This window comes from Sphingobium sp. Ant17 (assembly GCF_000588875.1).
Lineage (GTDB): Bacteria > Pseudomonadota > Alphaproteobacteria > Sphingomonadales > Sphingomonadaceae > Sphingobium.
The window spans coordinates 56,907-104,186 of record NZ_JEMV01000010.1; the positions used below are offsets into that span (position 1 = coordinate 56,907).

Here is a 47,280-nt window from a genome sequence, read left to right on the forward strand (position 1 = left end):
GCGATGCATCATCGCGCGCGGGCGCTGGGCTGGACCATCCACGACCATCCGGGCGATCATGCGCTGCTGGTGGGCGATCCCGAAGGGACGGTCGACCTGATCCTGAAGATCGCAGCCTCTAAGGGCGCGTCATGAATATCGACGCGCTTTTTTCCGTGCAGGGCCGCGTTGCGCTCGTCACGGGCGGGTCGAGCGGCATCGGCCGCCATATTGCCACCGGCTACGCCGCGGCCGGGGCGAAGGTCTATATCTGCGCCCGAACCGAGGCCAAGGTGTTGGCGGCAGCGCAGGCGATCAGCGAGGTAACCGGTGGCACCTGCATCGGCCTGACCGCCGACCTGTCGACCCTTGCTGGGATCGACGCTCTGGTGGCGCAGGTGGCTGCGCGCGAAGACGCGATGCACATGCTAGTCAATAATGCCGGGACGATGGCCGATGCGCCGATTGACGATTATAGCGAGGACGACTGGGACCAGGTGATCGACCTGAACCTGAAGGCGCCCTTCTTCATCCTCCAGAAATTCCTGCCATTGTTGCGCGCGGGCGGCACGGCGGAGCGGCCAGCTTCGCTCATCAATATCGGCTCGGTGGGCGCGCTGAAGGTCGGGCCGAAAGAAAATTACGCCTATCAAGCGTCAAAGGGCGCAATCCACTGGCTGGCCAAGGGGCTGGCCAAGCGACTGGGCCGCGACAACATCATCGCCAATGTGATCGCACCGGGATTTTTCGAATCCGAGATGACGGTGATCGCGTCGGACGAGATGCGCAAAATGGTGGAGGGCATGGTGCCGCGCGGGCGCGTGGGGACGCCGGAAGATTTGGCCGGAACGGCCATCTATCTGGCGTCGCGCGCGGGTGCCTATGTCACCGGTTCGGTCATTCCGGTCGAAGGAGGATTGTCGATCTAATATGGGTCAACTTCATTTTGTGGCTATTGGCGGCACCTTGCGCGCCTTCTCTTCAACAGAGCGCGCGCTTCGCAAAGCACTAGCCCTTGCCGAGACACGAGGTGCGCGAACGACATTGTTATCTGGCGATGCCATCAACTTTCCGCTTTATTCGCCGGAAAATGCAGTTCGATCTGAGCTTGCCAGCGCCTATGTCGAAACGCTGCGGTCCGCTGACGCAGTCATCTTAGGATCGCCCGGTTATCACGGTGCGATTTCCGGCTTTGTGAAAAATGCGCTGGATTATGTTGAAGATATGAATCGGGATGATCGTTGCTATTTTGACGGCCTGCCGGTAGGCTGCATTGCCACGGCGGCGGGGTGGCAAGCCGCAGTCGCCACACTCCAACAGTTGCGTGTCATAACTCATGCCTTGCGCGGCTGGCCGACACCATTGGGTATTGCCATCAATACCATCGGTGAGACTGGAGACCCAGTCGAACAAAATCCCATTCCCGCCCATTTGGGTATGATGGTGGATCAACTGTTTCAATTTTACAATCGCTCGACCCTATAAGAGGATAGGTTCTCAAAGACCCTGACAAGTGCCTAATAGTTGGGCAAAGAGAACAGGAAAGATAATGGATTTTTCGCTCACCGAGGAACAGCAGGCCTTTCGCGATATCGTGCGCCGCTGGGTCGATGCTGAGGCGCCCAAGGACTGGATGCGCGCGCTGGAGGCCGACGAGGAAAATTACCCCTACGCGCTATGGGACAAGATCGCCGAGCAGGGCTTCTTCGGCATCGGCATACCAGAGGAATATGACGGCCTGGGCGGCGACGTCATGATGCAGATGATCTTCGCGCGCGAATTTGCACGGACCGCGGGCGGGCTGCTGTGGGTCTGGGGCCTGACATCCTTTGGCGGGGCCAAGACGATCAGCGCGGTCGGCACCGAAGAACAGAAGAACCGCTGGTTGCGGCCGATGGCGCAAGGCAAGCTGCGCGTGTCGCTCTCCATGACCGAACCCGATGGCGGGACCGACGTGCTGGGCGCGATGAAGACCCACGCGGAAAAGGTCGATGGCGGCTGGAAGCTGAACGGCGCGAAGATGTGGACGACCGGCGCGAAGGCGGCCGACCGCCTGCTCGTCCTGGCCCGCACCGACAGACAAGTCGAAAAGAAGCATCATGGCCTGACCATGTTCTTCGTCGATGCCAAGACGCCGGGCATCACCGCGTCGCTGTTACCAAAGCTGGGGATGCGCGCGATGGGGTCGTGCGAGGTTCATTATGAGGATGTGTTCGTCCCCGACGAAGATGTTCTGGGGGAACCGGGCCAGGCGTGGTACGCGATGCTGCCGACGCTGAACAATGAGCGGATCATGGTGGGCGCGCAGTGCCTGGGCGCAATCGACGGGGTGCTGGAAGATGCGCTGGCCTATATGCTCCAGCGCAAAGCGTTTGGCGGCATCATCGGGCGGTTCCAGGTGTTGCAGCATTATGTAGCGGATATCGCGACCTGGCAGAAGAGCACCGAATTGCTGCTGAACAATGTCGCCTGGATGCAGTCCAACGGCATGAATTGCGGTGTTGAGGCCAACATGCTCAAGATGGTCGCGACCGAAAATGCGGTGAAGGCCGCCGACCTTGGCATCCAGATATTGGGCGGCATGGGCTATTCGGCGGAAACCGACATGCAGCGTTACTGGCGCGATCACCGGATTTTGCGGATGACCCCGATCAGCAACGAAATGGTCCGCAACTCGATCGCCGAAAGCCTCGGCCTGCCGCGCTCTTATTAGGGACCAGCCATGAGCGATCTCGACACTTTGCCCCCCGCTCCCGACGCTGCCGGCATATCGCTGGACGGCACGACGGTCTTCACGATCAGCGCGGAGGAGAATGCCGCGCTGTGCCGGTCCACCGGGATCGAACCGGCCAGCGACGGCACTGCCCACCCGATCTATTATTATGTCGCCACGCAGGTTGCGATGGGCAAGACCGTCGCGGGCGTGTGCGAAGCCTGCCAGTTCGACGTCGATGACGGTCCGATGATGGGCAGCAGCGGCGTCAAGTTCGACGCGCCGCTGATGGTTGGGACAAGCTACAAGGTCACGGGCGAAATATTGAGCCTGATCCGCAAGCGCAGCCGCAAGCTGGGCGTGATGGACGTGCTGACCTATCGCCTGCGCCTGCATCTGTTGGACGGAATGCAGGTTCTAGAAACCGATAACGTCTGGGTGCTGCCGCGCAAGGAGTTCGCCGCATGAGCTATGCCGTCGGAGACGCCTTGCCGCCCTTCACGATCGAGAGCGTCAGCCCCGAAGCGATGCAGCAATGGGCGGTTTTCTTGGCCGACCCCAATCCCATCCATCTGGATGTCGAGGTGGTGAAGGCCAAGGGACTGGGCGACCGGGTCATCAACCAGGGACCGGCCAATGTCGCCTATATGATGAACATGCTGATGCGCGCCTTCCCAGGCGGGCGGATCAAGGCGATGGATTCGCGGTTTCTGGACAATGTCTATGGCGGCGACCGTGCGACCGTAACCGGCACGGTCGCAGCGATCGACGGCAACAGCATCGCGTGCACATTCACACTCGATGTCGAGGGACGGGGCACCGTCAATTCCGGCACGACGACGATAGAAATCTAAAAAATCCAAGGAGATAAGATTATGCCAAGCGGACCTTTTGCCCATGTGTGCATGGTCGTGCGCGATCTGGACACCGCGATCGTGGATTGGACCAAGATATTGCGCGTGCTGGACCCCGCCAGCCTAGAAAAGCGTCTGGTCAAATATGACGAATTTTCCAGCGGTGCGGACGCCGGCATGAAATGGGCGACCTTCGTCAATGATGGCGGCACGGAAATCCAGTTCATCCAGCCCGCCCCCGGCACGCCGATGGGCGACCGGTTGGACAAGGTGGGCGAGCATGTCCATCACCTGTGCTATTCGACCGACGATGTGCCGGGTGCGATGGAGAAGCTGCGGGCCGAAGGGCTGCACCTGCCGGGCGGCGGCCAGACTCATAACGACCCCGACATGACCTGGCAGAAGTGGAGCTGGATCGGCCACAAGAGTACGCATGGCGCGATGATCGAAGTGGCGTCGCCCTACGAAAGCCGCAACGACGGCAAATGGCATCATGCGCCGGGCAAGTTCGCCTATGCCGGTCCCGGCGAACATGAGTGCTTCGCCGAAATCGCGCCGCCGATCGCCGCCGAATAAGCACGGAGTGCCCGGCATGATGTCCGCGACCCGGATCAGCCTGCCGGGCGACGGCGTGGCGATGGTGGCGGACGCCTATGGCGACCCGGCCGCGCCGCCCGTCTGCTTCTTCCATGGCGGCGGACAAAGTCGCCGGTCCTGGGCCGGGTCGGCGCGGCGGGTAGCGCAGGCGGGCTATTACGGCCTGACCTTCGACCTGCGCGGCCATGGTGAGAGCGGCTGGGCCAGCGATGGCGATTATCTGCTGGAAGCCTATGGCCGCGATGTCGAGGCGATCCTGGCGGCGCTCGGCCGTCCGATGGCGCTGGTAGGTGCCTCACGGGGCGGGCAGTCGGCGCTGGTCGGTGGATCGCGGCATCCCGATCGCGTGCGCCTCATCATGCTGGCCGATGTTGCGCCGCATATCGACGACGCCGGAGTGGAGGAGATACGCGGTTTCTTCCGCGCCAGTGAAGCGGGCTTCGTGTCGCTGGACGAGGCCGCCGATGCGCTGCACCGCCATCTGGGCCAACCACGTGTGGCCGATGTGTCGGGCCTGGCCAAGGCGATGCGAACAGATGGCGAGCGGCTGTTCTGGCACTGGGATCCGCGCACGACTTCGCAGCAATTTCTGCATCCGCCATCCGAAGGCGAAGCGCTGGTGGCGGCCGCGATGCGCGTCACCACGCCGGTCGTTCTGGTGAAGGCGGAACTGAGCGAGATCGTGTCGGACGAGAGCGTCCGCCAGTTTCAGGCGCTGACCCCGCATCTGGAGGTCGAGGTCGCGCATGGTGTGGGCCATATGTTCACCGGCGACCATAATGATGCCTTTGCCGAACGGCTGCTCCGACATTTGACCACGTATCTGCCGCTATGAACCGGGGTGCGGCCTTTGTCGTCGGCGGTACGGGCGGGCTAGGCGGCATCATTTGTCGTCGACTCGCGGACGAATGGGATGGCGTGGCGATCGGCTACCGCTCTAGCGCGGACAAGGCGCGGGCGGTGATCGACACGCTGCGCGGAGGTCAGGACCGAGCGATCGCCGTCCATTGCGACCTGTCCGACATGGCCAGCATCCAGAGCGGCTTTGCTGAGGCCAAGGCGCGGTTCGGTGCGATAGGAACGGTGATTTTCGCCAGCGGTGTGGACATTGCCCAACCCTTCGTCAGTCAGATCGGCGAGGATCAATGGCGGCAGGTGATCGAGGTCGAATTGATCGGCTTTACCCGCATCGTCGCCGCCGCCCTGCCCCACTTCCGCGCGCAGACTTTCGGCAATTTCGTATCGGTTGTGTCGGTCGCCAATTATTGCTTTCCGCCGGGCGATGCCCTGTCCTCGGTGCCCAAGGCGGGGATCGAGGCGCTGGGCCGCGCCATTGCGAAAGAGGAAGGCCGTTATGGCATCCGCGCGAACATGGTTGCGCCCGGCATCATCAACGCGGGACTGGGGGCCGAATTTCTCACCACCCTCTACACGCCCGCCATCTGGGAAGCGCAGCGCAAGCGGATCGCGCTCCAGCGCTTTGGCGATGGCGAGGATATTGCGCAGGCCGTCGCCTTCCTGGCGTCGGAGCGTGCGCGCTACATTACTGGCCAGACATTGATCGTCGATGGCGGCTTCAGCCTTTGAACGGATAGAGCGATCCATGCCGAAGTTCACACTGTCCCTGCACGTCGAAACTGCGGTCGATTTCGGCGAAGCGATCCAGATCGCGGCAACACTGGCGATACCCGACAGACTGCCCGATGGCCCGATCGACCTGCTCGTCTGCCTGCACGGCGGCACCTATAGCCGCTGGTATTGGGATGCGCAGATTGATGGCTGGCCGGGCTATAGTTTCGTCGATCATTGCTTGGCACAGGGCAAGGCGGTGCTGGCGCTGGACGCGCTGGGTATGGGCGAGAGCAGCCAGCCGGGCCGGGAAGATGTGTTGACACCCCATGTCGGCGCACAAGCGCATCATCTGGCGCTGGCGGCGGTTCTGGAACGGATGGAGGTCGGGGAATGGGGCGCGCATATCGAGGGGCGCACGCGGCGGATAACCGGCATCGGCCATTCGATGGGCGGGATGCTGACGATCGTGCAACAGGCGCAATGGGCCAGTTTCGATCAGGTCGCGGTACTTGGCTTTACCAATATCGGTCTGGCCATGTCGGACGAGGTGCGATCCGCCATCGGGGCACAGGTGGCAGGGCCAGGCTATGGCGCGGCCAATCGCGCGGCGATGCACGGCTATTTCCATGCAGCAGACGTGCCCGAAACGGTGATCGCAGCCGACGATGCGCGGGCGTCGCTGACGCCCAACAGCTATGGGCGGCTGGCCATCATGCCCGGCGGCGTTGCGGCGGAGGCTGCCGCGATCGCCGCGCCGGTCTATCTGCATTTTGCCGACATCGACGTCAGCCCCGATCCCCATGCCGAACCGGTGGGGTATCGCGGGTCGCGCCATGTCACGCTGACGACGCTGGCGGAGGCGGCCCATTGTCATAATTTCGCATCGACCCGGCTGAAAGGCTGGACGATGCTGCACCAGTGGATCGACCATATCGGCGCCATCGGCTGATGAAGATATGGCCCCGGCCACTCAGAAGGCGGCCGGGGCAAGGCTTACTTACTTATAGGGATCGACGGGCTGGGGCACCTTGATGACTTCCAGATCCTTGAGCATCGTCAGCACGTCCGAGATCGAATAGATATGGTCGATCTTGCCGTCGCGGAAGCGCAGCCAGGAGAACCACAGGACGTTGAGTTCGTTGCCAGTCGCTGGACGCCCATATAGGGACCGCCGGTATGCTTGCCATGGTGATGGCACAGCACGCAGATTTCATCGTCGCCCCGGCCCCACGCCTTGAGCGTGCGATAGATGCTGGGCGGGAAAGTGGTGTACAGGCCCTGCGGCGAGCTTTTCCAGACATGATAAGTACCCAGGTCCGGCCGGTTTGGATTGTCATAGGTCATGGTGTCGGTATTGAAGAAGGCATCCATTCCGTCCCAGTCACCGCGATTGATGACTTCGTGCAGGTCCATCCAGTGATTGACCATGTATGCCTGGCTGTCGGTCAGCCCGGCAGTGATTTCAGCCCGTGTCTCTGCGGACAGGACGAAATCGGCTTCGGTGAACGGGGCTAGACCCATTTATACTCTCCTAGATAAACGCTTGAGGCAAATTGGCCCGCTGACATGTGCCTGCGGTAACGCCTCATCCCCTGTCGCCATCCCTTCGACACCTACCCAACGAAAGGCGGCCGGCCAACCGGCCTGTGCGATCGATCATTCTATAGAATGAGGGAGAGTGGGTGATGCTGACTGTGCAGGAGATGTCGGACCGGTTCGAAATACAGGATTTGATCGTGGGCTATTGCTACGCGGTCGACGGCCGCGACTGGGATGCGCTGGACCAGTATTTCACAACCGACGCGGTGATCGACTATTCCGAAATGGTCGGCGTTTCGGGCAGCCTGGCCGAGATCAAACAGTTTCTGGCGAGCAGCCTGACGCCGATCCTGGCGTTCCAGCACGGGGTATCGACCACCCGCTACAACATCGATGGCGACCGCGCGCAGACCAAGACCGTCTGCATCAATCCCATGACCGTCAGCGATGGCACGAACGCCGACACGCTGGTTTTCGGCCTGTGGTATATCCATGATTATGTCCGCACGCCTGCGGGATGGCGGATCAGCCGCCTGTACGAACAGAAATGCTATCGCATGAACGTGCCCGACTGGCTGGCCGCGCAACTGCCTGCCTGATCGCATCCGTCGCCCTCTTCCCTGCCCCCGTGCGCCAAGGTGCCTTCATGCAACGCTTCCTCAATGCCGCCTTCCTGATCCTGCTTGCCGTGGCCGGGCTTTGCCTTGTCTGGCTTGGCGGGCGGCTGCTGTTGCTGGGCGGATCGCCTTGGTATCTTGCGTCCGGACTGGTCATGGTCACCGTCGCGCTGCTGGGCTGGCGCAGGGCTCCGCTGTCGATCGCTTTGTTCTGGGCTTTTCTGGCGACGAACCTCGCCTGGGCCTTGTGGGAGGTAGGGCTGGACGGATGGGCGCTGGCCCCGCGCCTGGCCATGCCGCTGTGCCTTGGCCTCTATATGCTGACCCCCTATTATCGGCGCCACGTCGGGCGATCCACCCCGTTGCCGGGCGAACGCGTGCTGTGGCCCGCGCTGGCGCTGATCGTCGGGGCAAGTATCGGCTTGGCGTTCTGGGCCGATCGCACGCCTGCCGCGGCGAGTCGGATATGGGGTCCGGCCCCCGCCAGTGCGGCCGATGGTGACTGGATCGCCTATGGCAACGACCGAGGCGGATCGCGCTATTCCCCGCTGGAACAGATCAGCCCGTCCAATGTCGGCAACCTCCAACCGGCCTGGACCTATCGCACCGGCAAGGTGGGCGACGGCAAACAGGGCACAGCCTTTCAGGTCAACCCGATCAAGGTCGGCAACCGCCTGTTCCTGTGCGCGGGCAATAATGACGTTATCGCGCTGGACCCGGAAATCGGGCGGCAATTGTGGCGGCATAATCCCAAGACGGATCTGGCCGGGGTCTATGGCCTGGTGTGCCGGGGCGTAACCTATTATCGCGTGCCCGGCGCAACGGGGGCCTGCGCCGAACGCATCTTTACCGCCACGCTCGACGCGCGGCTGATCGCGCTGGATGCCGCGACCGGGCGGCCCTGCCCAGGTTTCGGGCGCGGCGGACAGGTCGACCTGAAGACAGGGCTGGGCCAGGTGGACAAGGGCTATTATTTCGTTACGTCGCCCCCCGCCCTGGTGCGCGGGCGCCTGGTACTGGGCGGCTGGGTAACGGACGGGCAGAAGATCAGGGAGCCGTCCGGCGTCGTGCGCGCATTCGACGCCGTCACCGGCGATTTCGCCTGGGCTTTCGACATTGGTCGCCCCGACGACCATGGCCTGCCGCCGGCCGGCGCGACCTTCACGCCCGGCACACCCAATAGCTGGGCGCCGATGAGTTCGGACGAGACGCTGGGCCTGGTCTATGTGCCGACCGGCAATGCCACGCCCGATTATTTCGGCGGGCACCGGACGGCCAACGATGATCGCTACGCCAGTTCGGTGATTGCACTGGATGGCATGACCGGCGCGGTGCGATGGTCGTTCCAAACGACGCATCATGATCTGTGGGATTATGACGTGCCGGCCCAGCCCACGCTGGTCGATCTGCCCGGCGGGGTGCGCGGCCTGCTCCAGCCGACCAAGCGTGGCGAAATTTTCTTTCTCGACCGCGTGACCGGAAAGCCGATCCTACCGGTTGAGGAACGTCCCGTGCCGCAGGGTGTGATGCCGGGCGAGCGCCTGTCAAAAACTCAGCCCTATTCGGTTGCCATCCCCAGCTTTACCGGACCGCGTCCGACGGAAAAGGGCATGTGGGGGCTGACCCCGATCGACCAGGCGATCTGCCGCATCCGATTCAGGGAGGCGCGGTTCGATGGCGACATGACGCCGCTGTCGACAGAGCATCCGACGATCACTTGGCCCGGCTATCTGGGCGGGATCGACTGGGGCGGTGTATCGGTCGATCCCCGGCGCGGACTGATGATCGTCAACAACAACCAGGTCGGCAATTATAACCGCCTTATCCCGCGCGCAGAGGCCGACCGGCGCGGCATCAAGCCGATGAACGCCGTCCATATGGGCGATGTCGGTGGCCCCGCAGCGCAACAGGGCGTGCCCTATGCCGCGCAGATCGCACCGTTCCTATCGCCGCTTGCCATTCCCTGCCAGCAGCCGCCCTATGGCCGGATCAATGCTGTGGACTTGAAAACCGGCAAGATGGTGTGGAGTCGCCTGCTTGGCACATCGCGCGACAGCGGGCCGCTGGCGCTGCCGACCTTCGTGCCGATTCCGATGGGGGTGCCCAATATCGGCGGATCGGTGGCAACGGCCAGCGGCCTGACGTTTATAGGCGCGACCCAGGAACATGCGTTTCGCGCCTATGACACAGCGACCGGCCGCCTGCTGTGGAAGGCGCGCCTGCCCGCCGGCGGCAATGCGTCGCCCAGCAGCTATTGGTCCAACGCCAGCGGACGCCAATTCGTGGTGATCGCGGCCGGTGGCCATGGCGCAATGCTGTCGGGCTCCAGCGACCAGTTGATCGCCTATGCCCTGCCAAAGAAATGATCGGCCGGCGGCTCGATCCTATCGCTTGGCGGGCAAGATCGGCCGTCCCTTCCCTATGCTGTCCAACGACATGAGGGAGGATCAGAATGGCAGCACATGGCAGCCTGACGCGCAGGGCGCTGCTTACGGCGGATGACGAGCGGGCGATCCACCATTTGCTGCTGCGCTACGCGACCGGGATCGACACCCGCGACTGGCCGTTGTTCCGCACCTGCTTCGCGCGCGATTGCGAAGCCGATTATGGCAGCTTCGGACGCTGGCGCGGGTCGCGCCAGATCACCGAATATATGGAGGGCGCGCACCGCCATATGGGGGCGACGCTGCACCGGATCAGCAATATCGTGGTGGAAAGCTGTAACGACGAAATCGTCGCGCGCAGCTATGTTGACGCCATCCTGATGGACCAGATTCAGGGCGTGACCCACCGGGCGACCGGCTATTATGACGATTGCTTGATCCGCACATCGGCAGGATGGCGCATATCGCGGCGGAAATTCACGATGGTCAAGGCCGGGCTGGATGGGTGAGGCCAACCGCCAGGTGATTCTGGTCGCGCGGCCGACCGGCATCGCGCAGGCAGCCGATTTCGCGATCCGGCCCGGCCCGATCAACCAGCCCGGTCCCGGCCAGATACTGGTGCGCAATCATTATCTGTCGGTCGAACCGGCGATGCGCGGCTGGATAGCTGATAGCGGCAGTTATGCCGCGCCCGTCGCTATCGGTTCGGTGATGCGCGCGCTGGCGGCGGGACAGGTGGTGGCGTCGGGCGACGCGGCCTACCAGGTCGGCGATCATGTCACTGGCTGGTTTGGCTGGCAGGACTACGCCTGCGTTTCGACCGACCAGGTGGTGCAGCGCACCCGCGCGGCGGAGATGCGCGCGGCGCTGGGCATATTGGGGATCAACGGCGTGACCGCCTATCTGGCGCTGACGATGATCGGCCAGCCGCGCGCGGGCGAGACGGTGCTGGTGTCCACGGCCGCCGGGGCCGTCGGATCGGCGGTGGGGCAGATTGCGCGCATATTGGGGTGCCGCACGATCGGCATTGCCGGTGGCCCGGAGAAGGCGCGCTGCAGCGTCGACGATTTCGGCTATGACGGCGCGATCGATTATCGCGGGGAAGATGTCGGCGCGGCGGTGGCGCGGCTCGCGCCGGAGGGGATCGACATTTATTTCGACAATGTGGCGGGCGCGATCAGCGACGCGGTGCTGCCGCATCTGGCCATGAAGGGCCGGGTCGTGGTGTGCGGCACGGCGTCGATCGATCGCTGGGAACCGTGGCCGCAAGGGCCGCGGGTCGAACGTCATCTGCTGGTCAAGCGCGCGCGGATGGAGGGGTTCGTCATCTTCGACCATATGGACCGCTATGGCGATGCCGTGGCGCAGTTGCGCGCGTGGATCGGCGAGGGCCGCCTGACGTGGCGGGAAGAGATACTGGACGGGATCGAAGCCTGCGCGGATGCACTGGCGGGGCTGTATCGCGGCGAAAATGACGGCAAGCGGCTGATCCGCCTCGTCTGACAATGGATGAAGGAGAGATGCGATGACCAGTCTGACGGGGAAGATTGCAATCGTGACCGGTGCGTCGTCGGGTATCGGCGCAGCTACGGCGCATGCGTTGGCGGGCGCGGGCGCGACTCTGGTGCTGGTGGCGCGCCGGGCGGATCGGCTCGCGGCGCTGGCGGCGGACCTTGGCGCCGACTGCCTGCCCTTGGTTGCCGACATGGCCGAGGCGGGCGCGCCGCAGTGCCTGCATGATAGGGTGATGGCGCAGTTCGGGCGCGCCGACATCCTCGTGAACAATGCCGGCATCCTTCATGCCGCGTCGATCGATCAGTTCGACCTGGACCAATTACGACCGATGATCGCGCTAAATTATGAAGCGGTGGTGCGGACCTGCACGTTGTTCGGGCGGTCGATGAAGGCGGCGGGCACTGGCCAGATCATCAACATATCCAGCATCGGCGCGAACATCATCGCGCCGGGCGTGGGCGTCTATGGCGGGCTGAAGCGGGCGCTGGAGGCGTTTACCGATTGCCTGCGCGTCGAGCTGGCCGGAAGCGGGGTCAAAGTCGGCATCGTCGCGCCGGGCACCACCAACACGGAGATTTTCGAGGACATGAAAGCGCGCGGCCAGCCCGCCTGGGACAGTTTCATCGCCGCAATGCAGCCGGGCGACGTGGCTGATGCCGTGCGGTACATGGCGACGCAGTCGGACCGCACCAACATGGCGCGCATCCAGGTCTATGCCGCCGCGGACACGCATTAATCCAACGTGGCGTAAGCCTCGAGCCGGAACGGATCGACCGCGCCGCCATCGCGCATCTTGCGGACCCAGTGGGGGTCCATCAGCAGCGCGCGGCCGACGGCGATCAGGTCAAATTCGCCCTGCGCCATGCGGGCCACCACCAAATCCAGATTATCGGTCATCACCGTTGGCTGGGCGAAGGAGGATTGCAGATCCTTGCTGAGGCCGACGCCACCGACCGCAATCACTGGCTTGCCAGTCAGCCGCTTGATCCATCCGGCAAGGCCCATGGCGGACCCGTCGAACGCGGGGGTCGAAAACAGGCGCGTGCTGGCATCGAAGACGTCGACACCGGCGTCCGTGATCGGGGCCAGCATCGATGCCAGTTCATCGGGGGTCTGGGCGCTACGGGCGTCATAATCCTGCAATTTCCATTGCGAGAAGCGGAAGATGATCGGGAAGTCGGGCGCGGTCGCGGCGCGGACGGCGCGGACCACTTCCGCTGCGAACAGCGCGCGGGTGGCCGCGTCGCCGCCCCAGCGGTCATCGCGCAGATTGGTGCGGTGCCACAGGAAACTGTCGATCAGATAGCCATGGGCGCCATGCAGCGCGATGCCATCGAAGCCGACCGCGCGGGCGTTGGCCGCGCTGCGGGCGAAGGCGGCGATGATATCGCTGATTTCGCTGTCGGTCAGCGGCGTCGTGGGCGCGCGCACTGCCTCGAGATAATCAGGCGGCACCATCGCCCTGTCCGTCGGCCCCCAGATGCCCGATGGCCGGGCCGACGGTGCCTGCGGATCATAGCCGGTGCCCGGCACGCGAATGACGCCCTGATGCCAGAGCTGCGGGACGATCAGCCCGCCGGCAGCATGGACCCCGGCGACAATGGCGCGCCAACGGGCCAGCGCTGCGTCGCCATGCAGGAGCGGCGACGCGCCGCCGCCCATGGATTCGCGACCGAGGGCGGCGGGATGATCCACGCCGATGCCTTCGGTCACGATCAGCCTACGTCCGCTTCAACTCGACGGCGATAATATGCGGCGACCCCATCGGACGGCACGCCGCCCGGTGAGAAGTTGCGCGTCATCGGTGCCATCACGAAGCGGTTGCGCAGGCGCAGGCCCGCCACATTGACGGGCGTGAACAGCATGTCCCTTGCGTCGGTCATCCTCTATCCTTCCTGCCGCCCCATGGCCGCGCTGGTGCCGCAGTGACCGGCGGCGAGGAACCTACCTATCGGCAGGTTCCTCGCCGGCCCAACGAGCAGAGCCTTCAGCCATGGGATACGCAGCAGCCAATCAGGCGTCGACGACCGCCAATGCTGCCTGGGGACAGGCCTCCGCTCCCTCGCGTGCCTGGTCTTCAAGACCTGCCGGCACGATCGGGTCTTCCACATAGACGATGCCATTGGCATCCAGTTTATATACTTCGGGGCAGATTTCGGCGCACACGCCATAGCCGCAGCAAGCTGCCTTATCGATTACCACCTTCAACGTCTGGCTCATCATCCTCTCCTTATGGAGCAACATTACAACTTGAACAGATTTAGTTCAATATGTATAACGCGACTCACGATGGATTTTCCAAGGAGAGGAAGATGCTGCACAAGGCCGGTTTGACTCTGAGCGATGGGACCACGCTCGACGACCTCATCAACCGCGACATGAACGAAGTGTCGCTGCGGGTGATGAACGACAAGGAACTATACGAACTGGAAATGGAGCGCGTCTTCGCGCGGACTTGGCTGTTGCTGGGCCATGAGTCGGAAATTCCCAAGGCGGGCGACTATGTCATGCGCGACATGGCCGAGGATAATGTGATCGTCTCGCGGGCACGCGACGGCGAAGTGCACGTCATGCTCAACGTCTGTCCACATCGCGGCATGAAGGTGTGCACCGCCGAAGCGGGCAATGCCGCCGCGCATCGCTGCATCTATCATGGCTGGGCGTTCCGTTCCGACGGCAGCTTCATCGGCGCGCCGATCGAAAAGGAACAGATGCACGGCAACCGCCACAGCAAGGACGAACTGGGCCTGAAAAAGGCGCGGGTACATCTTTATGGCGGGCTGATCTTTGCGACATGGAGCAAAGATCTGTCGTTCGAGGATTATCTGGGCGACGCGAAATTCTATCTCGATCAGCTATTCTGCCGTACCGACAATGGCCTGGAAATGCTTGGCCCCCCGCAGCGCTTCGTGCTGCCGTGCAACTGGAAGATCCCCGGCGAACAGTCGGGTTCGGACGGTTTCCACACGCTGACGCTGCACCGGTCGCTGATGGAAGGCGGCATCATGGGCGGCACGGCCGAGTCGATCTACGACACCGCGCCCGGCATGTATGGCGTCGATATCTCGGTGCCGCAGGGGCACACGCTGCGCTGCCTGGAAGCGGCGCAGACCTTCAAGATGTTTGCCGACATCAGTTTCGAAGGTAAGACGACCGAGGAGCGGCTGAACCTGCTCACCCCGCCGGGCGTCACCAAGGACATGATCCCGCAGCTGTTCAAGAATCTGTCGGAAGCGCAGGTCAACCAGTTGGCGACCATCCCTCCGCAGGTCGGCGGCATGTTCCCCAATATCCTGATCGCCTTCATCTTTGCGCCGCGCATGGATGGCGGCGCGTCGGGCGCGCTTTCGCTACACACTTATGTTCCAAAGGGACCGGACAAGGTGGAGTTCATCAACTTCATCTTCGCCGAGAAGGATGCGCCGGAGGACGTAAAGCGGGACATGCTCCAGAATGCGATCTGGTCCACCGGCACCTCCGGTACGATCGAGCAGGACGACGCCGACACATGGCCGCAGATCATGCGCAATTCGCGCGGGCATATGAGCAAGACCATGACGCTGAAATATCAGGCGCTGCATGGCCATGAACGGCCCGAAGGCTGGGTCGGCGGGGGTGATCTCTATCCTGGCTTTACCAAGGACGACACGCAATGGGCTTGGTGGTCGGCCTATTATGACCTGATGGCCGAAGCCTGAGCGACGCGAAGAGAGAGGATCACAACATGACCGTGAACTACGCGACAGCCGCGATCGACAAGACCAGCGTCATGCGCGGGCTGGTATCCATCCAGCGCGTGCCGTTGGGTTCGGAGGTCTATAACCGCCTGCTCGAAACCCTGTATGACGAGGCGGCGGCGCTTGACGAGCGCCGGTTCGACGACTGGGTCGCCTATCTGGAGCAGGATCTGGTCTATACAGCGCCCCTGCGCCTGACCCGCAACGGTCCCAACAAGGACCGCGACGTCGTGCGCACGATGAAGCATTTCGACGAGAATTATGCGTCGATCCTGATGCGGACCGGGCGCCTGTCGAAAAGCGCCTGGGCGGAAGATCCGCCGTCGCGCACGCGCCGCTTCGTCACCAATGTCCGTATTGCCCAGTGCGACACGGCGGGCGAATATGAAGTTGTGAGCTATCTGTACGTCGAGCGCAGCCGGTTCGATAACCCGGACAATGAGTCGATCACGGCCGAGCGGCGGGATGTGTGGCGGCGGGTCGATGGCGCCTACAAGCTGGCGGTGCGCGAAATCATCGTCGACCAATCGACGCTGGGCATGTCCAACTTCGCGATCTTCCTCTGACGGGGCGATGGCGATGACAGGCTCCCCGCATATTGTAGTGATCGGCAGCGGTCTGGCCGGCTATGGCGTCCTGCGTGAGTTGCGCAAACTCGCGCCGGACGCCCGGCTGACCTTGGTGACGCAGGATGACGGGCATTTCTATTCCAAGCCCGCTTTGTCCACCGCGCTAGCCAAGGGCAAGGTGGCCGATACGCTGGTCACCACGGCGGCGGAGAAAATGGCGACGCAGTTGAAGCTGGACCTGCGCGCCGGGCGGGTGGTCGAGGCGATCGACCGGCAGGACAAGGCGGTGCTGACCACCGGCGGGCCGATCTTTTACGACCGGCTGGTGCTGGCCCTGGGGGCGGACCCTATACGGCCGCCAATTGACGGCGATGCGGCCCACCGGGCGATGGCGGTCAATAGCATCGACCATTATCGGGAATTTCGTGAAAAATTGCCCGACGGCGCGCGCGTGCTCATCATGGGCAGCGGGCTTGTGGGCACGGAATTTACCAATGACCTGGCGGCGAGCGGTTATAGGCCGGTCGTGGTCGACATGCTCGGTCATCCACTGGCGCAACTGGTGCCGCTCGCAGTGGGCGCACGCATCCGCGATGCGCTGAGCGCCAAGGGCGTAGAATGGCATCTGGGTCGCAAAGTGATGGCGATCCACAAAGCTGACGGTGGCATCCGCGCGGAACTGGACGATGGGCTGGTGGTGGAGGCCGCCGTAGTGTTGTCCGCCGTTGGCCTGCGCCCGAATGTGCAACTGGCGCAGGATGCTGGGCTGGACGTGGAGCGCGGCATCCTGGTCGACCAGACCGGCCGCACCAGCGACCCGGATATCTATGCGATCGGCGACTGCGCCCAATATCCCGGCGGCCTGGCCGCCTATGTCACGCCGATCATGGCTGCCGCGCGCGCGATCGCGCCCAGCGCGCTGGGCACGCCGACCGACATTCGCTTTCCGCCGCTGTCAGTGCAGGTCAAGACGACCGCCTGCCCCGTCGTGCTGCTGCCCGCGCCGCAGGGCGTGGCGGGTGCGTGGGAGGAAGCGGCGAACGACGCGATGGGCCTGAAATATCTGTTCCGCGACGGCGATGGCGCCATCCGCGGCTATGTCTTCACACAGGATTATTGCCAGGAACGCATGGACATGGACCGTGCCCTGAGCGAGCCACTAACGGGAGTTGCGGCGTGACGGCTTTGGTACAGGACAAGGTTGCGATCGTCACCGGCGGGGCCAAGGGTTGGGCCATGGCATATCACGCTGCTTGGCGCGGGAGGGCGCGCATCTGCTCATCACCGGGCGCGACGGCGCGGCGGCGGAAGCGGTAGCGGCAGAGATTTCGGCGGAGTTTGGCGTGCGCGCCGTCGGCATGTCCGCCGATGTCGGCGTCAAGGCGGACGTAGAAGCGATGATCGACCGCGCCGTCGCCGAATTTGGCGGTATCGATATTCTCGTCAACAACGCCTCGCTGCTGTCGGACAACGTCCTGCTGGAACAGAAGACCGACGAGATGCTCAAGCGTACGCTGGAAATCGGCACCTGGGGCAGTTGGTGGGCGATGCGCGCCGCCTTTCCACATATGAAGGCGCGGGGCGGCGGGTCGATCGTCAACTTCTATTCGATCGATGCGCAGACCGGTGCCTGGCTGCATGCCGATTATAATATGAACAAGGGCGCGATCATGGGCCTGACCCGCAGTGCGGCGGTGGAATGGGGGCGGTTCAACATCCGCACCAATGCGATCGCGCCGACCGGCATGGGCCAGGTTTTCGCGCAACTGGTGCAGGACGTGCCGGGCTTTCTGGACATGGCGACCGCCAGCAATCCGTTGAAGCGCGCGGGCGACCCGGAACTGGATATCGGCCCGGTGGTGCTGTTCCTGGCGTCGGACATGTCGCGTTTCGTCAATGGCGAGCTGATCAACGTGGATGGCGGGCAGCATCTGCCCGGCTATGTGAGCGTTCCGCACAATCTTGCCGAGATGGAAGCCCAGACATGAAATTGATGCCGCACACCGACTGGAGCGATATCGTCGCCACCGATCAATCCGGCAGCGTCCAGAAAATCCTGGATGGCACGTTGCGCGCGATCGGCAGCATCGGTGCGCGGCGCCTGTCGATGAGCGACATCAGCGAGGCGAGCGGCGTGTCGCGCGGCACGCTTTACCGCTATTTCACGTCCAAGGAGGACGTTCTGGCGGCAGTCAGCGAATATATATGCAGCAGTTTTGAAAAGGGGATTATCGAAGCGGGTCAAGGCATAGCCGACCCGATCGAGCGGTTCCGCGCGGTGATGCGCTTTTACGGCCGCTTCACCATCGAACGGTCGCCCGACGGCATATTCGAGGTCGAACCGGCCTTCCACCTCAATTTCCTGCGCAGTCATTTCAGCCGCCACAAGGCCGCCGTGCAGCAGGCGCTGGACCCGGTACTCGACCATTTCGAGATGCTGACGGGCAGTCGCCTGGACCGCGACATTTTCTGCGACACGATGGTGCGGTTGCAACTGAGCACCCTCATCATTCCGGCCACGCCGCAATGGCTGGCCATTTGGAACGGGGCGCCGACCGGTTGTGCGAATGGGCGCTGCAAATCGCCGGCCACCATGCCGAACACAAGAGAGGATGAACTGATGGCTACCCTGGCAAAGTTAGAATCTACCACCAAGGTCGGCTTCGCCGACAAGAGCGTGGCTGACGCGCTGGTCGAAAAGGCGCGCAGCCTGCGCGATTTCCTTCAGAGCGAGGCGCCTGCCGGCGAAAAACAGCGCTGTCCGACCCCGGCGGTCGACAAGATGCTGAAGGACGAAGGCTTCCTGCGCCTGCTGGTGCCGCAGCGTCTGGGCGGTTTTGGCCTGTCGCCGACCGATTTCTGCCGCGTACAGATCGAAATCGCGAAAGGCGATCCAGCGATCAGCTGGGTTATGCAGATCATCAACGGCACCAGCTGGATCACCAGCCTGGCCCCTGATGGCGTGCAGGATGCGGTGTTCGCCGACGGTCCGCAGACGGTGTGCGGCGCGTACAACCCGCCCGGCAAGGCGCGCAAGGTCGATGGCGGCTGGATCATCAATGGGAAATGGCCCTATATGTCCGGGTCACGCCAGTCGACCTGGGCGCAGCAGGGCGTGGTGCTGGAAGATTATGACGGTCCCGTCGTTCCGGGCATCAACATGTGCTACCTGCCGATGGACGCGATGACGATCGAGGACAGCTGGTTCGTGTCGGGGATGCAGGGCACCGGGTCCGACACCGCGATCGCCAAGGACGTGTTCATTCCCGACGCGCAGATGGCGCTGATGACCGAGAGAACCGGCCAGATCGACCCGACCAAGCGCCATTTCGGTGCGCCGTCCGACCTGCTGCCCGCCGTTCCGGTCGTACGCACGACCGGCATCGCGCAGTTGATCGGCGCAGTGGAGGCGATGCTGGAAATCGTGCGGGCAGAAGCGCCCAAGAAGCCGGTGCTGACCACCATCATCGGTCCGCGCACAAGTTCCGGCGCCTATATGCGCGACCTGGGCGAGGCCGCCGCGATGATCGACACGGCGAAGCTGATCCTGTTCGACCTGACCGCTAAGCTCGACCGGGTCGGCCTGGGCGAGGAATTCACTATGGCGGAGAAGGCCAAGCACCGGGCAGCAGGCGCGCAAATGATCGAACTGGTCCATGGGGCGAGCGAATCGCTGATGTTCCAGGTGGGGTCTTCGGCCTTCGCGCTGGACAAGCCGATCAATCGCTATTGGCGCGACGTGTCGATGGCGACACGGCATATCCAGAATATCCCGACCATAGGCTACGAAATCTTCGGTCGCGCCTTGACTGGTGCGGACCCGATTTCGCCGCCGGGCGCCTATTGACCCTCGGCGCCGCCCGCTCGACCGAGTGGGCGGCGCTGCTGTCGGTTGAAGGATGATCGCGATGTCCCCCGCCTATGTCGATCCGACCGTTCGCCTCTTCGGCGACGTTCGGCTGGGTGAGGATTGCAGCCTATGGCCCTATGCCGTCATCCGGTGCGAGCGGGCGTTCGTCTCGGTGGGCCGCTGCGCAAGCGTGCAGGATCATGCGATGGTCCATATCGGCTGGGACGATCCGACCGTCATCGGCGATTATTGCACCATCGGCCACCGCGCCGTGGTGCATGGCTGCACGATCGAACCGGCCTGCCTGGTCGGGGTTGGGGCAACGATCATGGAACGATGCGTCATTGGCCATGGGTCAATCGTGGCGGGGCATAGTTTCCTGCCCCCCGATACAATTGTACCGGCCCATTCGCTGGTGATGGGAACGCCTGGCCGGGTCGTGCGCCAAATCGACAAATTGCGCGACCATGTGATCGACGCGCTGCTCTATCGCGACAATGCGCGCGGCTATGCGCGGGGCGATCATCGGGTGTGGAACCGAGCGGACCGGGAGGCGCTTGGCAGGGAGGCGGACGACATACTTGCTGGCGAAGCGCCGAGTTGGGGAGCTCCATGACCGACATATTGGACCGGCTGTTCCGGCAGGCGCGTACCCATAATGGCTGGACCGACCAGCCCCTTACCGGCGCGATGGTGCGCACGCTCTACGATCTGGCCAAATGGGGGCCGACGACTGCGAACAGCAATCCCGCACGGTTCGTCTTCATTCGTTCGGCGGAGGCGAAGGCGCGGCTGATGCCGCACATCAATGCGGGCAATGTCGATAAGGTCGCGCAGGCGCCCTGCACCGTCATCATCGCGGGGGACACGCGATTTTACGAGGAATATGCTACCCTGTTCCCGTCCCGCGACATGCGGAGCGTGTTCGAGGGGAAGGATGCGCTGATCGCCGAGACGGTGGCGCGGTCATCGACCTTGCAGGGCGCTTATCTCATCATGTCGGCGCGAACGCTGGGGCTGGATTGCGGGCCGATGTCGGGCTTCGACGCGGCGGGCGTGGACAGTGAATTTTTCCCCGATGGACGGTGGAAAGCTAATTTCCTGTGCAATATCGGCTATGGCCGAGCCGAAGCGCTGCATCCGCGGAACCCGCGCCTGGATTTTGACGCAGCCTGCCTGGACCTATAGGGCGTCCGTCGCGAGACGAACGCCCGCCATCGATCAGGCGGCAGGGGTCCAGACCAGCGGGAGTGCGACGGGCTGGATCATGCCCAGATGGCATTCGACCGTGTGACCCGGCGCAATACGGAATTGCGGGATGCGGGCGAGAAATTCCTCCATCGCGATCCGTAATTCCCGCCGCGCCAGATGCATGCCCACACAGGTATGGATACCAAAGCCAAAGCCGACATGGCGTGGCTTACGGTCTAGCCGCACCTGTGTCGGCGCATCGAACTCGGCCGGATCGCGGCCCGCGAGCGTGGTCGACATCGCGACCTTTTCCCCCGGCATGAAGCGCACGCCGGCGACTTCCGTTTCCTTGATGCAGGTGCGAAAGGTCGTGACCGCGCCATAGGCCCGCATCAGTTCATCAATCGCATGCGGGATGTCGGACGGATTGGCGCGCAGATGCGCCTGATCCTCCATCGCGCTGCCCAGATGTCGGAAATGCAGACCCATATTGGTCGAGACGGTATCAAGCCCGCCGATGAACAGGTTGAACATAAAGCCCAGCAGTTCATCCTGCGTCAGTGGCCGATCGCCGATCCGACCCTGCACCCCGAAGCTGATAAGGTCGTCGCGCGGATTGGCGCGTCGATCGTCAATCTCCCCGCCCAGATAATCGAGCACGCTGCGTGTGGCCTCGGCAATCTGCGCGAGGTCGTGATTGTGGAGCAGGTTCTTTTCCCACTCCATGAATTCCGCTACCCGGTCATGCGGCAGCCCCATCAGATCCATGAACACCTTGATCGGAAATTCGAACGCGAACTCGCTCATGAATTCGCACGAACCGAGCGCGGCGAACGCGTCGATATATTCGATCGCATATTGACGGATCTTGCCCTCCAGCGCGGCCATCGCCTTGGGCGTGAAGGCCGGGTTTACCATCTGGCGGAACGGGCCATGGGCGGGCGGGTCCAACTCAGCGGGCGAATTAATCCAGTTGCCGCCGACCAGTTTGGAATAGGGGGAAAAATCGGTCGACGAAAAATGTTCGGTGTCCAGGTAAATGGCGCGCAGATGCGCCATGCGCCGTGGCACCCAGGCTGCGGTTCCGCCCGGATAGGCGTGAGGCGCATAGATGATGTCGGGGCCTTCATGCACCGCCATCGCCATATCGTCGAACGGATCGCGGTTCGTCGTCATGCCAAAGATGAAGGGAAAGTCGGGCTTGACCAGATCGGCCGGCACATGGTCGGGAATGGGTTGCGGGGGGAACATCATGATCGTCTGTCTCCTTGATCGGCGGGGAGACTGCGCGCCCGCCCCCGCCATTTCACCTGTCTTTCAGAAGGGCCGGGGTTCAGAAGGAACGCGGCAGCCCTAGGCTTTCGGCGATGCCGTTGCGCACCATTTCATTGGTGATAGGGCCGATCCGCCACAGTCGGCTGTCGCGCCAGTAACGCTGCATGTCGGTTTCGGCGGAATAGCCCATCCCGCCCAATATCTGGATGCCCAGGTCTGCGGCGGCATTGGCGTTTTCCGATGCCATGAGTTTGAGCATATTGGCCTCCACCCCGACATTTTCGCCGCGCGCCTGTTTGTCGGCGCAGAAATGCAGCATTAGTTCGGTGGTCTTCTGCATGGTCGCAATGTCGGCGACATAATGTTGCAAGCTCTGGAATCGGCCGATGACCCCGCCGAACGCCTTGCGCTGCTTCATATAATCGAGCGCATCTTCCAGCACGCCGTCGATGACGCCAAGGCAGAAGGCGCCGACCATGATCCGTTCATTGTTGAGCGTGGGCAGCAGCATGTACCAGGCCTTGTGCGGTTCCCCCAGCACCTGTTCGTCGGCGACGAAGGCGTCCTCGAAATGCACCGAGCAACTGCCCATCGAGCGCATACCGAGTTTGGCGAGCGGGGTGATCTTCACGCCCGCTGTGTTGATCGGCACCCAGAACAGGGTCAGCCCCTGGTGCTTCTTTTCAGCGTCCTTGTCGCTGCGCGCGATCACCAGCAGATAGTCGGCGACATGGGCGGAGGAGGACCAGATCTTTTCGCCATTGAGTTTCCAGCCCCCCTCGACCCGTTCGGCTGTCGTGGTCATCGCGCCCAACAGGTCGGTGCCGCCGCTCGGCTCGGTAAAGGCGATCGCGGCCTTCAATTGCCCGGTGGCGATCAGCGGCAGATATTTCGCCTTTTGTTCGGGCGACCCATAAAGGCCGATCGATTTCGACCCGGCAAAGCTGGTGATGCCCCAGATCCAGGCGAGGCCACCCAGCGACCGGGCCAGTTCGCGCGCCAGCAGCATCTGCATGACAACATCGCCGCCTTGCCCGTCATACTCCTCCGATATGCCGATGCCGTGAAAGCCCGCTTCGGTGAATTTGTCCCACAGCGCGAAGGGGTAGTTGTGTTCGTCCTTTTCCAGCGCGCGCGCCCATTCCTTGGGCACTTCCTTGTCGATCCAGCGCCGCGCCATGTCCTGAAAGGAACGATATTCCTCTGGCAGTTCGAAATCCATGTCCTGTGTCTCTCTTGCTTATCGGGAAGGGTGATCGGATGCGGCCGGGCAGCCTGCATCTGCGATGGCGATCAGGCGCGTGGCCATGCGATCGAGGCAGGCCAGCACGCCGGGATGGTCGCCCGCCTTGAACGCCGCGAGGATCGCCTGATGCTGTTCCAGGCCAATCGTCGTCAGCGTCTGGAGGCCATGCAGCAGGATGAAGCGGGCGATCAGACCGCGCCGGTCAAGGGTCGAGCGCAGCAGTTCGCGGTTCGCCGACGCGGTGATGAAGATGGTGTGGAAATCCAGCCCAGCGGCAATCGCTCCGGCATAGTCGTCCCCGTCCAGCGCCGTGCGATAGTCAGCGATTGCCTGATCGAGCAGGACTGCTTGCCCTGCGCCGATATGGCCCATCCCCCAGGCATAGCCCAGCCGCCACAATTCCCATTGCACGCGCAACAGGTCGCGGGTCGCGGGGAAATCAATCGGGGTGACGCGCTTCAACCTATGCGCCTCGATCTCCACCAATCCTTCGGATGCCAGCGTGCCAAGCGCCTCACGGATCGGCGTGGCGCTGACGTTCAGACTGGCGGCGAGTGCGGTTTCGCGTAGCAAGGTGCCGGGCGCGATAGTGCCGGACACGATGGCGTCGCGCAGGCGATCGACCACCGCCTGCCGCAGGGTGGAGGGCGAACGCAACGGTTCCCCCATCATTCCGCCCGATGGCGGCAAAGACGGCGCTATGGCCGGTGGGAGGTTGGGCAATTCCATAGTCTATAGAATGATTGCGCCGAGCCCCAACTGCGCCTGTCGAGGGATAGGGTCGAGCGAGAGGGATGCAGGCTAGTGCGGAGTCATGAACTGCCCGAAATGTCGCGCGCCGATCGATGGCTTTGGAACCGGCTGCATTGCGTGTGGCCATAGCGGCGGCGACCTGCGCCGGGCATTGTTATGGACGCTGGTCCCGACCGGCGTGATTGCCGCGACGCTGGGCGCATCCATCGCCATCGCCGAAGCGCATCGCACTGGCAGCAGCCGAAACCGCTACAGCAATGCGATCGAGGAAAGGGATGCGCCCGGACGAACGCAATCCTTCGCCAAGCTGATGCATGATGCAGGCGAGGTCTGTACAAGTACGAAGCGTTCGCTGTTTCGGGGCGACATCGGCACCAATGCGGTCTGGGCCATTGGTTGCGGCGACACCGGCGACTGGATGATCCTGATCGCGGACAATGGCGCGACCCGCGTGGCGCAGTGCGGGCCGCTGGAAAAAGCAGGCACCCCATGCTGGACGCCGCTTGATTCTTGATCGTTCGGCGGGACGAGCCCGCTTTAGCCGACCGGAACGCCCTGCCCCACCGACCACCAGTCAAGACTCGGCCCGTCGCGCGCCAGCCGTAGCCACACCGTGTCGAACGCCGCAGCCAGCATGACGGGCGAAGCATCCAGCGCCCTGAAAGTCCGCAAGAGCATTTCGTCCATATAGGAACGCGGAGCCATGCCTCCCCGCATCAGCCGCCGCCGCGCTTCGATCGTGACCCCGACGATAAGGTCGACGGCCATGTCGCTGGAAGCGAAATCCATCTGCCCCTTCTGCCGGGCATCGTCGAGCGCATCGCGGACCATAAGGTCAAAGCTGCTGGCGCGTTCGAAATAATTGACATAATCTACGCGACAGGTAAAGCCGCTCCAGCGCGGATCATGCCAGGCGCGCAACATTGTGATCGCCACGCCGCCCACCGCGCGCAGCAACGGGGCGTCATCGTCATCGAACAGCCGACGATAATCGCCGATCATGCCCGCCGTCAGCCGCTCGCCCAGCGCATCGACGGCGGCTTCCAGCGATTCGAAATATTTGTAGAAACTGCCGCGCGACACGGCGGCCGCCTGGATCACGTCGTCGATCACCAGATGGCCGTTCGCCTGACCCGGCTGATACAGGTCGAATACCGTGTCGAGCAGCCGGTCGCGCATCCGTTCCCGCCGCAACGCCGCCGCCCGGCTGCGCGGGTCGATGGCGGGCGGGACGGATGTGGTCTCGGACATGGCCTGCTACTGCATCGGATGGAAATAGCGCGCAAGCAGGCTGCCATCGTCGCCGAACACATAATGTTCTATGCTGTAGACCTTCATCGGATGCCCGTCATGCACACCTTCGTTGCGGACGTAGATGACCGCTTCGTTGCCGCTGACCTTCACATCCTCCACCACCAACTGCCAGCCGAGAAACTGGTCGCATAGCGCCTCCAGCTTGTCCCACCCCGCCTCCACCGGGGCCGTCGCAGGATCCTGCACCTTGAACCCGCCCGGCGCTATGGCGCGGAAGGCAGCCATGAAATCATCGATTCGGCCTTCGCTGAACATGATGGCTTGGCTGGTCAGAAATGTCGCTATCTCCTGCGTCGTGGGTATCGGCATCCATTCTCTCCTGTTGTTATGCTGTTGCCCAAGCGGGTGCGGGCGCAATGTCCGGCAGCAGGCGGATGTTGGACGGCATGCCCGCAATCGCGCGGCCGTACAGCTCGATCGACAGCGGCGCGTTGAGCGCATTGTGGCGGGTGCCGACATTGAGGTCGCGCCAGAGGCGCTGGAGCGGGCTGGCCAGCGCAAAGGCGCCCGGCCCCGCCACGTCCATCAAGCGGTTGCCCGCCGCGCGCAGCAATTCCATCGCATAGCCGCAATCGGCCTGGATCTGCGCCTTGTCATAGCCGGTCAGCACCCGTTGCTGCGCGCTATCGTCCAGCAGCGCGGCGGCTCGGCGGATGTGGAGCCAAGCCGAATCGATCTCTATCGCCGCCCGGCCCATCAGGCCGACCAGCGCCTCCGACCCGCCCTGGCTGGCATAAGTCCACCCCACCACGGGCCGCCCGGCCATCGCCTGCGTCACGCCCTCCAGCAGAGCGCTCGCCGCGCCTAGCATCGGTGCCAGTACGCCCAGCGGAAACAGCGGCTCCATAGGCCAGCGGTCGCGCGGCTCCAGCCCTGCCATCGTTAGCAGCAGATCGGCCGATGGCGCGCGGCCCGTCCACAGGACCAGCGCTTCGGGCACGAAAAGGTCGTCCGCAACGATCATGTTGCTGCCCGACCCGGCCATGCCTGCGACGTGCCAGTTATTCTCGATCCGGCATGCCGCATCGCGCAGGTCGAGGAAGGCCATGGCCGCTTCGCCCCCTTGCGCCGTGTCGACCATGACCCCATTGAGCGCCCAATCGGCGTGTAGGCAGCCCGATCCATAGCCCCAGCGGCCCGACACGCGATAGCCGCCCGCCACCGCCACCGCCTTGCCGGTCAGGGCCGAAGCGCTGCAAAACAGTTCGTCCCCAGTGCGGAACAGCAGGTCGGTTGCCGACGATGGCAGGGCCAGAGCGGTGCCAGTGATCCCCGACAGCAAGCCATAGGCCCAGGCGGTGCCGACACAGCCTTTGGCCAGTTCCGCCACCGTTTCGATATGGGTGATGAGGCGATGGCCAGGCCCGCCAGCACGGCGTGGCGCCGTGATGTGAAAAAGGCCGGATTCCTGTAGCCCCGCCATCACTGGTGCCACGATCCGCCGTTGCCGCTCACAATCGTCGGCATAGCGTTCCAGCAAGGGCCGCAGCGATGCCGCAACCCTGACAGGGTCCATCACTTGGACGACGCGCCTGTGTGTCTGCATCATTTCGACCGGCATGATCGGCTCCCCTCCATCCGCTTGGATATGTAATGACATTATTGTCGTTATATGCAATGGCCAATTGTCGGTGGGATTTCATCTGCTGCTTTGGGAAGTCCCCCTGCCTCCCGATAGGCAGAGTGAAGACAATTGCCTTATAGGGTCTGGCGCTAGCCATCAGAGAGCCGGCGAACGGCTGGCACCAAGAGAGGATTTTCATCCGATGCGTAAGATCGACTTGCCTGCTTTCGATGCCGCCGCCTTCGCTGCGGCTTATGGTCCCTGGGCCGTCATCGCGGGTGCTTCGGAAGGCACCGGCGCCTGCTATGCGCGGCAACTGGCCGCCATGGGCATCAACCTGGTGCTGGTGTCGCGCCGCCTGCCTGCGCTGGAAGCGCTAGGGCAGGAACTGGCCGCAGAACATGGCATCGCCTTTCGCGCATTGACCGCCGACCTGACGGAAACGGGCGAGGGATCGCGCCTGGTGGAGGCGACGGCCGATCTGGATATCGGCCTCTATATCTCCAACGCGGGCGCGGACGGCGCGGGCAACAGCTTCTTTGGCGTGCCGGTCAAACGGTCGCTGCGCCTGCTGACCATGAACGCGGCCAATGTGCTGGAGGCCGTCCATGGTTTTGGCAACCGGTTCCAGGCGCGCGGCAAGGGCGGTTTCGTCATCATGTCGTCGGGCGCAGGCCTGGGCGGACAGCCATGGTTGGCGATGTATTCGGCGACCAAGGCGTTCGAATTGAACTTCGTGGAATCGCTCTGGGCCGAACTTGACGGCCAGAATATCGACATTGTCGGCGTCGCTGCGCCGATCATGGACACGCCCACCCTGCGCCGCGCGACCGAAGGGCTGGGGATGGATTATAGCATCGCTTATGATCCGGCCGAAGTGTGCGCGCTGGCGCTGGCCATGCTGGGCAAGGAGCCGCTGGTGATCGTGCCCGATGGTCCCGACGAAGACAAAATCCCGCAGATCCAGGCCGACCGCAAAACCCGCCTGCTGGCGCTGGCGGAATGGGGCAAGGCCTATACCGCCGCCGCCACCGCCTGAAGCAACAGAGGACAGAGAGCATGACCGATCAGGTGGACGTCGTCGTCATTGGAGCCGGGCATAATGGCATGGCCGCGGCCGGCTATCTGGCGCGCGAGGGCAAGAAGGTGCTGGTCGTCGAGCGGATGGCCAAGGTCGGGGGCATGACCAGTTCGGGCTATATGATCCCCGAAGCGCCCAATCATCTGGTGACGCCCTGCGCCGTCGAACTGCTGTTCGCGCGCAAATCCGGCATAATCGAGGATTTCGAGCTGGCCAAATATGGCCTCAAAACGGTCGATCCCGACCCGACCTATGCTTATCTGCACCCCGATGGCAGCTCCATCGCGCTGTTTTACGATTACAAACGCACAGCCGAGGACATAGCCCGGATCAACCGTAACGACGGCAAGGCCTATCTGGAATTCATGAAGACGCTGAACGTCATGATGGACATCGGCTTTCCGATGATGATGGCGGAACCAGGTCGGCCGGACATGAAGAACCTGTCCAAGATCATCGGCAGCGCAGTGCGCAACGTGCGGCTGAAGGACGAACTGGTCGCCCTGTCAAAGGCGACGGCGGATCAGGTCGCATGCGAACGGTTCGAACATCCCGCCACCATCGCGCTGCTGCTGGGCATCGCGGCGGGTGCGGGGCCGGTGGATGATGACGGCAATGCGGCGGCCTATATGATCTTTGCCGTCACGCATAAATATGGCACTGGCAAGCCGATCGGGTCGCTCCAGTCCTTTTCCGACGCGCTGGCGCGCAGCATCGAAGCGTCCGGTGCGACGATCCTGCTTAACGCCCCCGTCGCCGAAATCATTGTCGATGATGGCGCGGCAAAGGGCGTGCGGCTGGAGGATGGCCGGGTGATCCCGGCGAAGATGGTCATTGCCACCTGCGACCCGCGCACCGCCATGCGCATGACTACACCGGGCGGGGTCGATCGCGCACTAATGCAGCGGATTGAACATGCGCCCTCAAACCGGTCCAACGCTGCGCCGTTCCTGGCCAATATCGCGATGTCGGGACCATTGCGCCTGAAGAAGCATCAGGATTTGCGCCATGACGACGCGGACCTGAATAAGGCGGTCGGCCTGATCGGCACGTCCGAAGAAGTACGCGAATCCTTCGCCACCGCGCGGCGCGGCGACATTCCCGATCGCCATGCGATGTCGCTCAGCCGCTGTCGAACAGCGACCCGACGCAGGCACCGCCGGGCGGATCGCTGGCCTATGTCTATCTGCCTGCCATGGCGGTGGATGCGCGCGAGGGCTGGTCGCCCGCGCTCAAGGACAAGACCATGTCATCGGTCATCAGCCATCTGGGCGAATATTATGACGGGCTGGACACCGAAGTCGGGCGTTTCGTGGAAACCGCGCGGGAACGGGAAAAGCGGTTGAACGTCACCAATGGTTGTGTAACCCATATCGATTTCGGCGCGCTGCGTTCGGGCGTGCATCGCCCCGCCACTGGCTTTGGCGGTCCCAAGCCGCCCTTCCCCGGATTTCTGATCGGCGGCGCGGGCGCGCATCCGGGCGGCGGCGTGTCGGGCATTGCCGGCCGGATCGCGGCCAATCGCGCGCTGCGTGAACTCAAGAAAATGAAATAAGGGATGGATGCCATGACAAGTTTCGTAAATCCGGTCGGCATCCCTGCAAAGCTGGAGAATGTCACTGCCGAATGGCTGACACAGATCATGCAGGCGCGCTATCCCGGCATCGTGGTGCAGGAGATGGAAGCAGTGTTCCTGCGCAACAGCCACACGACCAAATATCAGGTCAAGCTGACGCTCAACGATGTTGGAAAGGCGGCGGGTATCCCGGAGAATGTATGCCTGAAGGCTAATTGGGCGCAGTTCGAAAGCCAGGGCATCTGTCGTTTGGAAGCCCGGTTTTACGAAGATTTTCGCCGCCTCGTCGCCTTCCCCGCGCCCCGCTCCTTCTTCGAGGCGTGGGATCCGCGCGATGATAGCGGCCAGGGACTGGTCGTGATGGAGGATCTTTCGATCGAGGGCGGCCATTTCGGCGTCAGCACTGACCATATGGGCGTGGAGGAAGCCGCGCGCGCCGTCGCCAGCCTGGCGAAAATCCATGGTGCCTTCTGGGATAGCCCGGTACTGCACGCGGCCGACTGGCTGCCCGTGTCAATGGTGACGGCAGTCGACGCGCAGCAGCTACACATGATGTATAGTTTTGCGGAAGCAAACCATGCAATGCCTGAATATCAGGCGTTCCTGCCAAGCTGGATCAAGGGCGACCTGTCGCGGCTGCATACGGTGTTCGACGCGCTGGTCAACTTCGCGCAGCATAAGGAACAGGGACCATGGTGCCTGGTCCATGGCGACAGCCATCAGGGCAACAGCTATCTGCGCCCCGACGGCGAGCGGGTGTGGCTGGACTGGCAACTGGTACGCAAGGGGCGGCCGATCCGCGACTTCACCTATTTCCTGCTCGGCGCGCTGACGATCGAGGAGCGGCGCGCCAATGAACGCGACCTGTTGCGCCATTATCGCCGCTGCCTGATCGAAACCGGGGCGCAGGGCGTACCGGACGACGAGACATTGTGGGAATATTATCGCCGCTGGCCACCCTATGCGATGCAGGCATGGATCGCCAATATGGACGAGTGGGGGCAAAAGGGGATGCACATCGTCGAGCGTATCTTCGTCGCGGGCGAGGATTTGGGCACGGTCGAAGCGCTGGGCGTCACTTTCTAAAGATAAGGGAAAAGCGCCATGTCGGATTCCATCACGCCCTTTACAGTGGCCATTCCGCAGGAGGCTCTGGACGATCTGCATCGGCGGATCGTTCACACACGCTGGCCAGCAGCGGAGACGGTTGCGGACTGGAGCCAGGGCGTGCCGATCGCCGCGATGCGCGACTTGTGCACCTATTGGGCCGATGGCTATGACTGGCGGCGGTGTGAGGCGGCGCTCAACGCCCTGCCCCAGTTCATGATGCAGATCGACGACCTAGCGATCCATTTCCTGCATGTGCGCAGCCCCCGGCCCGATGCCGTGCCGCTGATCCTGACCCATGGCTGGCCCGGATCGGTGCTGGAGTTCATGAAGGTCATCGGCCCGCTCAGCGATCCTGCGACCGCCGATGCGCCAGCCTTCCACCTCGTCATCCCGTCCCTGCCCGGCTATGGTTTTTCCGACAAGCCCATCGCGACCGGATGGGGCGTCGAAAAAATCGCAGACGCCTGGATCACGCTGATGCGGCGGCTGGGCTATGATCGTTTCTTCGCGCAGGGCGGCGACTGGGGCGCGGCGGTCACGACCGCCATCGCCATGGCCGCGCCGCCGGAACTGGCGGGCGTCCACCTCAACATGCCGCTGGTCTTTCCCGAAGCCGGCGACTTTGCCGACCTGACGCCCGCCGAGGCCAAGACGGTCGAGCGGATGCAATATTATCAGGACCATGATGCGGGCTATGCCAAGTTGCAGGGCACAAGGCCGCAGACGGTCGGCTATGCGCTGGCGGATTCTCCGGTCGGGCAGGCAGCGTGGATCTACGAGAAATTCCAGGCTTGGACCGACAATGGTGGCCGGGCGGAAGACGCGCTGAGCCGCGACGACATGCTGGACATCATCAGCCTCTACTGGCTGACCAACAGCGGTGCTTCATCGGGGCGGCTTTACTGGGAAAGCGCGGGCGCGTTCAAGGCGCAGCGGCTGGACCTGCCAGTCGGTGTCAGCATCTTCGCGCAGGAAATCTTTCGCCCCTCGCGCCGCTGGGCCGAACGCAGCTATTCCGATCTGGTCCACTGGAACGAACTGCCGGTCGGCGGCCATTTCGCTGCGTTCGAGCAGCCTGCGCTGTTTGCAGTGGAATTGCAGGCCTGCTTTGGCGCGATGCAGCCCCGCGCCTGATTTCAGCTCGGCAGGAAGCTGAGTGGTGCGCCCATGGTTGCGCGGTAGGACACAGGCTGCTTGCCGTCCGTATCGCGCAGGCCATAGCCTTCACCCAGTTCCGCGCCGATCAGCGCCTTGCCTGACAGGGCGGCAAGATCAGGATCGTCCATCAACCGGTCGAGGACCAAGCCGGAAAATTCCGGGGTTTCCCAGGACGGCAACATCGCGCGCAACTCTTCGGGCAGCATTTCGGGTGGCATGGCGCGAACCGCATCGGTCAGGATGAAACCGGGCCACAGGGATACCGCCGACACGCCATGGGGCGCCAGGTCGATCGCCATGTCGGCGGTCATCTTGTCCGTTCCTGCCTTCGCCGCGCCATAGGCTGGACCGTGGAAATAGGACACTGCGCCGTAGAAGGATATGCTGGCGATCAGACCCCTGCCCGCCGCGACCATCATAGGTGCTGCATGATAGGCGGCGACATAGGCCGATCGCAGGCCGACATTTATCATGTCAGCCAGATGGAGTGGCTTTTCCCAGAAACCTCCCGGTGCGATCAGGTCCATTGCATGTACGGCCGCGACATTGTTGACCAGCAGGTCCAGCCTGCCGCCGGTCCACTCCGCCAGCTTGGCGAAGGCTGCGGCCACCGCATCATCGTCGCGATGGTCGCAGAGCAGCGCCAGCCCTTTGCCCCCGGCCCGGTCGATCTCCGCGACAACGGCGTCCAGTTCTAACCTGTCCCGCCCAGTGACGGCGACCCTATGGCCGCGCGATGCCAGGCCCCTTGCGATGCCACGCCCCAATCCGCGCGTTGCGCCTGTCATCAGCACCATCTTGTCGCTCATATGCCTGTCCCTGTTCTGTTCATGCCCTGCGCGTGACCGGCAACACCACATTGCTGGCCGCCACGCCCAGCGCAGTGGGGCCAAAAAGCTGGAGCTGCCGCCCCTCTATCGTGCCAAGTAGGGTGATGAGCGCCGCGTCCTCGTCCGGCCCGGCAGCGTTCACATACGCCTCCAGCGCCGTGGCGGCCGCGTTCCAGTCCTGAAACGGCCGATCCAGCAGCGCCGTCACATCGGCGATGTTGCGTGCGACCATATCCGCGCCATGGGCATCGGCGCGCTCCGCCCATTCGACCAGTTCCGCCACCTGCCTTTTCTGCATCTGCGCCCCTTCGTCGGCCATGGCCAGTCCGGCCAGCGTATCGGCGATCTTGGCCATCAACGGCGCATTGTCACCCTGTCGTTCGACCAGTGGCGGCAAATCGGGCAGCGCCACCCCCGACAGGGCGGACAGGGCCAGCAGGATCGACCGGCGCAGTGCCAGGTCGAACATCAGATAGACCGAATGAGGATCGCCCGCTTTGGGCGCACCCACGGTCCCGGTGAACTGCATCGTGCCCAGCAGGGAAAATTGCAGGACGTGGAACAGCACCGCGTCATGGTCGACCGGCTCGCCCGTCGCCTCTTCATAATAGCCGACCAGTTCCGCCAGCGGCGCGCCCAGCGGTTCGAAACTGTCGCGCATCCCCATCGTCGCGATATCGACCAGCGGATCGCCGATCATCGAAAATTCGAAATCATACAGCTTTGTCATCGCGCCCTGATCGACCAGATATTGGCCCGAATCGAACTGGATGAAGCTGGCTTGAGTGCGGTAATCCGGCACGTTGCGACGCAGCCAGCCGATCACGAACGCCAGCAAAGGTTCGGGGCGGCTCTTGGTGCGCCGATAATGCGGCATATAGGCGTCCAGCCCGGCCAGCGCGATCGCCTCGGCACCGTCCGGCTGGTGTAGCCCGGCCGCGACGAAGGGTTCGATCGGCAGCCGGTGCATCGCCGCGACGGCGTGCATATAGTCGCGCCCGATCGCGATCCTCGTTGCATCGTCCAGGGTAGAGAAATCGCGCGTACCCGCTATCGCTTCCATGACGATGCAGGGCGGATCGGCGAGATAGCCATGGATTTCCGGTACCGGCAGTCCCTGCCTGTGAAGCAGGTCGATCACGTCCGCCTCACGCTTGAGGTCGGGAAAGATCGACACGTCGCCGCCCCGGTTGCCGCGCAGGTGGAGGCGGCGCACCACCCCGTCCACCTCCACATTGGCGAACCAGGAAGGGCGCCAACGGATCAGCCGTTCCAGGCCCACGACTTTGCCGCCGGTCAGGTGTTCGACATAGCCGGTGATGCGCCCGACCGCCGCATCGTCATAGTCGTTGAGGGGGACGGGGCCGCTCACGGCGCGAAGGCCTCCGCTGCGGCGCGCGTGTCCATATATTCTCGCCCCGACAGAATCTGGCCGTCGCGGATCACCAGCAGATTATGATAGTCGTTGCGATAGACCCGGTCGGGGAAGATCATTTCGCCGCGCACTTCCACCGCGACCCTGTCCCCTTCGGCCGTGATGCCGACCACCTGCGCGCTGCGCCGCTGCGCCGACAACAGGCCGCCGGTTACGCTGGCGATGAAATCGGCGCGGCTCATGTCGCCAAAGCCTGATATCCACCATGTGCAGTCGGGATGCTGCAACGCTTCGATCGTTGCGGCGTCCCCCTCTTCCACCGCCTGCATGTAGCGGCGAGCGACCGCCTTGTTCGCTTCGAGGTCGGCCATGCTCATTCTCCCAGACGATAGCGCAGGGTCAGGCCATATTGGCGCGGCGGACCGAAGATAGCTGTGTTGAAGCCCAACCCCGCCCCCGATACGGCACCGATCGCCTGATAGGTCTTGTTAAAGACGTTGGTCATAGTGACGCCGACGTCGATCGGGCGGCCACCGACATTACGCCAGTCCAGCCGTATGTTGGCCAGGCCATAGGCTGGCAACGCCGTGTCGACGAAGGACAATTTGCTGGAATGATAATAGTCCGCCGACGCGTTGAGATCGCCCATCGCGCCCAGTGGGATGCGATATTGCGCGCCCAGCGTGAAGGTCGCCTTCGCCACCAGGTCGAACGGGATTTCCTGGGTTGTGAGATAAGCGGCGATCGGCGCAGGGGCGGTCAGTTCGCGCGTCTTGGTGTCGAGCAGGTTGCCGCCGAAGGTGAAGGTCAGCCGATCGGAAAACAGGATGCGTCCGTCAAAATCCAGCCCCGCGACGCGCGACTTGCCGGCATTGGCCAGCATCGTGCCCGACTGCGGATCGTTGTCCGCGCTGCAATCGCCATCGGGGGAAAAGGGCGCTTCGCCAAAGACCGGATCGCCCGCAACGCAGCCCGGCTGGGTCAGCAGGCCGCTCAGTGCGATCTGCACCCCGTCATAATAGCCCACAAAGCCCGACAGGTTCAGGCGGACGCGGACGTCGCCCAGCGTCCAGTCGGATCGCACCCCCAGTTCCAGGTCGGTGACTCGTTCCGGCCCGAAGGACTGATAGGGCGCCAGCCGCCCGCCGAAGGTGGGCGTATTGATGCCGCCGGTGCGATAGCCGCGCCGGGTGGAAATATAGGTGAAGAGGTCGGGCGTCACCTGCCAGTCGAAACCCACGGTCCAGGTGGGCGCATCGGATTTGGCGGTGTTGGTGGTTGCGCCGATCAGGATCGGGTTGGTCGATACGCATTCATTGGGGCGGACGGTCCCCTGGGTGGTGTTGTCGGTCGCCGTACAGGCGATTTCCTTGTCCCAGGTGTAGCGCAGCCCGGCGTTGAAGCGCAGAGCCTGGGCGATTTCATCCAGCTTTATGTTGACGTTGCCGAACAGCGCTTTGCTCTTTTCGGTGTAGAAATTATATTGGAAGGTGCCGTAATTTTCGGCCGGCAGGAAAGGTGGCAGCACGACCTGGGCGATCGAACTGCCGCTGCCCGTCGGGCCGTAGGGCTGGCTTTTCAGATAAAATCCGCCCACCAGCCAGTCCACCCGGTCGTCAAGCGCGCTGCCCTTGATCTGCACTTCATTGGTATATTGTTCGACGTTGTTGACAGCGCCTGCGTTCAGCAGGGTCAGCGGCAAGCCGGCGGGCAGTCCGGCAGCAGGATTGCCAGTCGTGATCAGCAACGGCACGCCGTCGGTGTTGATATTATAGTTCACATAGGTTTTGCGATAGCCGAAGATGTTGGTGAAGCTGACCCCGCTGTCGCTCAGGTCGATATCGGTGCGGTTGGTGATGCCCCAGCGGCGGGTGCGGTTGATTGCGGGGGACACGTCGCTGTCGATGACGCGGGGACACGCGCCTGCTGCGCCGCCAGCGCCTCCTGCATCGCGCTGCGCAGACCCAACAGGTCGATCAGGCTGGGATTGTCGAACAGGCTGGTCAGCAACACCGCGTCGCCGGTGTAGTTGTTGCGATACCAATCGAAGATAGTGAGGTTCTTGAAACCCTCGACTGGTTCGGCCAGCACGGACACGCGGAACGCGCGGGAATTGACGTCGTCCAGGTCGCCGCCCAGTCCGATATTCTTGGTATAACCGTCGCGCTTTTCGTACCGGCCCGCGACCCGTACCGCCAGCTTGTTGTCCACGATCGGGATGGACAGCGCGCCTTCCAATTGCTTGCGTTCATAGCGGCCGTAGCCCGCCTCAACATAGCCGCCCAGGACATATTCGGGCGCGGCGGGATAATAGAGGACGGCGCCGCCGGTGGTGTTACGGCCAAACAGCGTGCCCTGCGGCCCTTTGAGAACCTGGACCGATGCCATGTCATAGGTTGCGACGCCGCTGCCGAAGGTGGGCGCGGGCACATCGGCAAAATAGCTGACGACGGCAGGCGCGTTGGACCCGCTCAACGCCTTGGACTGGCCACGGATCTGGAACACCGAATTTTCGCGCCCGCCCGATCCGGACAGATAGACGCCGGGCGTCTTGATCATCAGGTCGGCGGTGGTTGCGATATTAGCTTCGCGCAGCATATCCGCGTTGAAGGCGGTGACGGACACAGGCGTCGACTGGATGCTTTCCTCGGAGCGGCGGGCGGTGACGACGATGTCGTCGATGCTAGGCGACGCCTGGGGCTGCGCCGTTTGGGCGATCGCCAGGACCGGCAGGGCCAGGGGTGCAACGGACGTTAAAAGTACCGCAAGACGCGCGGTGAAAATCGGGCGCATTTCATCTCTCCCTGAGCAGCAGAACGTCATGTTCTCGCAAGCCTGACCTTTGCCAGTGCCGTCGGGAGAAGTAGAAGACGATCGTCTTAGTCGTGCCTATCGCCGGAGAGGGCCCTCGATTTTCGTCCATGACCCCGCCAATCGTCAGCCGGGCGTGTCGGCGGCTTCGACGAAGGGCGGCAGCATCAGCAAGGCGCAGCCTGCGGTGATCAGGTCTTCAAGATATTGGTCGGAGCGCGGATAGGCGCCGCCGGTCAGATTGGCGACCCGGTCCCCATAGCTGACGCCCATCAGGAAATTCGTCACCGCCACCGACAGGCGCATGGTGAAGACCTGGTCCGACATGGCGGCGCAGCATCCCCGCAACGCCTGATGAACCAGCGCGACCGCCGGTCCTTCTCTGGCTCGGTCAAAGGCTTCGTCAAACGGATCGTTCAGGATCAGGTGCAGGATGAACTGCGAATAAATCCACCTCTGCCGCCCTGCGAAGGCGTCCAGCACCGGCAACAGGAATAATTCGAGCAGGCCGCGAATATCGTCGGGCAGGCGCGGCAACCCCTGCATCCGCAGCATCCGGCAATCGTCCACTTCCGCCTGGCGGATGTCGTAAATCGCCCGGATCAGTAATTCCTTCGATCCGAAATGACGATAGATGGCGGAGTTATTGCCCTGCTTGGCGACGCGCAGGATTTCGCGGATGGATGCACCCTCGATCCCGCGTTCGGCGATGATTTCCTCCACGGCGAGCAGCAGCTTGCGCGCGCCGGGTCCATAATCTTCCCATTTACCCTTCATGCCCGCACGCATCGCAATTCGCTGCCGCCAAGCCAAGCGGAAAGCGAACCACCCGCGACGAGCGCGCCGACCGTCCACCTATCACCCGACAGGTGGGACTAAGGCCACGTCTATGGTCTTTAGCGGCTATGGCGAGGAACTCGAACGGCATGAACCAGAATGGCTACGACTATATCATCATCGGCGCCGGGTCGTCCGGCTGCGTCCTGGCGAACCGGTTGTCGGTCGACCCGGCGGTCAAGGTATTGCTGGTGGAAGCTGGCCCGGACGACAACAGCCCGCTGATCGCCATGCCGCGCGGCATCGGCAAATTGCTGGCGCCGGGCAATCCCCATGTGTGGGACTATGCCGTGTCGCCGGGCGGCAATGCGCCGCAGGAAAGCTGGCTGAAGGGGCGCACGGTCGGCGGATCGAGTTCGGTCAACGGCATGGTCTATGTGCGCGGTGCGCCGGCCGATTACGACGCGTGGGAAGCGGCGGGCTGCACCGGCTGGGGCTGGCAGACGATGGGCCGCCATTTCGTCGCGCTGGAGGATCATGCGCTGGGCACCAAGGCGTGGCGCGGGACCGGCGGCCCGCTCAAGGTGAGCATCCATCCGTCCGGCGATCCGTTGTGCGAAGCGTTCCTAAACGCGGCCGAGCAGGCCGGGACGCATCGGGTGGACGACATGAACGACATCCCTGCGGTCACGCAGGGTGGCATGGGCTATCAGCCGATATCCACCTATCGCGGCAAGCGCTTTTCCGCTTCGCGCGCTTTCCTGAAACCGGTGCGGGGACGCGCGAACCTGACCGTGGTGACCGATACCGACGTGCAGCGCATCCTGTTCGACGGGCAGCGGGCCAGCGGCATCCTGCTGCGTGACAAAAATGGCCTGCACGAAGTCGCGGTACGGCGCGAAATCATCCTGTCGGCGGGGGCCATCCAGAGCCCCAAATTATTGCAACTGTCGGGCATTGGCCCCCGCGCCCTGCTCGAATCGCTGGCCATTCCGGTCGTGGTCGACGCGCCCGGCGTCGGCGCCAATTTGCGTGAACATCGCTATCTGAGCTTTACCTACAAGGTGCGCGGCAACAGCCTGAACCAGAAACTGTCTGGCCTAGGTCTGATCGCGTCGGTGCTCCGATACTTCTTCGGCTCGAAAGGGGCGCTGACCCACGGCGCGCATGAAGTGGGCGGCTTCATCAAGACGCAGGCGTCGCCCGACCGGCCCGATGCCCAGATCGGCCTGGGGCTCTATTCCTTTCATACCGATGCGAAGGGCGCGGTGGTGCTGGACCCCTATCCCGGCATGACCGTCATCGCCTATTATCTGCGGCCCGACAGCCAGGGGCAGGTGCGGATCAGCGCCGCTGATCCCGATGCGCCGCCCGTTATCGACGCCAATCACCTGGCCACCGATGCCGACCGGCGGCACTTCGTCGCCCTGTTCCGCTGGCTACGCGATCTGGCCACGCAACCCGCGCTCAAGGACTGGATCGTCGCGGAAACCGGCAAAACCGTGGGCATCGAGACGGACGAGGACATACTGGCCAATGCCATCAGCCTTGGCGGCACGACATTCCACATCTGCGGCACCTGCCGGATGGGCGCGGACGAAGACGCCGTACTCGACCCGCAGTTGCGCGTGCGCGGCGTCACCGGCCTCCGCGTGGTCGATACCTCCATCATGCCGACTATTGTGTCGGGCAACACCAATGCGCCAGCGATGGCCATCGCCCTCAACGCCGCGGAGATGATCCTGCGGCCCGGACAGGATATCCACCCATGACCATCCCGTTCACAACGATCGACAAACTCTACATCGACGGCGCCTGGGTTGCCGCAGGCGCGGAGCGCGACGCTATCATCAATCCGGCGACCGAAGCGGTGATCGGCCACGCGCCTGTGGGCAATGCGGCGGCGGCGGAAGCAGCGATCGCGGCGGCCCGCGAGGCGTTCGACCATGGCGTGTGGCCGCGCATGGCGATGGCCGAGCGCGCAACCTATCTGCGCCGGATGCACGCGGCGCTGGACGCGCGGCGGCCGCAGATCGTCGCGCTGATCGTGGCGGAGGTCGGTTGCGCGCAGGGCGTGACCCACGGGATGCAGGTCGCCAATCCGCTCGACCATCTTCTCGCTGCGCTGGAACATTCAACGCGCGACGATAGTGTCCGCCTGCCGATCGACATCACCCCCAATCCCTTCGACCCCGATGGCCCCCGCAAAATGGGCGGCACGACGGTCGTTCGCGAGCCGGTCGGCGTGGTCGCAGGCATTACCGGCTATAACTTCCCCTTCCTCATCAACCTGGCCAAGATCGTGCCGGCGCTGCTGGCGGGCAATACGCTGGTGCTCAAGCCGTCTCCCTTCACCCCCTTTTCCGCGTTGCTGTTCGGCGAGATCGCCGACGAGATCGGCCTGCCCAAGGGTGTGCTGAACGTCATCACCGGCGGGCCGGAGGTTGGTACGATGCTGACCAGCGACCCGCGCGTCGACCTGGTCAGCTTCACCGGGTCCGAAGGCGTCGGCGCGGCGATCATGGCGCAGGCGGCCCCGACGCTGAAGCGCGTCCATCTGGAACTGGGTGGCAAGTCAGCGCTGATCCTGCGGCACGATGCCGATGTCGCGCGGGCGGCGGCGATGGCAGTCGCCGTGCTGTCGGTCAATGCGGGCCAAGGCTGCGCGCTCCTTACCCGCCTGGTCGTCCATAACAGTATCCGAAAGGCGTTCGTCGAAACCGCCTGCGCCGTCGCCAGCCAGTTCAAGATCGGAGATCCTGCCGATCCGAGTGTGGCGATGGGGCCGTTGATCCGCGAATCGCAGCGGAGCAAGGTCGAAAATCTGATCGCCATCGGCCGCGATGAAGGCGCGAAGATCGTCCATGGCGGCGGGCGGCCTGCGGGTCTGGACAAGGGTTTCTTCACCGACATCACGATTTTCGACGATGTCGACAACAGCATGACTATTGCCCAGGAAGAGGTGTTCGGCCCGGTCGGCTGCATCATCGGCTTCGACACCGACGAGGAAGCAGTCCGCATCGCCAATGATAGCCGCTATGGGCTGAATGGCGGCGTCGAAACGGCGGATGCGGCCAAGGGATACGAAATGGCCCTGCAAATCCGGTCGGGCAGCGTCATGCTGAACGGCGGCACCGGGCGCATGAGCTATGCGCCGATCGGCGGCTATAAGCGATCGGGTGTCGGGCGCGAATATGGTCCCGATTGGCTGCATGAATATCAGAATCAGAAGTCGATATTCTATCCGTTGGGGATATAAGCCATGGCAACGATCAGCAGCGCCCATGATTTCCCCGACGCCGATACGCTTCTGGACCGCTATCCCCTGCCCGACTATCTGCGCGACAATGTCAGGCCCGGCCTGACGATGTTGCTGGCGTCGATGGCGGAGGACCGCGATCTCAACGCCAATGGCCATGCCCGCGCCCTGCATATCGTCAACGATGATCTGTCGCGCCTGAAAGCGATAGCCGACGATCGCGCGCGCTACCCCGAAATTGCCGAGGTGGAGATCAGACAACCACTGTTCATCCTGGGCCTGCCCCGTTGCGGCACCAGTTTCCTCCATGCGTTGATGGACGGCGACCCGCAGGTCCGCACTCCACTGATGTGGGAAGTGGCCGAACCCTCGCCCCCGCCAGAGGCCGCGACAGCCAATACAGACCCGCGCATCGCCCGCTTCGACGCGCATCTGCGCGCGCAATTGGGCGCGGATGCCGACGAATTGCTCAAGGCCCATCCGCTCGGTGCCAAAATACCGCAGGAATGCGGGTCATTCATGACCACGTCGTTCCAGAGCAGCAATCCCTGCATGTTCCAGCATCTCCCGCGCTTCTACGACTGGTTCAAGGGGATCGACGCAACCTTCCGCTACGAGGTGCACAAAATGTGGCTCCAGCATCTGGGCTGGCGCCATCCGGGCAAACATTGGGTGCTCAAGATTCAGGAGCATATGTACAAGCTGCCTGCGTTGCGCAGCGTCTATCCCGACGCGATATTCATTCAACCGCATCGCGACCCTACCACCGTTATCGCCTCCATATCCCAGCTTATCAGCGTCATTCGCGGGCCATCCTACGATAATCTCGACCTGCACGCGCTGGGGGCCGAGTTTCTGCAACTCTGGTGGGACGGGGTGAAGTGCAGCATGGACTATCGCAAAGCGCATCCCGAGCTGCCGATCCACGACATGCGCTACAAGGATCTGGTCGCCGATCCGGTCGCCACCATCCGCGCCGCCTACGACCATTTCGGCTGGGACTTCACGCCGGAATCGGAAGCGGGCATCCTTAGCTGGCTGCACGACAATCCGGCGGGCAAACATGGCGCGCGCAGCTATACGCTGGCCGATTACGGCCTGACCACCGATCAGGTCAGCGACCGGTTCGCCGAATATATAGAGACATATCGTGCCTACATCTGAACCGTCTGCCTGGCGCGGCTGGCTGGAGACGATGGCCAGCGCGGACAGCGTATTGGACAGGTTGACGGACCCCGCAGACCCGCAGGCGCGGGCGGAGGCGCATCGCCTGCTCTTTGCGGCGCTCGCCACCGGCTACCAGACCGCGTTCGCCGACGCCGATCAGCCCGATTTCGTGCCGTCGGTCAGCAATGTGCTGAACACCGTCGGGGTCAATCCCGACTTCATCTATGGCGCGGCGCGGATTGATGGTAGCGGTATTTACCGGCTGTCGGGCCAGCGTGGCGACGGGGTGTTCATCTTCATTGATCTGGTCGCAGGCGGGCTGGGACCGATGGAGCAACTGGGTCCATCGGTCGGCATGATCGACCTGGATGCCTGCACATTGGGGCCGGGCGGGGCGTTCGACATATTGGTCAGTGGCGAACGGCCGGACGGTCATACGGGCGACTGGTTCCCGCTCGATCCACGTGCCGTCACCATCGGCCTGCGCCATGCTTATTATAACTGGGGCGTGGGCCGGGAATTGCGGATCGCCATCGAGCGGGTCGACCGGCCCGTGGGCGGCGCGCCCATGCCTGCGGCCGAGATCGTGCATCGGCTCGATCGGTTGTCCGCCTTCGTCGAACGCTATGCCGGTTTCGCGCTGGGCTATGGCCAGCGACAGCGGGCGCAAGGCTTCATTAACAGCCTTGAATATGACGACTGGGCCGGACGCGGCGGCGTGGCCGGGCAGCATTATTATCAGGGCATTTTCCGGCTGGAAGCGGGGCAAGCGATGATTATCGACACCGCGATGCCCGATCAGGTCCGCTATTGGAATGTGCAGCTGAACGATCCGCTGTGGAACACGATCGACTGGATCAACCATCAGAGCAGCCTGAATGGCGGCCAGGCCGTTCTGGATAGTGACGGCCGCTTTCGCGCCGTGATCGCGATCGACGATCCCGGCGTGCCCAACTGGCTGGACCCGGCCGGGTGGCTGGAGGGATCGCTGATGCTGCGCTGGACCGGCGCGAGTTCGGGGCCGGAGCCGGTGCTGAAAATCGTGCCGGCGGCAGAGATACGCGCGCACCTGCCCAGCGATACGCCGGTGGTGACGCCAGAGCAGCGCGACGAAGCCCTCCGTCGGCGCAGGCGCGGGGCGCAATGGCGGCGACGCTGGTGATGGAATTTACCGGCAAGGTGGTCCTCGTCACCGGGGCGGGATCGGGATTGGGTCGGGCCGCCAGCCTGGCGTTCGCGCGCGAGGGGGCAACACTATGCCTGCTGGGGCGCAGCGCGTACAAGCTGGCGGAAACGGCGCGGTTGATCGGGGAAGCGGGCGGCCGTAGCGTGGAGCTACCCTTCGACCTGGGCGATGCCGATGATTGCGCCGCTTCGATCGCAGCGGCCATCGCGGCGTTCGGGCGGCTTGACGTGCTGTGCAATATCGCCGCCGATGTGATGTTCCACCAATTGCCGGACGTCACCGCCGCACAATGGCATCGCACCATCGCGTCCAACCTGTCCGGCCCCTTCTTCCTGATGCAGGCGGCGATGCCGCACCTGATCGAAAGCCATGGCAATATCATCAGCGTCGCGTCCACCGCGGGCTTCATGGGCCAGGCCTATCTGGCGCCCTATACAGCGTCCAAATTTGGCCTTGTCGGCCTGACCCTGTCGCTGGCGATGGAGATGATGGACATCCCGGTCCGGATCAACGTGCTGGCCCCCGGCCCGATGCGAACGGAAATGTTGCAGGGCATGGCATTTCCCGACTTCGCCGATCCCCGATTGCTGGCCCGTTACACCGGGATGCGGCCGCCCTGTCCTCCGGAGGATGTAGTGGAACCGCTGCTGTTCCTGGCGTCCGACCGCGCGCGCCGGGTGCATGGCGCCTGCTGGGCGGTCGATGGCGGGATCATGGCCGGTTAGCCCCGCCGAGATAATATAGCAGAAAAGGATAGCTTTGTATGGCCGACCCACTGGCGCACCCGACATCGGCGGCGGACATCACGCCCGCCTATCTGACCAGGCTGATGGCGCAGGCCGTGCCGGGCGTGACCGTCACTCATGTCGATATGGTGGAGGCCAAGACCTATGGCGAGCAGTTCGTGTCCACGGCGGGGCGCGTGATCGTCAATGTCCGTTATGGGCCGGGCAGTCCGGAGGACCTGCCTACCCGCCTGGTCGTGAAGGTTGCGCGCGGCGTCGACAAGATATTGGCGCCCTTCTACGAAAATGAAGTCAATTTCTACAACCGCGTCCGTCCCGAACTGGACCTGGAGACGCCGCGCAGTTTCGGCGCGGGCTTCGATGCGGTATCGAGCGACTTTGCCATCGTGCTGGAAGACCTGACCCTGCGCGGCGCGACCTTCCCCAGCGTCCTGTCGCCGGTAACGCTCGACAATGTGCGATCCATCCTGTCGCAGCAGGCAAAGCTGCACGCCCGCTTCTGGGAAAGCCCCCGCCTGCGGCCCGGCGGCGATCTGGCCTGGGCGGGCAGCCATGTCGAGGGCAAGGTGGCGGAACTGATGATGGTGGGGGCCGAGCCGCTGATCCAGCATGAGATCGACACGGTGTCATTCAAGCGCGAAATGGTGCAGCGACTGCGCACGACCGGCCCTGCCCTACGCAACGGCACCTTGGCGCTGCACCGGCACCAGCAGAGCCTGCCGCAAACGCTGGTCGAGGGCGACATGCATATCGGTAACAGCTATATATTGCCCGATGGGTCGGGTGGGCTGCTCGACTGGCAACTCACCTGTCGCGGCCATCATATGCATGATGTCAGCTATCTTGTGACGACGGCGCTGTCGGTGGAGGATCGCCGCGCCCATGAACAGGATCTGGTCCGCTTCTATCTCGATAGGCTGGCGGTCGAGGGCGTGGCCGATTGCCCCTCGTTCGAGGAGAGTTTTACCGAGTTTGGCCGCTGCCTGATGTGGGGCGTCTATATCGGCTGGCTGACGACGCCAGTAGTCAATTATGGCTGGGAGATCACTGTCATGAACCATTTTCGCCTGACCACGGCGTTCGAGGATCACGAAACAGCGCGGTTGATAGCACAGGTAGTGTGACAGATCGAGCTTAGCGACGCGCCCCCCGCTCGTCAATGCAGAGGGCAGCGTCGAGGGGTTCGTAACCACGCCACAACCGCAGAGATCACCAGCATCTTCGAGAGAGAGCGCCTGTCTCCCATTCTCATCGCTATTTGAGATCTAGCGGCATCGACATGAACAATTACCGAATCGCGATCAGAATGGCGACTTCAACCGGCACCTGACGCCAGAAACAGCAGTGCAAATGTGGAAGCTGGCGTTGAACTACGAATTATAGTCGACTTGTAACGGTTGTATAATCGCGTTGTATAATCGCGTCCCTCCAGTCAAGCGTGGTTGGCATGGGGAAGGCCTGATCGCGTCGGGCATTGCGTCGACACGTTAATCAACCTTGTGCTTGTTTTTTCTCAATGCGGCGTGTCGCGCGAGGGTGTTCGTATGCCGGGAGCAGGGTTGTCTTCGCGGTCGGCATAAAGCCGCCGCATGATGGGTCTCCGCAGGCAAGGTCTTCCTATGTTTTGTGCGCAGTCTTTAAAAAGCTGCAGCCGTTAAAGCGGAATGACCTGACCCACGTCCRCGGCAGGGACGCCTCAATACGTCAGATGCTGACGCGCTGAGAAGTTAAGCWGGTGAATTGGTTATGCGGTGACGCCAGCCGATGTGTTGAATGCCTCTCCTGTTTTGAGCATTGTGTGCATGATGACTGCCAGTTTGCGGGCCACAGCGACCGCGGCGCGCTTGAAACCCAGCCGCTCGCGCAGCCTGAGGCCCCAGTCTYTGAGGCCGCTCTGGTTGCTAGCGTGGGTACGCGTGAGAATGACCGTTGCCGCCTCGTATAAGAGGCCGCGCAGATAGTTGTCGCCTCGCCGCGAGATGTGGCCGTCATAATCCACTTCGCCTGATTGGTAACGCCGCGTGGTAAGCCCGAGCCAGGCGCCGACCGCGCGTGAAGTTTTGAAGTTTGCKGGGTCTTCGATCGCCGCAGCATAGGAGACGGCCGTGACCGCCCCGACTCCCGGGATCGTCATCAGCARCTTGATTGCCTGGCTTTGCCGGGCTGCGGCGAGCAACTGACGATCAAGTTCWGCGGCGCGCTTGCGGATGTCGCGCCAGGCCTCYAGCAAAGGCAATATGATCTGTGCCAGGCCATCCCTGCCGTCCAGAAGCTCGCGGACATTCCCGTCGAATACACGGCCTGTACCCTTGGGAACGAYGATGCCAAACGTCTTCATGACCCCGCGGATCTGATTGCTCAGCTGCGTTGAGATGGTAAGCAACAGGTTGCGGGCGCCCACCAGTGTGCGGGTCAACATGGCGTCGAACGACTTCACCCKGACCGCCTTGTAAAAGCCGGCTTCTGCCAGTTGGGCCAGACCGTCAGCATCATTGGCATCAGTCTTGTTGAGCGTCTCGTTCAATATTTTCTGCGCATGRCGCGCTTCGATGCAGAYCGCGGGAACTCCCGCCGCCGTTAATGCATGATAGAACCAKGTCGACAATGGACCTGTCTCGAATACCACCCGCTCCGCATGCGGGGCGTGTTTGCGGACTATCTGCGCCAGGATCTGGGGATCCGATGCGCACTTGCCGCGCCAGATCCGTTTTCCATCCTGACGAATGGAGATCGCGGTATCTTTTAGTGAAACGTCAAAGCCTATATACTGTTTCATGGTTGCTCTCCGTGCGATGCTTGGGCCCGGTGCCAATCGTGAGCCCGTTTTTCCATCATATCGGGGGGCAACCACCCCTGTCAGCTATATCAAAATGCTGATGCCCGGGACGAATCGCGCCGCGATTATCCCATGTTTTGTTCCCGTGAGCTTGTCGCT

At 63.2% G+C, this 47,280-nt stretch carries 49 protein-coding genes and 1 pseudogene (1 of these 50 cut by a window edge); 34 read left to right on the plus strand and 16 right to left on the minus strand.

All coding sequences use genetic code 11. The annotated features are described in order from the left end of the window. The 10 genes from BF95_RS06645 to BF95_RS06690 all read left to right on the plus strand — a co-directional run. Positions 1-135 carry the 3' end of an alpha/beta fold hydrolase gene (locus BF95_RS06645; RefSeq protein ID WP_081764057.1) on the plus strand. It extends 606 nt beyond the left edge of the window, so 135 of the gene's 741 nt are visible here — the last part of the coding sequence; the start codon falls outside the window, past its left edge; it ends in the stop codon at positions 133-135. Beyond that, positions 132-908, plus strand: a complete 777-nt coding sequence (locus tag BF95_RS06650; RefSeq protein ID WP_043150251.1) for an SDR family oxidoreductase — start codon at positions 132-134, stop codon at positions 906-908. The genes BF95_RS06645 and BF95_RS06650 overlap by 4 nt, the downstream gene beginning before the upstream one ends. Position 909: 1 nt before the next feature. Further along, positions 910-1,464: an NADPH-dependent FMN reductase gene (locus BF95_RS06655; RefSeq protein ID WP_043150253.1), complete on the plus strand. Its 555-nt coding sequence runs from the start codon at positions 910-912 to the stop codon at positions 1,462-1,464. A 64-nt stretch (positions 1,465-1,528) separates the two neighbouring features. Further along, on the plus strand, positions 1,529-2,692 hold the full coding sequence (locus tag BF95_RS06660) for an acyl-CoA dehydrogenase family protein (RefSeq protein WP_043150255.1): 1,164 nt from the start codon (positions 1,529-1,531) through the stop codon (positions 2,690-2,692). A gap of 9 nt (positions 2,693-2,701) precedes the next feature. Then, entirely contained in the window at positions 2,702-3,160 is a 459-nt protein-coding gene (locus BF95_RS06665) for a hypothetical protein (RefSeq protein ID WP_043150256.1), read from the plus strand. After that, complete coding sequence (locus BF95_RS06670; protein ID WP_043150258.1) at positions 3,157-3,546, plus strand: MaoC family dehydratase; 390 nt, start codon at positions 3,157-3,159, stop codon at positions 3,544-3,546. The genes BF95_RS06665 and BF95_RS06670 overlap by 4 nt, the downstream gene beginning before the upstream one ends. A 21-nt stretch (positions 3,547-3,567) precedes the next feature. Further along, positions 3,568-4,122 (plus strand): VOC family protein, encoded by a 555-nt coding sequence (locus BF95_RS06675; protein ID WP_235209598.1) that lies wholly within the window; start codon positions 3,568-3,570, stop codon positions 4,120-4,122. 16 nt (positions 4,123-4,138) lie between these two features. Beyond that, complete coding sequence (locus BF95_RS06680; RefSeq protein ID WP_051519878.1) at positions 4,139-4,978, plus strand: alpha/beta fold hydrolase; 840 nt, start codon at positions 4,139-4,141, stop codon at positions 4,976-4,978. Beyond that, a complete protein-coding gene (locus BF95_RS06685; protein WP_043150261.1) occupies positions 4,975-5,730 on the plus strand; it encodes an SDR family NAD(P)-dependent oxidoreductase in 756 nt (251 codons plus the stop codon). The genes BF95_RS06680 and BF95_RS06685 overlap by 4 nt, the downstream gene beginning before the upstream one ends. Before the next feature lie 16 nt (positions 5,731-5,746). Further along, positions 5,747-6,664: an alpha/beta fold hydrolase gene (locus tag BF95_RS06690; protein ID WP_051519879.1), complete on the plus strand. Its 918-nt coding sequence runs from the start codon at positions 5,747-5,749 to the stop codon at positions 6,662-6,664. Positions 6,665-6,771: 107 nt separating this feature from the next. Here BF95_RS06690 and BF95_RS06695 read toward each other — a convergent pair whose 3' ends face one another. Beyond that, positions 6,772-7,236 (minus strand): hypothetical protein, encoded by a 465-nt coding sequence (locus tag BF95_RS06695; protein ID WP_235209599.1) that lies wholly within the window; start codon positions 7,234-7,236, stop codon positions 6,772-6,774. Positions 7,237-7,400: 164 nt separating this feature from the next. Between BF95_RS06695 and BF95_RS06700 the strand changes: the two genes are divergently transcribed. The 5 genes from BF95_RS06700 to BF95_RS06720 all read left to right on the plus strand — a co-directional run bounded on the left by BF95_RS06700 (position 7,401) and on the right by BF95_RS06720 (position 12,506). Continuing rightward, the gene (locus BF95_RS06700) at positions 7,401-7,853 is read left to right on the plus strand and encodes a nuclear transport factor 2 family protein (protein WP_235209600.1); all 453 of its coding nucleotides are present in this window, start codon (positions 7,401-7,403) and stop codon (positions 7,851-7,853) included. A gap of 47 nt (positions 7,854-7,900) precedes the next feature. Further along, on the plus strand, positions 7,901-10,237 hold the full coding sequence (locus BF95_RS06705; RefSeq protein ID WP_043150320.1) for a membrane-bound PQQ-dependent dehydrogenase, glucose/quinate/shikimate family: 2,337 nt from the start codon (positions 7,901-7,903) through the stop codon (positions 10,235-10,237). An 86-nt stretch (positions 10,238-10,323) separates the two neighbouring features. Then, entirely contained in the window at positions 10,324-10,764 is a 441-nt protein-coding gene (locus BF95_RS06710; protein WP_051519880.1) for a nuclear transport factor 2 family protein, read from the plus strand. After that, entirely contained in the window at positions 10,757-11,758 is a 1,002-nt protein-coding gene (locus tag BF95_RS06715) for an NADP-dependent oxidoreductase (RefSeq protein WP_043150264.1), read from the plus strand. The genes BF95_RS06710 and BF95_RS06715 overlap by 8 nt, the downstream gene beginning before the upstream one ends. Before the next feature lie 22 nt (positions 11,759-11,780). Continuing rightward, complete coding sequence (locus BF95_RS06720; RefSeq protein WP_043150266.1) at positions 11,781-12,506, plus strand: SDR family oxidoreductase; 726 nt, start codon at positions 11,781-11,783, stop codon at positions 12,504-12,506. On the opposite strand, the pseudogene BF95_RS06725 reads toward BF95_RS06720, so the two are convergent. Beyond that, a pseudogene (locus BF95_RS06725) lies at positions 12,503-13,614 on the minus strand (oxidoreductase). The gene BF95_RS06720 and the pseudogene BF95_RS06725 overlap by 4 nt on opposite strands. 169 nt (positions 13,615-13,783) lie before the next feature. Continuing rightward, positions 13,784-13,990 carry a ferredoxin gene (locus BF95_RS06730; protein WP_043150323.1) on the minus strand — a complete coding sequence of 69 codons (207 nt, stop codon included), beginning with the start codon at positions 13,988-13,990 and terminating at the stop codon, positions 13,784-13,786. A gap of 92 nt (positions 13,991-14,082) precedes the next feature. Between BF95_RS06730 and BF95_RS06735 the strand changes: the two genes are divergently transcribed. From BF95_RS06735 to BF95_RS06770, 7 genes are all read left to right on the plus strand, one after another. Further along, positions 14,083-15,468 (plus strand): aromatic ring-hydroxylating dioxygenase subunit alpha, encoded by a 1,386-nt coding sequence (locus tag BF95_RS06735; RefSeq protein WP_043150326.1) that lies wholly within the window; start codon positions 14,083-14,085, stop codon positions 15,466-15,468. A 26-nt stretch (positions 15,469-15,494) separates the two neighbouring features. After that, positions 15,495-16,073 (plus strand): 3-phenylpropionate/cinnamic acid dioxygenase subunit beta, encoded by a 579-nt coding sequence (locus tag BF95_RS06740; RefSeq protein WP_043150268.1) that lies wholly within the window; start codon positions 15,495-15,497, stop codon positions 16,071-16,073. Between the two features lie 13 nt (positions 16,074-16,086). Then, on the plus strand, positions 16,087-17,256 hold the full coding sequence (locus tag BF95_RS06745) for an FAD-dependent oxidoreductase (RefSeq protein ID WP_043150328.1): 1,170 nt from the start codon (positions 16,087-16,089) through the stop codon (positions 17,254-17,256). A 73-nt stretch (positions 17,257-17,329) separates the two neighbouring features. Then, the gene (locus BF95_RS06750; RefSeq protein ID WP_235209601.1) at positions 17,330-18,064 is read left to right on the plus strand and encodes an SDR family NAD(P)-dependent oxidoreductase; all 735 of its coding nucleotides are present in this window, start codon (positions 17,330-17,332) and stop codon (positions 18,062-18,064) included. Further along, on the plus strand, positions 18,061-19,923 hold the full coding sequence (locus tag BF95_RS06760; RefSeq protein ID WP_235209602.1) for a TetR family transcriptional regulator: 1,863 nt from the start codon (positions 18,061-18,063) through the stop codon (positions 19,921-19,923). Before BF95_RS06750 ends, BF95_RS06760 begins: the two co-directional genes overlap by 4 nt. A 61-nt stretch (positions 19,924-19,984) precedes the next feature. Continuing rightward, complete coding sequence (locus BF95_RS06765; protein ID WP_043150329.1) at positions 19,985-20,542, plus strand: gamma carbonic anhydrase family protein; 558 nt, start codon at positions 19,985-19,987, stop codon at positions 20,540-20,542. Then, complete coding sequence (locus BF95_RS06770) at positions 20,539-21,114, plus strand: malonic semialdehyde reductase (RefSeq protein WP_043150272.1); 576 nt, start codon at positions 20,539-20,541, stop codon at positions 21,112-21,114. The genes BF95_RS06765 and BF95_RS06770 overlap by 4 nt, the downstream gene beginning before the upstream one ends. 33 nt (positions 21,115-21,147) lie before the next feature. Here the strand turns inward: BF95_RS06770 and BF95_RS06775 are convergent, their stop codons facing one another. The 3 genes from BF95_RS06775 to BF95_RS06785 all read right to left on the minus strand — a co-directional run bounded on the left by BF95_RS06775 (position 21,148) and on the right by BF95_RS06785 (position 24,295). After that, the gene (locus BF95_RS06775; RefSeq protein ID WP_043150274.1) at positions 21,148-22,371 is read right to left on the minus strand and encodes a cytochrome P450; all 1,224 of its coding nucleotides are present in this window, start codon (positions 22,369-22,371) and stop codon (positions 21,148-21,150) included. A 79-nt stretch (positions 22,372-22,450) separates the two neighbouring features. Further along, on the minus strand, positions 22,451-23,614 hold the full coding sequence (locus BF95_RS06780; protein ID WP_037476407.1) for an acyl-CoA dehydrogenase family protein: 1,164 nt from the start codon (positions 23,612-23,614) through the stop codon (positions 22,451-22,453). A gap of 18 nt (positions 23,615-23,632) precedes the next feature. After that, positions 23,633-24,295, minus strand: coding sequence for a GntR family transcriptional regulator (locus BF95_RS06785; protein ID WP_235209603.1), 663 nt, complete (start codon positions 24,293-24,295; stop codon positions 23,633-23,635). Positions 24,296-24,452: 157 nt separating this feature from the next. Here BF95_RS06785 and BF95_RS06790 point away from each other — a divergent pair, with 157 nt between their 5' ends. Next, positions 24,453-24,905, plus strand: a complete 453-nt coding sequence (locus BF95_RS06790; protein ID WP_235209604.1) for a hypothetical protein — start codon at positions 24,453-24,455, stop codon at positions 24,903-24,905. Positions 24,906-24,928: 23 nt separating this feature from the next. On the opposite strand, the gene BF95_RS06795 is transcribed toward BF95_RS06790, so the two are convergent. Genes BF95_RS06795 through BF95_RS06805 form a run of 3 tightly spaced genes read right to left on the minus strand, consistent with a single transcriptional unit; the run spans position 24,929 to position 27,266 of the window. After that, positions 24,929-25,642 carry a TetR/AcrR family transcriptional regulator gene (locus BF95_RS06795; protein ID WP_043150276.1) on the minus strand — a complete coding sequence of 238 codons (714 nt, stop codon included), beginning with the start codon at positions 25,640-25,642 and terminating at the stop codon, positions 24,929-24,931. Between the two features lie 6 nt (positions 25,643-25,648). Next, a complete protein-coding gene (locus BF95_RS06800; protein WP_043150278.1) occupies positions 25,649-26,014 on the minus strand; it encodes a hypothetical protein in 366 nt (121 codons plus the stop codon). Positions 26,015-26,030: 16 nt separating this feature from the next. Continuing rightward, complete coding sequence (locus BF95_RS06805; protein WP_043150280.1) at positions 26,031-27,266, minus strand: acyl-CoA dehydrogenase family protein; 1,236 nt, start codon at positions 27,264-27,266, stop codon at positions 26,031-26,033. A gap of 205 nt (positions 27,267-27,471) precedes the next feature. Here BF95_RS06805 and BF95_RS06810 point away from each other — a divergent pair, with 205 nt between their 5' ends. From BF95_RS06810 to BF95_RS06825, 5 genes are read left to right on the plus strand one after another with little or no spacing between them, the layout of a single operon-like run. After that, on the plus strand, positions 27,472-28,308 hold the full coding sequence (locus BF95_RS06810) for an SDR family NAD(P)-dependent oxidoreductase (protein ID WP_043150282.1): 837 nt from the start codon (positions 27,472-27,474) through the stop codon (positions 28,306-28,308). Between the two features lie 20 nt (positions 28,309-28,328). Then, the gene (locus BF95_RS06815) at positions 28,329-29,696 is read left to right on the plus strand and encodes a phytoene desaturase family protein (protein WP_235209605.1); all 1,368 of its coding nucleotides are present in this window, start codon (positions 28,329-28,331) and stop codon (positions 29,694-29,696) included. Then, entirely contained in the window at positions 29,693-29,905 is a 213-nt protein-coding gene (locus BF95_RS28820; RefSeq protein ID WP_235209606.1) for a hypothetical protein, read from the plus strand. Before BF95_RS06815 ends, BF95_RS28820 begins: the two co-directional genes overlap by 4 nt. 12 nt (positions 29,906-29,917) lie before the next feature. Further along, positions 29,918-31,012 carry a phosphotransferase gene (locus tag BF95_RS06820; protein WP_043150335.1) on the plus strand — a complete coding sequence of 365 codons (1,095 nt, stop codon included), beginning with the start codon at positions 29,918-29,920 and terminating at the stop codon, positions 31,010-31,012. 18 nt (positions 31,013-31,030) lie between these two features. Beyond that, positions 31,031-32,170 (plus strand): epoxide hydrolase family protein, encoded by a 1,140-nt coding sequence (locus BF95_RS06825; RefSeq protein WP_043150283.1) that lies wholly within the window; start codon positions 31,031-31,033, stop codon positions 32,168-32,170. A 2-nt stretch (positions 32,171-32,172) separates the two neighbouring features. On the opposite strand, the gene BF95_RS06830 is transcribed toward BF95_RS06825, so the two are convergent. The 6 genes from BF95_RS06830 to BF95_RS25515 all read right to left on the minus strand — a co-directional run bounded on the left by BF95_RS06830 (position 32,173) and on the right by BF95_RS25515 (position 37,987). Continuing rightward, a complete protein-coding gene (locus BF95_RS06830) occupies positions 32,173-33,003 on the minus strand; it encodes an SDR family NAD(P)-dependent oxidoreductase (RefSeq protein WP_043150285.1) in 831 nt (276 codons plus the stop codon). A gap of 19 nt (positions 33,004-33,022) precedes the next feature. Then, positions 33,023-34,396: a phosphotransferase gene (locus BF95_RS06835; protein WP_043150287.1), complete on the minus strand. Its 1,374-nt coding sequence runs from the start codon at positions 34,394-34,396 to the stop codon at positions 33,023-33,025. After that, positions 34,393-34,770, minus strand: coding sequence for a nuclear transport factor 2 family protein (locus tag BF95_RS06840; RefSeq protein ID WP_037473643.1), 378 nt, complete (start codon positions 34,768-34,770; stop codon positions 34,393-34,395). The genes BF95_RS06835 and BF95_RS06840 overlap by 4 nt, the downstream gene beginning before the upstream one ends. Positions 34,771-34,772: 2 nt before the next feature. Continuing rightward, positions 34,773-36,293: a TonB-dependent receptor domain-containing protein gene (locus tag BF95_RS28825; protein WP_235209607.1), complete on the minus strand. Its 1,521-nt coding sequence runs from the start codon at positions 36,291-36,293 to the stop codon at positions 34,773-34,775. After that, positions 36,230-37,192 (minus strand): TonB-dependent receptor plug domain-containing protein, encoded by a 963-nt coding sequence (locus BF95_RS28830; RefSeq protein WP_235209608.1) that lies wholly within the window; start codon positions 37,190-37,192, stop codon positions 36,230-36,232. Before BF95_RS28830 ends, BF95_RS28825 begins: the two co-directional genes overlap by 64 nt. A gap of 144 nt (positions 37,193-37,336) precedes the next feature. Further along, complete coding sequence (locus BF95_RS25515; protein WP_161774232.1) at positions 37,337-37,987, minus strand: TetR/AcrR family transcriptional regulator; 651 nt, start codon at positions 37,985-37,987, stop codon at positions 37,337-37,339. A gap of 149 nt (positions 37,988-38,136) precedes the next feature. On the opposite strand from BF95_RS25515, the gene BF95_RS06855 reads away from it, so the two are divergent. Genes BF95_RS06855 through BF95_RS06880 form a run of 6 tightly spaced genes read left to right on the plus strand, consistent with a single transcriptional unit; the run spans position 38,137 to position 45,469 of the window. Beyond that, a complete protein-coding gene (locus BF95_RS06855) occupies positions 38,137-39,759 on the plus strand; it encodes a GMC family oxidoreductase (RefSeq protein ID WP_043150289.1) in 1,623 nt (540 codons plus the stop codon). Then, the gene (locus tag BF95_RS06860) at positions 39,756-41,246 is read left to right on the plus strand and encodes an aldehyde dehydrogenase family protein (protein WP_043150290.1); all 1,491 of its coding nucleotides are present in this window, start codon (positions 39,756-39,758) and stop codon (positions 41,244-41,246) included. The genes BF95_RS06855 and BF95_RS06860 overlap by 4 nt, the downstream gene beginning before the upstream one ends. A 3-nt stretch (positions 41,247-41,249) precedes the next feature. Continuing rightward, positions 41,250-42,410, plus strand: a complete 1,161-nt coding sequence (locus tag BF95_RS06865) for a sulfotransferase family protein (RefSeq protein ID WP_043150291.1) — start codon at positions 41,250-41,252, stop codon at positions 42,408-42,410. Next, positions 42,397-43,575: a hypothetical protein gene (locus BF95_RS06870; protein ID WP_235209609.1), complete on the plus strand. Its 1,179-nt coding sequence runs from the start codon at positions 42,397-42,399 to the stop codon at positions 43,573-43,575. Before BF95_RS06865 ends, BF95_RS06870 begins: the two co-directional genes overlap by 14 nt. After that, positions 43,557-44,324: an SDR family NAD(P)-dependent oxidoreductase gene (locus BF95_RS06875; RefSeq protein ID WP_235209610.1), complete on the plus strand. Its 768-nt coding sequence runs from the start codon at positions 43,557-43,559 to the stop codon at positions 44,322-44,324. Before BF95_RS06870 ends, BF95_RS06875 begins: the two co-directional genes overlap by 19 nt. Before the next feature lie 38 nt (positions 44,325-44,362). Beyond that, on the plus strand, positions 44,363-45,469 hold the full coding sequence (locus BF95_RS06880; protein WP_043150293.1) for a phosphotransferase: 1,107 nt from the start codon (positions 44,363-44,365) through the stop codon (positions 45,467-45,469). Positions 45,470-46,089: 620 nt separating this feature from the next. Here the strand turns inward: BF95_RS06880 and BF95_RS06885 are convergent. Then, positions 46,090-47,121 carry an IS110 family transposase gene (locus BF95_RS06885; RefSeq protein ID WP_043150294.1) on the minus strand — a complete coding sequence of 344 codons (1,032 nt, stop codon included), beginning with the start codon at positions 47,119-47,121 and terminating at the stop codon, positions 46,090-46,092. Between the last annotated feature and the right edge of the window lie 159 nt (positions 47,122-47,280).

Coding starts and splice junctions, on each gene's coding strand:
- BF95_RS06650 (WP_043150251.1), top strand. CDS start 132: ATGAATATCGACGCGCTTTTTTCCGTGCAGGGCCGCGTTGCGCTCGTC.
- BF95_RS06655 (WP_043150253.1), top strand. CDS start 910: ATGGGTCAACTTCATTTTGTGGCTATTGGCGGCACCTTGCGCGCCTTC.
- BF95_RS06660 (WP_043150255.1), top strand. CDS start 1,529: ATGGATTTTTCGCTCACCGAGGAACAGCAGGCCTTTCGCGATATCGTG.
- BF95_RS06665 (WP_043150256.1), top strand. CDS start 2,702: ATGAGCGATCTCGACACTTTGCCCCCCGCTCCCGACGCTGCCGGCATA.
- BF95_RS06670 (WP_043150258.1), top strand. CDS start 3,157: ATGAGCTATGCCGTCGGAGACGCCTTGCCGCCCTTCACGATCGAGAGC.
- BF95_RS06675 (WP_235209598.1), top strand. CDS start 3,568: ATGCCAAGCGGACCTTTTGCCCATGTGTGCATGGTCGTGCGCGATCTG.
- BF95_RS06680 (WP_051519878.1), top strand. CDS start 4,139: ATGATGTCCGCGACCCGGATCAGCCTGCCGGGCGACGGCGTGGCGATG.
- BF95_RS06685 (WP_043150261.1), top strand. CDS start 4,975: ATGAACCGGGGTGCGGCCTTTGTCGTCGGCGGTACGGGCGGGCTAGGC.
- BF95_RS06690 (WP_051519879.1), top strand. CDS start 5,747: ATGCCGAAGTTCACACTGTCCCTGCACGTCGAAACTGCGGTCGATTTC.
- BF95_RS06695 (WP_235209599.1), bottom strand. CDS start 7,236: ATGGGTCTAGCCCCGTTCACCGAAGCCGATTTCGTCCTGTCCGCAGAG.
- BF95_RS06700 (WP_235209600.1), top strand. CDS start 7,401: ATGCTGACTGTGCAGGAGATGTCGGACCGGTTCGAAATACAGGATTTG.
- BF95_RS06705 (WP_043150320.1), top strand. CDS start 7,901: ATGCAACGCTTCCTCAATGCCGCCTTCCTGATCCTGCTTGCCGTGGCC.
- BF95_RS06710 (WP_051519880.1), top strand. CDS start 10,324: ATGGCAGCACATGGCAGCCTGACGCGCAGGGCGCTGCTTACGGCGGAT.
- BF95_RS06715 (WP_043150264.1), top strand. CDS start 10,757: ATGGGTGAGGCCAACCGCCAGGTGATTCTGGTCGCGCGGCCGACCGGC.
- BF95_RS06720 (WP_043150266.1), top strand. CDS start 11,781: ATGACCAGTCTGACGGGGAAGATTGCAATCGTGACCGGTGCGTCGTCG.
- BF95_RS06730 (WP_043150323.1), bottom strand. CDS start 13,990: ATGAGCCAGACGTTGAAGGTGGTAATCGATAAGGCAGCTTGCTGCGGC.
- BF95_RS06735 (WP_043150326.1), top strand. CDS start 14,083: ATGCTGCACAAGGCCGGTTTGACTCTGAGCGATGGGACCACGCTCGAC.
- BF95_RS06740 (WP_043150268.1), top strand. CDS start 15,495: ATGACCGTGAACTACGCGACAGCCGCGATCGACAAGACCAGCGTCATG.
- BF95_RS06745 (WP_043150328.1), top strand. CDS start 16,087: ATGACAGGCTCCCCGCATATTGTAGTGATCGGCAGCGGTCTGGCCGGC.
- BF95_RS06760 (WP_235209602.1), top strand. CDS start 18,061: ATGAAATTGATGCCGCACACCGACTGGAGCGATATCGTCGCCACCGAT.
- BF95_RS06765 (WP_043150329.1), top strand. CDS start 19,985: ATGTCCCCCGCCTATGTCGATCCGACCGTTCGCCTCTTCGGCGACGTT.
- BF95_RS06770 (WP_043150272.1), top strand. CDS start 20,539: ATGACCGACATATTGGACCGGCTGTTCCGGCAGGCGCGTACCCATAAT.
- BF95_RS06775 (WP_043150274.1), bottom strand. CDS start 22,371: ATGATGTTCCCCCCGCAACCCATTCCCGACCATGTGCCGGCCGATCTG.
- BF95_RS06780 (WP_037476407.1), bottom strand. CDS start 23,614: ATGGATTTCGAACTGCCAGAGGAATATCGTTCCTTTCAGGACATGGCG.
- BF95_RS06790 (WP_235209604.1), top strand. CDS start 24,453: ATGAACTGCCCGAAATGTCGCGCGCCGATCGATGGCTTTGGAACCGGC.
- BF95_RS06795 (WP_043150276.1), bottom strand. CDS start 25,642: ATGTCCGAGACCACATCCGTCCCGCCCGCCATCGACCCGCGCAGCCGG.
- BF95_RS06800 (WP_043150278.1), bottom strand. CDS start 26,014: ATGCCGATACCCACGACGCAGGAGATAGCGACATTTCTGACCAGCCAA.
- BF95_RS06805 (WP_043150280.1), bottom strand. CDS start 27,266: ATGCCGGTCGAAATGATGCAGACACACAGGCGCGTCGTCCAAGTGATG.
- BF95_RS06810 (WP_043150282.1), top strand. CDS start 27,472: ATGCGTAAGATCGACTTGCCTGCTTTCGATGCCGCCGCCTTCGCTGCG.
- BF95_RS06815 (WP_235209605.1), top strand. CDS start 28,329: ATGACCGATCAGGTGGACGTCGTCGTCATTGGAGCCGGGCATAATGGC.
- BF95_RS06820 (WP_043150335.1), top strand. CDS start 29,918: ATGACAAGTTTCGTAAATCCGGTCGGCATCCCTGCAAAGCTGGAGAAT.
- BF95_RS06825 (WP_043150283.1), top strand. CDS start 31,031: ATGTCGGATTCCATCACGCCCTTTACAGTGGCCATTCCGCAGGAGGCT.
- BF95_RS06830 (WP_043150285.1), bottom strand. CDS start 33,003: ATGAGCGACAAGATGGTGCTGATGACAGGCGCAACGCGCGGATTGGGG.
- BF95_RS06840 (WP_037473643.1), bottom strand. CDS start 34,770: ATGGCCGACCTCGAAGCGAACAAGGCGGTCGCTCGCCGCTACATGCAG.
- BF95_RS28830 (WP_235209608.1), bottom strand. CDS start 37,192: ATGCGCCCGATTTTCACCGCGCGTCTTGCGGTACTTTTAACGTCCGTT.
- BF95_RS25515 (WP_161774232.1), bottom strand. CDS start 37,987: ATGAAGGGTAAATGGGAAGATTATGGACCCGGCGCGCGCAAGCTGCTG.
- BF95_RS06855 (WP_043150289.1), top strand. CDS start 38,137: ATGAACCAGAATGGCTACGACTATATCATCATCGGCGCCGGGTCGTCC.
- BF95_RS06860 (WP_043150290.1), top strand. CDS start 39,756: ATGACCATCCCGTTCACAACGATCGACAAACTCTACATCGACGGCGCC.
- BF95_RS06865 (WP_043150291.1), top strand. CDS start 41,250: ATGGCAACGATCAGCAGCGCCCATGATTTCCCCGACGCCGATACGCTT.
- BF95_RS06875 (WP_235209610.1), top strand. CDS start 43,557: ATGGCGGCGACGCTGGTGATGGAATTTACCGGCAAGGTGGTCCTCGTC.
- BF95_RS06880 (WP_043150293.1), top strand. CDS start 44,363: ATGGCCGACCCACTGGCGCACCCGACATCGGCGGCGGACATCACGCCC.